This is a genomic window from Pseudomonas sp. PGPR N4, from assembly GCF_059693665.1.
The window spans coordinates 1656526-1714196 of the sequence record NZ_JCAUKV010000001.1 but is presented as its reverse complement, the minus strand read 5'-3'; the positions used below and the strand labels follow the sequence as shown (position 1 = coordinate 1714196).

The window sequence follows — 57671 nt, the reverse complement described above, 5'->3', positions numbered from 1 at the left end:
TGTGTTGCCGCAGAACTCCCCGCTAGGATGGCTCAAAGCTGTTGCAGGCCTCTGAATCAGGCTTCTTGCAGTGCCTGCACTGGATGACCCACCAAGAAAAATACAATAGGGGAAGGGCATGAGGGAACGGGTGATGGCGCACGCCAGGCCACTGGCCGCGGGCGCACTGTTGCTGCTGGGTATGTGGAGCGGCACTGTCGTCGCTGCTGCCGCCGAGGAGTACTCGACTGAATCGGCCAAGGCAGTCGACAACCTGCTGATCGACGCCGCCCACGCCGGCAAGCGCCTGGTGGTGGTCGGTGATCGTGGCCATATCCTGTTCTCCGACGACCAGGGCAAGACCTGGAGCCAGGCGCGCGTGCCGACCCGGCAACTGCTCACCGCGGTGTTCTTCATCGATGACAAGCGCGGCTGGGCAGTCGGTCACGACGCGCAGATCCTCGCCAGCAGCGATGGCGGCGCCACCTGGAGCAAGCAGTTTGAAGACCTCGCCCGCGAAGCGCCGTTGCTCGACGTCAGCTTTGTCGATGCCCAGCATGGCTTTGCCGTCGGTGCCTACGGCGCGCTGCTCGAGACCACCGACGGCGGCCAGCATTGGCAGGACGTCGCCGAGCGCCTCGACAACCCCGATCAACTGCACCTGAATGGCATCGCCGCGATCAAGGACTCCGGCCTGTTCATCGTCGGCGAGCAGGGCAGCATGTTCCGCTCCGTCGATAACGGCGCCACTTGGTCGCGCGTCGAGGGCCCGTACGAGGGCTCGTTGTTCGGCGTACTCGGCACTGCCCAGGCGCACACCTTGTTGGCCTATGGACTGCGGGGCAACCTCTACCGCTCCAGTGACTTCGGCGACAGCTGGCAGCAGATCGCCCTGACCGCCAGTCGCGGCCCGCTGCAGTTCGGCCTGGCCAGCGCGGCGCTGCTCGAGGACGGCAGTATCGTCCTGGTCGGCAACGGCGGCAGTGTGTTGCGCAGCCGTGACGATGGCTTGACCTTCAGCGTATTCAACCGCGCCGACCGCATCGCCCTGGCCGGCGTCACCAGCCTGGCCGACGGCGGCTTGCTGCTGGTCGGGCAGGGCGGCATCCACCTGGCCAACGGCCAAGGCGCCGAGGAGCAGCAACCATGACCGGCCCGGAGCGCTTCGACATGCCCCAGCATCATCAGGACAAACCCACCCTGCTCGAGCGGATGATCTTCAACAACCGCCCGGTAGTGATCGGCCTCTGCCTGCTGGTGAGCATCCTGCTGTTCTGGCAGGCCACGCAGATTCGCCCCTCGACCAGTTTCGAGAAGATGATCCCGCTGCAGCACCCGTTCATCGAACAGATGCTCGAGCACCGCAATGACCTGGCCAACCTCGGCAACACCGTGCGCATCTCGGTCGAGGCGGTCAACGGCGACATCTTCGACAAGGATTACATGGAGACCCTGCGCCAGATCCATGACGAGGTGTTCTATATCCCGGGTGTCGACCGCGCCGGCTTGAAGTCGCTGTGGAGCCCCAGCGTGCGCTGGACCGAGGTCACCGAAGAAGGCTTCGCCGGTGGCGAGGTGATCCCCAACACCTACGATGGCAGCGCACAAAGCCTCGATCAGCTGCGCGACAACGTGCTCAAGTCCGGCCAGGTCGGGCGCCTGGTGGCGAACAACTTCAAGTCGAGCATCGTCGACGTGCCACTGCTGGAGAGCTACCCCGATCCGCAGGACCCGGGCAAGCAGGTCAAGCTCGACTACCAGCAGTTCTCGCACCAGCTGGAAGAGAAGATCCGCGACAAGTTCCAGGCGCAGAACCCCAATGTGAAAATCCACATAGTCGGCTTTGCGAAAAAAGTCGGTGACCTGATCGACGGCCTGGTGATGGTGGTGCTGTTCTTCGGCGTGGCGCTGGCGATCACCTGGGTCCTGCTGTACTGGTTTACCTGGTGTATCCGCAGCACCATTGCCGTGTTGATCACCACCCTGGTGGCGGTGGTCTGGCAGTTGGGCCTGATGCACGCGGTGGGCTTTGGCCTCGACCCTTACTCGATGCTGGTGCCGTTCCTGATCTTTGCCATCGGTATTTCCCACGGGGTGCAGAAGATCAACGGCATCGCCCTGCAGTCCAGTGGCGCCGACAATGCCCTGACCGCTGCGCGGCGGACCTTCCGCCAGCTGTTCCTGCCGGGGATGATCGCGATTCTGGCCGACGCGGTGGGCTTCATCACTCTGCTGATCATCGACATTGGCGTGATCCGCGAGCTGGCCATCGGCGCCTCGATCGGCGTGGCGGTGATTGTCTTCACCAACCTGATCCTGCTGCCGGTGGCGATCTCCTATGTCGGCATCAGCAAAAAGGCCGTCGAGCGCTCCAAGCGTGACGCCACCCGCGAGCACCCGTTCTGGCGCCTGCTGGCCAACTTCGCCAGCCCTAAAGTGGCACCGGTGTCGGTTGCGCTGGCGCTGGTCGCCTTTGGCGGCGGCCTCTGGTACAGCCAGAACCTGAAGATCGGCGACCTCGACCCGGGTGCCCCGGAGCTGCGCCCGGACTCGCGCTACAACCAGGACAACCACTTCATCATCAGCAACTACTCGACCAGTTCCGATGTGCTGGTGATCATGGTCAAGACGCCCTCGGAGAGCTGCTCGATCCACTCGACCCTGGCCCCCATCGACGAGCTGATGTGGACCATGCAGAACACCCCCGGGGTGCAGTCGGCAATCTCCCTGGTGAGTGTGTCCAAGCAGATGATCCGCGGCATGAACGAGGGCAATCTGAAATGGGAAACCCTCTCGCGCAACCCGGATGTGCTCAACAGCTCGGTGGCCCGCGCCGACGGCCTGTACAACGCTGACTGTTCGCTGGCGCCGGTGCTGGTGTTCCTCAACGACCACAAGGCAGAAACCCTTGAGCGCGTCACCGCCGCAGCCAAGGCCTTTGCCGATACGCACAACCGTGACGGCCTGCAGTTCCTTCTGGCGGCGGGCAATGCCGGCATCGAGGCGGCCACCAACGAGGTGATCAAGTCGGCCGAGCTGACCATTCTGATTCTGGTCTACCTGTGCGTGGCGATCATGTGCCTGATCACCTTCCGCTCGTTTGCCGCGATGCTGTGCATCGTCCTGCCGCTGGTGCTGACCTCGGTGCTGGGCAACGCGTTGATGGCGTTCATGGGCATCGGCGTCAAGGTCGCGACCTTGCCGGTGGTGGCGCTTGGCGTGGGTATCGGGGTCGACTACGGGATCTATATCTACAGCCGTCTGGAGAGCTTCCTGCGTGCTGGTCTGCCGTTGCAGGAGGCCTATTACCAGACCCTGCGCTCGACCGGCAAGGCGGTGCTGTTCACTGGTTTGTGCCTGGCCATCGGTGTGTGCACCTGGATCTTCTCGGCGATCAAGTTCCAGGCTGATATGGGCCTGATGCTGACCTTCATGCTGCTCTGGAACATGTTCGGTGCACTCTGGCTGCTGCCGGCACTGGCGCGCTTCCTGATCAAACCGGAAAAACTGGCAGGCAAGCAGGGCGGCTCGATCTTCGCCCACTGACGCTTGTGCGGTCAGGCCGCTGCGGTGAGCAGCGGGCCTGGCCCGGGTTTGGTTATACTGGACGCTTTGCGCATCAAGGTAGCCCCATGACCACCCTCGCCACTGCCCTCGCCACCAGCGACATGCTCCTGATCGATGGCCTGCACGCCTTCGGTTTCACCTTCGACGCCAGCGGCCTGGTGATCGAATGCATGGACGGGCGCAACCTCAAACGCTGGAAATTCACTGCCGAACAGGTCGCGGCCGCGGTCGGCGCAGGCGAAGAGTGGCGCCTCAACGATGACCAAGGCGAGCATGAGCTAGTCTGCATGAGTGCCGTGTACGGCTCGGACGAAGACGATGATGACCAGGAAGATGATCAGCCGCAGCTGGAAAACCCTGTTGAGCGCTAGTGCCCTGAGCGTTGTGCTTGGCACTGCGCAGGCCGCCACCCTGCTGGTTGGCAGCTATACCGAAGGCACTGCCAGCGAGGGTATCTATCGATATCAGTTCGATACAGCCAAGGGCCGTATCGAGCCGACCCCGCTGCAGGTGGTGAAGACGGTCAGCCCGTCCTGGCTGGTGCTGTCGGCCGACCAGCGCTTGCTGTTCGCCGTCAATGAAACCCCGCGCGGCCATGTCAGCAGTTTTGCAGTGAGCAGCAAGGGCGTGATCACGCCACTGAACCAGGTGTCCAGCGCCGGCGATGAGCCGACCCACGCCAGCCTCAGCCAGGATCAGCGCTACCTGTTCGTCGCCAACTACGCGGTCGCGCCCGACCTTGGTGGCAGCCTGGTGGTGCTACCAGTGGCCAAGGACGGCAAGCTCGGCGACATGGTGCAGCAGTTGGCGCACACGCCAAGCAAGGTCAACCCGGAGCGCCAGGCCGGCGCCCATGTGCATTCGGTCGTGCCTTCGGCCGAAGGCCTGCGTCTGTACGCCAGCGATCTGGGCGCCGACCGGGTGTTTGTCTACGCCTATGACGGCGCCAGCCCGATGCAGCCGCTGAGCCCGGCAACGCCGGCTTCGGTGAGCCTGCCGCCGGGCAGCGGCCCGCGCCATCTGTTGTTTGACGCGCTGGGCAAGCACGCCTATCTGACCCTCGAGATGAGCGCTGAAGTGGTGATGTTCGATGTGCGTGACGATGCCCTGATCGAGCGCCAGCGCCTGCCGCTGACCGACAGCCAAGACTCTGCCGCCAAGGCCGGCGGCGGCTTGCACCTATCGGCCGATGGGCGTTTCCTCTATGTCAGCAATCGCGGCACGGCCAATCAGATCGTGGTGTTTGCGATCGGCAAGCAAGATGGCCAGTTGAGCCTGTTGCAGCGGCGTTCGGTTGAGGGCGACCACCCACGTGAATTCGCTATCGATCCAAGCGGCAAGTATTTGCTGGTGGCCAACCAGAAGAGTAATCAGATCGTGGTCATGCACCGCGACCCACGCACTGGCCAACTCGGTGAAACGCTGCAGAAGTTCGACCAGCTGGCCCCGTCGGACCTGAAGTTTCTCGACTGAGTCAGCGCGCCATCACGGCCTTGAACAGGTCTGACGCAAGCCAGCCCTGCAACCAGTCACGCAGCTGGGGGTAGGGCGCCTCGGCGAACCATAAAGGCTCGACCCCGGCGAACTGACGCAGCAACGGCAACAACGCGGCGTCGGCCAGGCTTGGGTGCTGGGCCAGCAGGTACGGCCTGCCTTGCAGCAGCGCCTCCAGCTCCTCAAGCCATGATTCGGCCTGCAGGCGGTACTCCTCGCGAGTGTGCTCGGGGTAACGCTCGGCATACTTGTACAGGTTGACCTGAGCCTTGAAGGTGCTGTCATTGCGAGCAATCAGGGCGTCCGCCTGCACAGCTGCCGCTGGATCATCGCGTAGTAGCCAGTCCTGCGGGTCATGCTGAAGCAAGGCCCAGCGCATGATATCCAGGCTCTCTTCCAACACCTCGGCGCCGGTGTCCAGCACCGGCACCGTGCCTTTGGGCGACAACGCCAGCAGCTCGGCCGGCTTGTGCTTCATCGACACTTCACACACCTCGACGGTGCAGCCAGCATACGCCAGCGCCAGCCGCGCGCGCATGGCCCAGGGGCAGCGGCGAAACGAGTAGAGGATCATCCGCAGACCTCCACCTCGCTCAGGCCATTGCCCTGGCGCCGGACCTGGATCTGCACCGGGATGCGCTCGTGCATCTCCTGCACGTGGGAGATCACTGCCACCTTGCGCCCTTGCGCCTGCAGGCCGTCCAGCGCATCCATCGCCAGTTGCAGTGACTCGGGGTCAAGGCTGCCGAAACCTTCGTCGATGAACAGTGATTCGATGCGCAGGGTGCTCGAGGCCATCGAGGCCAGGCCCAGGGCCAAGGCCAGCGATACTAGGAAGGTCTCGCCGCCGGACAACGAGTGCACCGAGCGCAGTTCGTCGCCCATCTCGGTATCCAGCACCAAGAGGCCCAGTGCGCTGCCGCCACGCTTGAGGCGGTAGCGCTTGGCCAACTGGCGCAGTTGGCTGTTGGCATGGTGCAGCAGCAGGTCGAGGTTGTAGCCCTGGGCTATCTTGCGGAACACATCGCCCGAGGCCGAGCCGATCAAGCTGTTCAGGCGCGCCCAGCGTTGCCACTGGTGCTGGGCCTGCTCGATTTCAGCGGCAAGGGCGCTGTGCGCGTGCTGCCGGCGTTGGTCGTCGGCCTGCTGCGCGCGCAACTCGGCGCATTGTTGCTCGTGCCCGACCAGCTGTTGCTGCAAGTCGGCGAGGTGCTGCTCGAGTTGCTCGCTGGACAGCTCGGTCCGAGCCTGTTGGTTGTGCTGTTGCAGGCGCTGCTCGCGCTCCTGCAGCAGTACCCGGCCTTGCTCGATGGCCTTGTCGACGCTATGCAGTTGCTGGCGCAGCGCGTCCAGCGTGGCTTCATCGACACTGAGCAAGCGCTCAAGGCCCGTATCATCGAGCTCTGGATGGGCCGCTCGCCATTGGCTGATCTGGCCCTGCAGCGTCTGCTGTTCCTGCTCCAAGGCCTGCTGGCGTTGCTGATTGGCCTTGAGTTCTGCAGCCAGTTGCACGCTTTGGCTGTGAGCGTCCTGCAGCGCCTGCGCGGTGCTGGCCTCAAAGCCGCGGGCGTGCTCGACCTGCTGCTCAAGGTGCTGCTGCCAGGCACCGGCATTGGCGTGTTCGCCAAGCAGTTCGGCGAGCACGCTGTGCGCCTGTTGCTGCTGCTCGGCAAGGCTTGCGAGTTGTCTGTGCAGCTCGCTCTGGCGTTGCAGCCGGCTCTGCTGCTGGTCGGCCAGACGTTGCTGCTGTTGCAGGCGTTGTTGCTGCTCGTTTTGCTCGTCCTTTTGCTGCTCCAGTTGCTGCAGGCGCTGGGCCACCTGTTGATCGAGGGCGAGAAACGCATGGGCTGGCTCGTCGCGCAGGGCCTTGAGGATATCGCCGGGCAGGATCTCGGCAAAATCGGCCAGGGTCTGCTCCAGGCGTTGCTGATCGGCGGCCATGGCCTGGTGCTGCTGATCCAGGCGCTGCTGTGCTTGCTGCTGCGCGTCGCTGGCGGCCTGCACTTGCTGGGTCAGTCGGGCGGCGTCTTTCTGCAGGGTGAGCAGGGCGCTCTGGCGCTGCTCGTCGCGGTTGATTTCTTCTTCGAGGCGGCGCAGCTGGCCGTCCAGCCAGGCACTGCGGGTGCTGTCGGTTTGGGTGCTGAGCGATGGCCACAAGGCGTGCGCTTGCAGCTCCTGCTGCAGCGGTAGCAGTTGTTCGCTCAGCTGTAGCTGTTGCTGCTGGTACTCCTTGCCCTGGCTGTTGAGCATGCCGACCTGGGTGCGCAACTCGACCACGCGGGCATTGAGCGCCTCGACCTGAGCCAGCGCTGCAGCCTCTTCGACCTGGTCATGCCGGCCCAGGCTTTGCAGCAGGGCTTCAGGCTGATGGAACGGGTGCTCGGCGCTGCCGCACACCGGGCACGGCTCGCCATCACGCAGTTGCCCGCGCAGCTCCTCGACACTGGTGTTGCGCGCCAGACGTTGGCGTTCAAGCAGTTGCCGGGTCAATGTCAGAGCCTGCTCGGCGGTGTCCAGTTCGGCCTTGGCCGCCTGGCCTTCGCTGATCAGTTGCTGACGCTGCTGCAAGCCTTGCTGCTGACGTTCGCGCACGCTGTGCAGGGTGTGCTGCAGCTCCTGCTCGCGAGCGTGCAGGCGGGACAATTGCTCGACCGCGCGCTGCTGCTTGCGCTGCTCCTGGAGCAAGGTGCCGAGCAGGTCCAGCTGTTCGGCCAGGGCGTGCGGTTCGGCGCCGGCTTCGTGGAACAGCAGCTCGATGGCGGCGCGTTGCTCCTGCAGCAGGGCATTGGCCTGGCTGGCCTGGGCTTGCAGGCTGGGCAACTCGTCGCGGCCTTGGCTGAGGCGATTGCCGATCTGCAGCAGTTGCTGCAACTGGCCGCGGTAGGCCTGCCAGGCGCTGCTGATAGCAGCTAGTGCGGCGCTGTCGGCCAGCGCGGCGTCGATGGCGGCGAGCTGCTGCTGGCTGTGCTGCTGTTGTTGCTCAAGCTGCTGCAGCTGCGACTGGCCTTCGCTGACTGCCTGATCGGCTTGGGCACCGACAGTGGCCAACTGCGCCAGCTCTGTGTCGAGGCGGGCCAGGTTGTCCTGAGCAGCAAACGCCTGGCGCAGGTTCGCGGCGCTGTCGGTGTGTTTAGCCTGCGCTTGTGCCAGCGCCTCGCGGGCAGCTTGCAGGGCCTGCTGCAACTGCTCGCTATGGCTGTGCAGGTGGCGCTGCTCAACCAGTTGCGCCGCGACCGCTGCGGCCAGCGGAGTAAGCTCGCCGATCAGCGCCAGTTGCCGCTGGAACTGATGACGCTGCGGCGCCAGGCGCTCGAGGTGTTGCAGGTCCAGGCGCTGTCCGGCCAGTTGCTGCCAGTCGTGTTCGGCACTGTGCAAAGCCTCGCGAGCCGCGCTGAGTTGCTGCTGCAGCTGCACCTGATCGCGCAGCCAGGCGCGTTGCTGGTCCAGTTCGCGTTCGCGCGCCTGCTCGGCCTTGAGCAGCTGTTGCGCCTGCTCCAGGCGCTGGTCAAGCTCGGTACGCTCGGTTTCGACCATCGGCAGCAGGTGGCTGGCGCGCTCCTGCAAGCCCTGATAGACCTCGCCGGCCTGCTTGGCCTTGGCAAACGCCCGTTGGCCGAGGCGGGTGTAGATGGCGGTGTTGGTGAGCTTTTCCAGCAAGTCGCTGCGCTCGCGGTCATCGGCCTTGAGAAACGCGCTGAACTCGCTCTGGGCGAGCATCACGGCGCGGGTGAACTGCTCGAAGTTCAGGCCCAGGCGTGCCTCGACCAATTGCTTGTATTCGTTCTTGCCGCTGCCCAGCAGTTGCTCGCCATCCAGGTCGTAGAGGCTCTGGCGACTCATCTGCAACTTGCCATTGGCCTTGTCGCGGGCGCGGTTGGCCTCCCAGCGGGCGCGGTAACGCTTGCTGTCGATACCGACGAAGTCGACTTCGGCATAGCCGCTGCCGGTGCCGCGCCGCAGCAGGTTGCGCGGGTCGTAGGTGGGGATGTCGCCATCGGCGTCCGGCACCTTGGCCTCACGGCCGATGTCATTGAGCCGCGGCACGCTGCCGAACAGCGCCAGGCACAGGGCGTCGAGCAGGGTGCTCTTGCCGGCACCGGTGGGTCCGGTAATCGCGAACAGGCCGGCACTGGCCAGCGGTTCGGCGGTGAAGTCGATGTCGATCGGGCCTGCCAGCGAGGCGAGGTTTTTCAGGCGAATGGCCAGAATTTTCATGGCTGTTCCTCCTCCAGCTGCACATCCTGCAGGAGCAGGGCAAAGTCGCTCAGGGTCTGCTCATCGACCGGGTTGCCGTAGGCCTGCTCCCAGACGCGGCTGAACAGGTCTTGCGGAGTCATCTGGCTGAGTTCGACGAACTGCAATTGGTCCTCGTCCAGCGCGCTGCGGCCGGCGTACTCGGCGCTGATCCGCACCAGCCGCACCGCTTTGCCTTGCAGGGCGCTCTCGATCTGCTGGCGCAGGTCGGGCTGCGGTTCGTCGAGGCGCACACGTACTTCCAGCCACGGTTGACGGTTGGGGTCCTCCAGCAGGTCGATCACCGGCAGCTCGGCCAGTTGCTCGAGCAGCTCGGCCAGCGGCGCCGGGCCGATCCGCTGCAACGCTACGGCCCGTGGGACCAGGCGCGGCTCGACGCTGACCAGTTGGCTGCCTTCAAGCTCGATCTCCAGCACCTGGTGCGGATAGCCGATCTCGGCAAACGACAACGGAATCGGCGAGCCGCTGTAGCGGATGCGCTCCTCGCGGTTGACCTTCTGCGGCTTGTGCAGATGGCCCAGGGCAACGTAACTGATGGCGGGATCGAACAGCTTGGCCGGCAGCGCTTCGGCGTTGCCGATGATCAGGCTGCGTTCGGAGTCTTCCGAGATCGAGCCACCGGCCATGTGCGCATGGCTGATGGCGACCAGCGCCTGGTCTTTCTTGCGCTTGGCCATGGCGGCTTTGATCAGTTGCTGGTGCACCTGGGTGATGCCCTGCACATAGTCGTCGCCCAGCTGTGGGCCGGTGACTTCGGCCGGGCGCAGGAAAGGCAGCGCCAGGCACCAAGCGGCGACCTTGCCACGGCTGTTGGTCAGCGGGATCAGCAAGCGCTCAGCGTCGAGCTGGCCCTCATCGAGCCAGTGCACCCGGCCCAGGGCATGCGTGCGCAGGCGGCGCATGAGCAGGCCGGGCAGCTCGATGCGCGAGCCGGAGTCGTGGTTGCCGGCGATCATCACGATGTCCAGCTTGGGCTGTTGCTCGTGAGCCTCGACGATGAACTGGTAGAGCCGCTCCTGGGCTTTGACCGGCGGGTTGACCGTGTCGAAGATATCGCCGGCGATCAGCAGCGCATCGGGTTGGCGCAAGTGCAACTGGCCCAGCAGCCAGGTGAGAAAGCAGGCGTGTTCGAAGTCGCGTTCCTGGCCATGCAGGCTTTGGCCAAGGTGCCAGTCGGAGGTGTGGAACAGACGCATGAATAACCTGTTTGAAGTGAATTCGAGGGAAGCAGTGGTCGCGGCGTATGGTAACTCAACGGGTCAGCCGCGCCGGGCTACTTCGGATAGAGCGGCGGCAAGCTGCCGCCATCGCCGACCGGGTCGAGCAACTGCTCGGCCGGCGGAATCGCATTGATCGCACGCCACAGATCGTCGCCCTGCCAGTGCTGGCCGCTCTCGCTGTAAAGCGCGCCGTTCAAGCCATCCAGCGCATCCGATAGCGGCACGAAGCGCGCCGCCATCTCGGCCAGCGTCTCCGGATGCTGGCGCGCCCAGGCATCCAGGGCCTGGCGGGTCGCCTGCGGGTCGTTGGCCTGGCACGCGCGTTTAAGGTCATCGAGCAAGGTCCGCGGGCTCGGGCCGGTCTGCGCCGCACGCAGCACCGCTGGCTGCGAGCGGGCTCGCCACCACAGCGTGAAACCGAGCACAGTGCTCAGGGCCAGCAGCAGGGTTGCCAGTTGCCACGGCCAGAGCAGGCGACTGGATGAACTGCTGTCACCCACCGGCGTCTCGGCGCTCAGGGCCGGGTTGTCCTGCACGCTGAGGCTGCGCGCCGGCAGGCTGGTGTTTTCCAGATGGTCTTCGCGGGTGTTCCACCAGGTGACTTCCAGCGCCGGCAGGGTCAATTCGCCGCTGTGGGTCGGCACCAGCGCTTCGCGCTCTTCGCGGTTGGCGGTCATACCGCGCTCGGTGACCTCGTTGCGCAGCAGTGGCTGGTCCGGGTAGCGGCGCAGGCCGATGATTTCGGTGGCCGGCAGCGGCGCCAGCTGGGTGCTCGAGAGGCCGTCGGCGCGCAGGGTAATACTGCGCGTCAGCGAGTCGCCGATCTGCACGGTCTGTTTGCTCGGGTCCGGGTTCCAGTGTTCTTCCAGGGTCAGGCTGCGCGCCGGCAGCCAGGCGGCGCCGGCTGGGTAATTGGCCGGTATCGGCCGCACGTTCAGGCGCAGCGGCAACGAGCTGACCTGGACCTGGCGGCCTGCGCGCGGGGCAGCAGACGGCTGCTCGCCGGTATCAGCGGCAGCAGCGGTGGCGGTAAAGGTCATCGGTGGAATATCGAGCGTGCCGCTTTGCTGCGGATACAGCGCGTAGCGCGTTTCGATCACGCCATGGCGCACGCCGTTGATCTCTTTCTCATAAGTACGCGACTCACCCAGCGGCTCGACCTTGGCGTTGTCCAGTTGCAATGGGCTGAGGCTGCTGTCGTCATACAGCGACACCGAATGATAGATGCGCAGGGTCAGCACGGCCTGGGCCTGAACGTAGACATCGTTGCTGTCCAGAGTTGCCTCGACGAACACCTGCGAGGCGCTTTCCGGGCGGTTGTCGCCGGCCTGCAGCACTTGCACCTCGATCGGCTGGCTGAACGACTGGCCCAGTTGCAGCGCGGGAATGCTCAGGCTGCCGCTGCGCCTTGGCAGCAGGGTGATGATCCAGCGAGTGCTGGCGCGGGTCTCGCCATCCAGCGTGTGCAGGCTGTTGAGCTGGCGCGTGCCACGCACATCGAAGTCGCCCTCCAGCGCACGCAGGTCGGGCTTGCCGAACTGGGTGACGTCCTCGCTTTCGAGGATCAGCTCCAAGGTTTCGCCGGCTTCCAGGCGGGTGCGATCGACGCTGGCCTGCAGCGGCGGTTGGGCCTGGACCTGAAGCATCCAGAGCAGACTGACAAGCAAGACGCCGCAGCGACTCATCGTGGGGTTTCCTGATGCAATTGCTGTTCATACCAGAATTTGCGCCGCAGCAGCTGCGCAGGGTTGTCCGGGATCTCCCGCAGCCACTGTTCCAGGGCCTGGCGTTGTTCGCCATCGAGGCTGGTGGAAACCGGGCGTTGCGGCGGTTGGGTAAGGTTATCGTCGTCACCCGCCTGATTGCCGGCGGGGGGCGGGGTGTTGCTGGCGCTGTCGCCTTGCTCCTGGCCGGCCTTGGCCTGGGGCTGGTCGGCATCGCCGGGTGCCTGATCGCTGGCCGAGCTGCTGTTGCCGTCGGTGTCCTTGCCGGGGGCGCCTTGTGCATCTTCCTTGGCTTGCTGCTCTTCGGCTTGGGCCTTGGCCTGGCGCTGCAGCAACAATTGCTGGACCAGCGCCTGGTTATCCAGCGCCGCTTGCAGATCCGGGCGCCGTTCCAGGGCCTGCTCGTAGGCGTCCAGGGCGGCTTCCAGCTGATCGGCGCGAGCCAGTGCGTTGCCTCGATTGTAGTGCGCGGCGGCGGAACTGCCTTGGGCGAAGGCCTTGGCCGCGCCCTCATAGTCGCCGGCCTGGTACAGGGCCATGCCGCGCCATTGCGGGTCTTCGAAGTGGCGCGCGGCAGCGGCGGGGCGCTGCTGCTCCAGCAGGCGCTGGCCTTGTTGGTCGGGGCGCAGCCACAGGTCGTTGAATTCAAAGGCCTGGCTGGGCTGCGGCAGGGAGAACAGCAGCGGCAGGCAGAACAGCCAGCCACGCCGCCCGGCGCAGGCGGCCAACAGCAGCAGCGGCAGCAGCAACCAGTAACCCTGATCAGCCCAGCTGTCCAGTTGCACGGTCTGGCCGTCGCTGCGCAGGGCGCGTGGATTGTCGTACAGGCCCAGCCCGCGCAGGTCGAGGTCGTCGATGCGGGCGTGGCGGTAGCGGCCACCGGTGCTGTTGATGAAGCCCTTGAGGCTGGCGCTGTCCAATCGTGGCAAGAGGATTGCGCCTTGCTCATCCTTGAGGAACTCGCCGTTTGCCTGGCGGACCGGCGCGCCTTCGCTGCTGCCGATGCCGAGCATCAACAGGTTTGGTCCTTGCCGGCCCAGGGCACGCAGAATGCCCTCGCGTTCGCTGTTGCTCAGGGATGAGCCGATCAATAGCAGGCGGCCTTGGCCGAGGCCGCTCTGGGCGAGCAGGGCCAGCCCCTTTTGCACGGCGAGGTCGGCGCGTTGGCCGGGTTGCGGCATGATCGACGGGTCGATCGCTTCCAGCAGGTTACGCGTGGTGCCAAGGTCATCCGACAGCGGCACCAGCGTGTGCGCACTGCCGGCGTAGACCACCAGCGCGGTCTGGCTGTCGCGGCGGTGCTCGAGCAGGTCGAGGATCTTGCGCCGGGCCTGTTCGAGGCGATTCGGCGTGCTGTCCTCGGCGAGCATCTGCGGGGTCAGCTCAAGCATGATCACCAGCGGGTCGGCCGGGCGCTGGCGGGTTTCCTCGACGCGTTGCCAGCTGCTGCCGAGCAGGGCCAGTACGATCAGTAGCCAGGCGCCGCCGAGGGCGATCCATGGCAGCTTGCTGTTGCTGCCACTGCCGCCACCGAGCAATACCGCATGAAACTGCGCCGGCAGAATCATCTGCCAGCGGCCCGCGCGCTTGCGCCGATGCCACAGCTTGAACAGCAGCCAGACGAGCAGCGGCACGGCCAGCAACCACAGCGGGCGCAGCCATTGGGGCCACAGATCGATCATCGCCGCCTCCGCAGGCGCAGACGCTTGAGGCGCTGGCGCCATTCCGGGTGCGGTTGCAGAAAACGTGGCCGGCGCAGGGCGCGCTGCAGCAGGTTGTCTGGCCATAGCGTGGTAATCACCAACAACACGCTGAGCAGCAGCACCAGAGCCAGCGGCCAGGCGTAGAGTTCTTTCGCGGTGCGGGTCTGGGTCGGTTGCTGAGCGACCGGTTCAAGCTGATCGAGGCTGTCGCCGATGGCATCCAGTTCAGCACCATCATGGGCGCGGAAGTATTTGCCGTGGGTGATGTCGGCGATTTCGCGCAGCGACGCTTCGTCCAGGTCCAGGCTTGGGTTGAGACCGAGTAAACCGGGGGTGCCGCTGGCTTCGGGGTTGGCACCAATGCCGATGGTATAGATGCGCACGTTCTCCTGGGCCGCCAGGCGGGCCGCGGTCAGCGGATGAATCTGCCCGCCGTTGTTGGCGCCGTCGGTAATCAGCACCAGCACCCGGCTCTGCGCCGGGCGTTGGCGCAGGCGCTTGACGGCCAGGCCAATGGCGTCGCCGATGGCGGTATTTTTGCCGGCGATGCCGATCTGCGCTTCGTCGAGGAAGGTGCGCACGGTACGTCGGTCGAAGGTCAGCGGCGCTTGCAGGTAGGCCTCGCTGCCGAACAGGATCAAGCCGACCCGGTCGCCCTGGCGATCCTGGAGAAAGTCGCCCATCAGCGCCTTGACCAAGTCCAGCCGGCTGATTTCGTCGTTCTGCCACTGCATGTCGGGGAAGTCCATCGAGCCGGACACATCAACGGCCACCAGCAGGTCGCGACCGCTGGCTTCCACCGGTACCGGTTCGCCCAGCCACTGCGGGCGCGCCGCTGCCAACAGCAGCAGCAGCCAGATCAGCACGAACGGCGCCTGCTGGCGCCAGGTGGGCAGATTGAGACGGGCACGGCGCCCGGCCAGGCCTTCGAGTTCGTTCATGAAGCCGACCTTGAGCACCGGCTCGCCGCTGTCGGCAGCCGGCAGCACCAGCCGTGCCAGCCACGGCAGCGGCAGCAGCACGAAGATCCACGGCCAGGCCAGTTCAAACATGCTTGCGAATCCAGATTTCGACCGCCTGGCTGAGGCCGACGATGGCTTTGTCGTCGAGCTTGCACTCGGGCTTGTAGGTGCCTTCGACCAGCACCATCCAGCGGGTCAAGCCTGCCGCCGGGCAGCGGTTGTCGAGAAACGCCAGCCACTGCCGGCCACTCAGGGTATGGCTGTTGGCGCCCGGATAATGGTTGCGGCACAGGCGTTTGAGCAGCGCGTTGATCTGCTGCAGCCAGGCACCGGCCGGCGCGCCGTCGTAGGGGCGCGGCAGGCGCGCGAGTTCGGCCAGGGCTGCTTCGCGGACCGGGTCAAGCGGCAGTTCGGCGCGCACTATGCGGCGTTTGCCCGGGCGCCAGTGGCGTTGTCGCCACAGGCCCCAGGCGAGCACCGGCAGCAGTGCCAGCAGCAGCCACCAGCCGGGCGCCGGCGGCCACAGGCTGATCGCCGGCGGCGCCAGCAACGGTTGCAGCTCGTCCAGCGGGTTCACTTGCGGTGCCCCGGGCGCTGCGCGTTGAGGTATTCACGCAGTTGCTCGACCATCTCGCTCTGGGTGCTCAGCGGCATCAGCACCACACGCAGTTTCTGCGCCAGCAGCTCCCAGCGCTCGATCCGCGCTTCGGCTTGCTGGCGGTAGGCCTGGCGCAGATTGCCGTCGAGGGTATCCAGCTCCAACTGCGCGCCGCGTTGGCCGAAGCGCAGCAGGCCGGCGGCAGGCAGGGCATGATCGAGTGGGTCGGAAACCGGCATCAGCAGCACATCGCAATGGCGTGAGAGCATCGACAGATGCTGCTCGATGCCTTCGCTGAGGGCGCGTTCATCGCAGATGACGATGGCCAGGCTGCCTGGGCGCAGGACTTCGCGCGCCCGGCGCAGGGCCAGCGACAGGCTGTCGGCCTGAGGCACGGCCTCGGGGTGCAGTGACTGATTGACCTTGGCCAGGCGGTTGAGGAGCTGCAACAGGCTTTGCTTGCTGCGCCTTGGCTTGACTTCATAGTGCTCGTTATCGCCGAACACCAGCCCGCCGATGCGGTCGTTGTGGCCCAGTGCCGCCCAACCGAACAGCGCAGCCGCCTGAGCGGCCAGCACCGATTTGAAGGTCAGCCCGGAGCTGAAGAACAAGCGCTGGCTCTGCTCGACCATGATGAAGATCGGCCGCTCGCGCTCTTCATGGAACAGCTTGGTGTGCGGCTCCTGAGTGCGCGCGGTCACCCGCCAGTCGATGTTGCGCACGTCGTCGCCGGCCTGGTAGACCCGCACCTGGTCGAAATCGACCCCACGCCCGCGCAACTTCGACAGGTGCAGGCCCACCAGCGGGCTGCGCTGGCCGGGCCGCGAGAACAGCTGAATCTCGCGCACGCGGTGGCGCATGTCGATCAGCTCGCTGAGGCTGGTGCGGATACCAGGTTCGGCCAATTGTGCGGTGGGCATGGGCGTCAGGCGACCGCGAAGCCGCGCAGGTCTTGCCGCGCTGTGCGTGCGTCAGGATGGTGCATGGTTGACGGTTCCTGGGTAGGGAGCGCATCGGCCAGGGGGCGAGCTGCGCAGAGCGCAATACTTTAAAGCATCCGCAGCATCGCCGACCAACGTGAATGCTAAAAAACTGACTGCAACTGCGGCGTGTGGCCTTCGTCTGCACCGCTGATCACACGGTACTCACAGATTTGGCTGATGCTCGCGTGCAGGCCGTGTGCCGTTCAATGGTGCCCTTGATCACGGAGGTTCAACCATGGCAACGGAACATGAGCCAACCACGCTGCGTATCGGCGTGTTTTTCGATGGCACAGGCAACAACCGCAGCAACGCCGTCAAAGGGGACGAGCCTGTGCCCGAGCAGGCAACGGGTAGCTACGCGAGTGCACTCTCCAATATAGCCTTGTTGTATGACGCCTACCCAGTCGCGCGAGGATTTCTGAGCCTGTATGTTGAAGGGCCAGGAACCCTCCAGGGCAAACCGGATTCCGACATTGGCTGGTATACCGGTAGCGGCGGAACCGGGGTTCGTCAACGCCTCGGGCAAGCTGCCTTGGCCCTGGCCGCGAAATTACAGGCCTGGCGACAGAGCCATCCCTCGGTGCAGCTTCAGGCGCTGAAATTTGACCTGTTTGGTTTCAGTCGCGGTGCGGCTGGCGCGCGAGCGTTTGCCAATGACCTAGGCAAAGGCACTCAAAGCCTGCTTGCGCAAGCCTGCGATTTCTCACCATGCCTGGGATGGGAGCAGGGCGTCGCTATCGACTTCATAGGTCTATTTGACACCGTCGGGGCCATCGTCGAACCGCTGAAGTTCAATTTCACCTCGACCAATGGCGACTACGGACAGTTGCATCTGGCCCTGGCGCCGGGCGTCGCCGGCAAGGTCATACAGTTGGTAGCGGCTGACGAGCATCGCTACAACTATCCGCTGGTCGCGACCGGCAACGACCTGCGTTTGCCCGGTGCCCATGCCGATCTCGGCGGCGGCTATCTGCAAGTGAGCCGCGAAAAAATCGACCTGTCTCGTGTGCAAACGAGTGATTTGAATGCGGATGCCGATCCGCTCGACAGCGAGGCTTACGCTGCGGCGCTCGCGCTGGCTGCAGACTATACCGATGTACCTGGGCTCACGCCGCAAGTGCGGGTGTGGGAAGCGCGGGCAGGCTTGCTTGGACAGCGCAAGACCGTGAATGCCGTGCTGCATCGTGAGCGCGAGGTTCATGGTCATTTGTCGCGAGTCTATCTGAGGATCATGCATGCCCTTGCGGTCGACTCGCAGGTGCCGATGCAGCCGCTGTCGGCGCCCTCGCCAGGTTGGGAGCTGCCTCAGGATTTGCTGGTTATCGCTGGCAAACTGGAAGATTTCGCCCTGGGCCGCTCGTCGGAGATTGGCCTGACCGAGACAGAGCGACACTTGCTGTACCGCAAATACGTGCACACCACGGCGAATTGGGAGGCATTCACTGCCTGCGGGTTTCTGCCAGACGATCTGGTCTATCTCAACCGCCCGGCTGATGAGGGGCGGTTGGTAGAGCCAAACGTCTGATCGGCCTCAGGCAACGGCAACCACATCAAGGATGCGCTGGACCACGCGGTCCTGATCGACCCCGGCCGCTTCCGCCTCGAACGACAGGATCACCCGGTGGCGCAGCACGTCGAACAGCACCGCCTGGATATCCTCGGGGCTGACGAAGTCGCGCCCGGCCAGCCAGGCGTGCGCACGGGCGCAACGGTCAAGCGCGATAGATCCACGCGGGCTGGCGCCGTAGGCGATCCAGTCAGCCAGGTCGCTGTCGAACTTGGCCGGGGTGCGCGTGGCCATCACCAGTTGCACCAGGTATTCCTCCACTGCATCGGCCATGTACAGGCCGAGGATTTCCTTGCGCGCAGCAAAAATCGCCTGCTGGCTGACCCGCCGCTCGGGCTTGGTCTCGCCATTGAGCGCCTCGCCGCGGGCCTGCTGCAGAATGCGCCGTTCGACTGCCGCGTCGGGGAAGCCCATCTTGACGTGCATCAGGAAGCGGTCGAGCTGAGCTTCGGGCAGCGGGTAGGTGCCTTCCTGCTCGATCGGGTTCTGCGTGGCCATCACCAGAAACAGCGGCGACAGGTCGTAGGTGCTGCGGCCGACACTGACCTGGCGCTCGGCCATGGCCTCGAGCAGTGCTGACTGAACCTTGGCCGGCGCGCGGTTGATCTCGTCGGCCAGCACCAGGTTGTGAAAGATCGGCCCCTGCTGGAAGACAAAGCTGCCGGTTTCCGGGCGGTAGATCTCGGTTCCGGTGATATCGGCGGGGAGCAGGTCGGGGGTGAACTGGATGCGGTGGAATTGCGCCTCGACGCCCTCGGCCAGCTCCTTGATCGCCTTGGTCTTGGCCAGCCCCGGGGCGCCTTCGACCAGCATGTGGCCATCGGCAAGGAGGACGATCAGCAGGCGTTCGACCAGTTTTTCCTGGCCCAGAATCTGGGAGGAAAGAAAGGTGCGTAGCGCGTTCAGCGCTTCACGGTGTTCCATCGGCGACGGTTCCTGGAGAGAGGCCGGGGAGTTGCCAGCAGGCAGCCCGGGCAGGGCCTGCTACTTTAATCCATCCGGGGTGGTGACGACCAATGGCAGAGGCGAAATTTATCGCTGGCGCAGGCTGTTGGGCGTCACGGGCCACTGCCCTGTTTGCAGTGAGGTCGCCAACAGGGCGGTGGCGCTGGGCGGCCGTCAGTTTTTCGAGCTGGAGTGCTTGCGGCCTTGATCAAAGAACGCAAACACCACAACCAATATCCCGGCAATGGTCAGCATCAGCGCGACGCCGTCGGTGGAATGCGTCGCCGAGCTGGCCACCAGGGCCAGCCCGCCCAACGGCGCCAGGCCGCCGGCCACGGCAGTACCGACTTCGCGGCCCGTGCCAAACCCGGATGAGCGGGTCTGGGTCGGGAACTGGCGGCTGAGGAACGAGCCCTGCGGGGCAAACATCATCGGTGCCAGAATCCCGGTGCCGATCCCGATCGCCAGGTAGATCATGCTCGGCTCGCCGGTGCTCAGCAACTGCAGGAATGGGTAGGCGAACAGGGCAGACAGCACGCCACCCAGCATCAACACGGTCTTGCTGCTCCAACGGTCGCACAGCCAACCGAAGAACGGCACGGCAAAGATCGCAACCAGGCTGGCGATGGTCACCGACAGCGACGTGACGTGCGCCTCTACACCTTTGAACTGGGTCAGGTAGGCCAGCGAGAATGTCTTGAAGATGTAGCTCAGGGCGTTGTAGCCGATGGCGACGAAGAACACCACGGCGAGGCCTTTCAGGTCATTTTTGAACAGCAGTTTCAGCGTTGATATCTGCGGCTTGGCGTCGGAGCGATCGAGTTCCTTGAAGTCTGGGGTTTCCGGAATGCTCTTGCGCACCCACAGGCCCACTGCCACCAGCACGATGCTGGCAATGAACGGGATGCGCCAGCCACCGGCGAGCAGGAAGTCATTGCCATTCATGGTCAGCAGGTAGACGGTCAGCGACGACAGCAGCAGGCCCAGATTCAAGCCCAGTGCCGGCCAGGCGCCTTGGCTGCCGCGCTTGCCTTCGCTGGCATGTTCATAGGAGGTAACGGCCGCCCCCGACAGCTCTGCGCCCGCACCCAGGCCTTGAATGATCCGGATCACCACCAGCAGGATCGGCGCCCACACGCCGATCGTTGCATAGCTTGGAATCAAGCCGATCAGCGCGGTGCATACGCCCATCATGCAAAAGGTGATCACCAGTACGTGTTTGCGTCCGAACCGGTCGCCCAGGTAGCCGAACAGGACGCCGCCGAAGGGCCGGGCGATGAAGCCGATGGCGAATGTCGAGAACGCCAGCAGCGATGCTACGGCAGGGTTGCTGGCGTCGAAGAAGATCTTCGAGAAGACGATCGCGGCCATGGTGGCGTACAGGTAAAAGTCGTACCACTCCAGCATCGAGCCGAAAATGGTCGCCGCGGCCACTTTGCGCAGGCGTTTGCGTGTCTGTTCTGGCGTTTCACTTGCGGTCACTGCTGCTTGATGTACCGACATCTGATTGTCCTTATTGTCTTTGTAGTTAGGGGTGCAGCTCAGCGGGCGTTGAGGATCTTTTCGGCGATCATCTGACCGATCGGGATGGCCGAGGTGGCAGCGGGCGAGGGCGCATTGCAGACATGCACCATGCGCGGTGTCTCGGCGAACAGAAAGTCATGTACCAGGCTGCCGTCACGCATCACCGCCTGGGCACGGATGCCGGCTTCGTAAGGCAGCAGGTCGTCGACCTCGAGCGACGGGCAGTACTTGCGGCACTGCTGCAGATAGCCGCGTTTGAACAGCGAGTTCTTCATCTCGGCGGTACCCGAGCCGAGGTTGTTCCAGAGGGTTTTCCAGAAGCCCGGGAAACGCGCGAATTCGCCGATATCGGCCCAGTTGCGGGCGAACTTGCGGTAATCCTCGCGGGCAAAACCGAGTACCGCGTTGGGTCCGACGGTTACACTGCCGTCGATCATGCGGGTCAGGTGGACCCCCAGAAACGGCAGTTGCGGATCCGGAATCGGGTAGATCAGGTGGTTGACGACCTGGCTTTTGCTCGCAGGCAAGCGGTAGTACTCGCCACGGAACGGGATGATCTGGTGATCGATGCGCACGCCGGCCAGGCGTGCCAGGCGGTCGGACTGCAAACCAGCGCAGGCCACCAACTGGCGCGCCTGCCAGCGGTGCTCGTCGCTGCATACCTCGACATGCTCGGAGTATTCCTTGATCGAGCGGACGCTGGTCGACAGGCGCAGCTCGCCGCCAGCGCGTTCGATTACCTTGGCCATTGCCTGGCACACCTGGCGGTAATCGACGATCCCGGTGGCATCGACGAACAGCGCGCCCAGCCCTGCGATGTTGGGTTCGCGGCGGTTGAGCTCAGCGGCGTCGAGCTGCTCGACCTTCAACCCGTTTTCCTGCGAGCGCTGATACAGCGCCTGCATGCGCTGCATCTCCAGTTCGTTGGAGGCAACCAGCAGTTTGCCGCAGACCTGGAAATGGATGCCGTGTTCGCTGCAGAAGTCTTTGGTCGCTTGCGCGCCGCGTTTGCACAGCTCGGCCTTGAGGCTGCCAGGCGCGTAGTAAATCCCGGCATGGATCACGCCGCTGTTGTGGCCTGTCTGGTGGCGGCCGAGGCTGGCCTCTTTTTCCACGATCAGCAACGAAGCGCCGGGGCGCTGCTCGAGCAGTGCCATCGCTGTGGCCAGGCCGACGATGCCGCCGCCGATGATCAAGTAGTCGTAAGTCATGCAGGGTACCTTGGCATTCTTGTCAGTTGATCTGCTTATCAGGTTGTCAGACTAAGTGGTGCGTTAAAAACCCTGCCTTGATTGGGCAGGGTCGGTTTGCTCGGTTCAGTTCAGTTCAGGAAGCTCAATTTTCAGGCGTTTGGCCGAGGCCCGCAGATGCGCTTCGGCGCAGCTCGCAGCGGCGTGACGGTCGCCATCGGCGATGGCCTGATACAACGCCTGATGTTCCCGGTTGGCGTCTGCCGGGCCGCCTACCGCAGGCGACGCCGAGTTTTCCCAGGCACGCTGCCGCGCGGCGGCCAACTGGCTGCCGAGAAAGTCATGAAAGGCGACGAAGTAGTCGTTCTTGCTCGCCTCGGCGATGGCCCGGTGAAAGGCCACGTCGGCGGCCGCGGCGGCGGCCAGGTCATTGCGCGGGTCGAGCATCTGCTCCAGCGCTGCAGCGATGTTGCTCAGGTCGCCGGCATCGCGGCGACGGGCAGCGATGGCGGCCGCTTGGGTTTCGATCCACAGGCGCATTTCGAACATCTGCACCAGATCAGGCTTGCGCCCGTTGCTGCCGGGGAAGCGAAACACCGTGCCATGGGGCGTCTGCGAGATATACGAGCCCAGGCCACGACGGGCGATCAGCACCCCGTCGGCCTTGAGCTGAGCCACTGCCTCGCGCACCACCGAGCGGCTGACGTTGAGTTGCTCGGCCAGTTGCTGTTCGGTGGGCAGGCGTGCTTCGGCAGCCAGGCGGCCGCTGTCGATTTCCGCACGGATGGCGCCGACAACCCTTTCTACCAGAGTATCTGGGCGCTGTAGCTCTAACATGGACGGAGTGCCTATTGATCAGGTTGTCAGACAATGCCCGCTATCCGCTGTGTCTGTCAATTATTTCCCCAGCTCAGCCAGATTACAGCTCGCTGACGTAAGTGCCGGTGCCGTTCAGAATGATCCGTAAAGTCTCGTCGATCTCGGCCAGGTCATTGCCGTCACTGGTCAATACGATCTCCAGGGTCTCATCGCCCTTGAGGGCGTCGGTGTCACCTGCGGCAACTTCCAGCAGCAGGCGCTTGGCGCTGAAGGTGATTTTGATGCCGTCCAGGGTCGACGGCTCATCGTCCAGGGTCAGGTCGACGGTGTCTTCGTCCGGGTAGCGGGTCAGCAGGAACATCTGGCCCTGGTCGCTGTGGCAGCACAGGGTCGCCATGTTGTCTTCTTCATCATCGCAAGGGGTGGCGAACAGCAGGGGGGTGGTCAGTTGCATGGTCGGCTCGAATTGACGAAATGAAATGGAATTCTGCCAGTCTTGGGCCGTTCCATAAACGAATGTTACCGGGCATTGACCGAATATGTCGCAGCGCTGCAAGCCGCGGTGACCGCTCAGTCGTTAAGCTGCGCAGTCGATGGGTCCCCGTAAAGGCACAGCCACAGGCAGTCGCTTTTGCAGGTACCCAACAGATGAGCGTGGCAAACACGCTCAGCGCCTGGTTTCATCGGCCTGTTTTGCCCCGGGTTGCTATTGTTGATCCCAGGCAACACGCACATGCACGACGCTTCACTACAAAACAAAGCCCAAGCGGAGTACCACAGATGGCGTTTTTCACCGCAGCCAGCAAAGCCGACTTCCAGCACCAACTGCAAGCGGCCCTGGCGCAGCACATCAGCGAACAGTCACTGCCACAAGTGGCACTGTTCGCCGAACAGTTCTTCGGCATCATCTCTCTGGACGAACTTACCCAGCGGCGGCTTTCCGACCTGGCTGGCTGCACCCTGTCTGCCTGGCGCATCATCGAGCGCTTCGACCCTGAAACCCCGCTGGTGCGGGTGTACAACCCCGACTACGAGCGCAATGGCTGGCAGTCGACCCACAGTGTGGTCGAAGTCCTGCACCATGACCTGCCGTTCCTGGTCGACTCGGTACGCACCGAGCTGAACCGCCGCGGCTACAGCATCCACACCCTGCAGACCACCGTGCTCAGCGTGCGCCGCGGCGCCAAGGGCGAACTGCTCGAGCTGCTGCCCAAAGGCACCCACGGTGACGGCGTTCAACATGAATCGCTGATGTACCTGGAAATCGACCGTTGTGCCAACGCAGCCGAACTGAGCTCGCTGGCCCGGGAAATCGAACAGGTCCTGGCTGAAGTGCGCGTTGCGGTTGCCGACTTCGAACCGATGAAAGCCAAGCTGCGCGAAGTGGCGGCGCTGGTCGAGCAGACCCCGTACCCGCAAGCCCAGCACGAGAAGGCCGAGGTCAAGGCGTTCCTCGAGTGGTTGCTGGATAACCACTTCACCTTCCTCGGCTATGAAGAATTCACCGTCGAGGGCGGCGCCGATGGCGGCCGCATGAACTACGACGAGCAGTCCTTCCTCGGCCTGCCACGTCGCCTGCGCATCGGCCTGACCGCCGAAGAGCTGCGCATCGAAGACTACGCTGTGGCCTACCTCAACGAGCCGCTGCTGCTGTCCTTCGCCAAGGCTGCACTGCCGAGCCGTGTGCACCGCCCGGCCTACCCGGACTATGTGTCGATCCGCCAGCTGGATGCCGACGGCAAGGTCATCAAGGAATGCCGCTTCATGGGCCTGTACACCTCGTCGGTGTATGGCGAGAGCGTGCATGCCATTCCGTACATCCGCGGCAAGGTAGCCGAAGTCGAGCGCCGCTCCGGCTTCGATGCCAAGGCCCACCTGGGCAAGGAACTGGCGCAGGTGCTCGAAGTGCTGCCGCGCGACGACCTGTTCCAGACCCCGATCGACGAGCTGTCCAGCACTGTCATGTCGATCGTGCAGATCCAGGAGCGCAACAAGATCCGCGTGTTCCTGCGCAAAGACCCTTACGGCCGCTTCTGCTACTGCCTGGCCTATGTACCGCGCGAGGTCTACTCGACCGAAGTGCGCCAGAAGATCCAGCAAGTGTTGATGGAGCGCCTGAAGGCCAGCGATTGCGAATTCTGGACGTTCTTCTCCGAGTCGGTACTGGCGCGCGTGCAACTGATTCTGCGGGTAGACCCGAAGAACCGCATCGACATCGACCCGCAGCAGCTGGAAAACGAAGTGATCCAGGCCTGCCGTTCGTGGCAGGACGATTACTCCGCACTGGTCGTGGAAAACTTCGGCGAAGCTCAGGGCACCAATATCCTGGCGGACTTCCCCAAGGGTTTCCCGGCGGGCTACCGCGAGCGCTTTGGCGCCCATTCGGCGGTCGTCGACCTGCAACATGTGCTGGCCCTGAACGAAGCCAAGCCGCTGGCGATGAGCTTCTATCAGCCCCTGGGCCAGTACGGCGAGCGTCTGCTGCATTGCAAGCTGTACCACGCCGATACCCCGCTGGCGCTGTCGGACGTGCTGCCGATCCTGGAGAACCTTGGCCTGCGTGTGCTGGGTGAGTTCCCGTACCGCCTGCGCCACGCCAATGGCCGCGAGTACTGGATCCACGACTTTGCATTCACCTACAGCGAAGGCCTGAGCCTGGATATCCAGCAGCTCAACGACACTCTGCAGGATGCCTTCATCCATATCGTCAAGGGCGACGCCGAAAACGACGCCTTCAACCGCCTGGTACTGACCGCCGGCCTGCCATGGCGTGATGTGGCGCTGCTGCGCGCCTACGCCCGCTACATGAAGCAGATTCGTCTGGGCTTCGATCTGGGCTACATCGCCAGCACCCTGAACAACCACACCGACATCGCGCGCGAGCTGACCCGGCTGTTCAAGACCCGCTTCTACCTGGCACGCAAGCTCACCCAGGATGATCTGGAAGACAAGCAGCTGCGTCTGGAACAGGCCATCAACAGCGCCCTGGATGACGTTCAGGTGCTCAACGAAGACCGCATCCTGCGTCGCTACCTGGACCTGATCAAAGCCACCCTGCGTACCAACTTCTATCAGCCGGACAGCAGCGGCCAGGCCAAGTCGTACTTCAGCTTCAAGTTCAACCCCAAGCTGATCCCCGAACTGCCCAAGCCGGTGCCCAAGTTCGAGATATTCGTCTACTCGCCGCGTGTCGAAGGCGTCCACCTGCGCTTCGGCAACGTCGCCCGTGGCGGCCTGCGCTGGTCGGACCGTGAAGAAGACTACCGCACCGAAGTGCTCGGCCTGGTCAAGGCGCAGCAGGTGAAGAACTCGGTGATCGTGCCGGTCGGCGCCAAGGGCGGTTTCCTGCCCCGGCGCCTGCCGCTGGGCGGCAGCCGTGACGACATCGCCGCTGAAGGTATCGCCTGCTACCGCATCTTCATCTCGGGCCTGCTCGACATCACCGATAACCTCAAGGACGGCGGCGTCGTGCCACCGGCCAACGTGGTGCGGCATGACGATGACGACCCGTACCTGGTGGTGGCGGCCGACAAAGGCACCGCGACCTTCTCCGACATCGCCAACGGCATTGCCATCGACTACGGCTTCTGGCTCGGAGACGCGTTCGCCTCGGGCGGCTCGGCTGGTTACGACCACAAGAAGATGGGTATCACTGCCCGCGGCGCCTGGGTGGGCGTCCAGCGCCACTTCCGTGAGCGCGGCATCAACGTCCAGCAAGATTCGATCACGGTGGTCGGCGTCGGCGACATGGCCGGTGACGTCTTCGGTAACGGCTTGCTGATGTCCGACAAGCTGCAACTGGTGGCTGCCTTCAACCACCTGCACATCTTCATCGACCCTAATCCGGACCCGGCCAGCAGCTTCGCCGAGCGCCAGCGCTTGTTCGACCTGCCACGTTCGGCATGGACCGATTACGATACCAGCATCATGTCCGCAGGCGGCGGGATCTTCCCGCGTAGCGCCAAGAGCATCAGCATCAGCCCGCAGATGAAGGAACGCTTCGCCATCGAAGCCGACCGTCTGACGCCGACCGAGCTGCTGCACGCGCTGCTGCAGGCGCCGGTCGATCTGCTCTGGAACGGCGGTATCGGTACCTACGTCAAAGCCAGCAGCGAAAGCCACGCCGACGTCGGCGACAAGGCCAACGACGCCTTGCGCGTCAACGGCAACGAGCTGCGCTGCAAGGTAGTGGGCGAGGGCGGCAACCTGGGCATGACCCAGCTTGGCCGGGTCGAGTACGGCCTCAACGGCGGTGCGACCAACACTGACTTCATCGACAATGCCGGTGGCGTCGACTGCTCCGACCACGAAGTCAATATCAAGATCCTGCTCAACGAAGTGGTGCAGGGTGGCGACATGACCGAGAAGCAGCGCAACCAGCTGCTCGGCAGCATGACCGAAGAAGTTGGCGCGCTGGTATTGGGCAACAACTACAAGCAGACCCAGGCGCTGTCGCTGGCGGCCCGTCGCGTACGCGAGCGGATTGCCGAGTACAAGCGCCTGATGGCCGACCTTGAAGCGCGCGGCAAGCTCGATCGGGCGATCGAATTCCTGCCGTCCGAAGAGCAACTGGCCGAGCGTCTGGCCGCAGGCCAGGGCCTGACCCGGGCCGAGCTGTCGGTGCTGATTTCGTACAGCAAGATCGACCTCAAAGAGCAACTGCTGAAATCGCAGGTGCCGGATGACGACTATCTGACCCGCGACATGGAGACGGCCTTCCCGCCGTCACTGCTCAACCAGTTCGGCGAGGCCATGCGCCGTCACCGTCTGAAGCGCGAGATCGTCAGCACCCAGATCGCCAATGACCTGGTCAACAACATGGGCATCACCTTTGTCCAGCGGCTCAAGGAGTCGACTGGCATGAGCCCGGCCAACGTCGCCGGGGCCTATGTGATCGTGCGCGATATCTTCCATCTGCCGCATTGGTTCCGCCAGATCGAGGCGTTGGACTATCAGGTCCCGGCCGAGATTCAGCTGACCCTGATGGATGAGCTGATGCGTCTGGGCCGCCGCGCCACGCGCTGGTTCCTGCGTAGCCGTCGCAACGAGCAGGATGCAGGCCGTGATGTGGCGCACTTCGGGCCGAAGATCGCCCAGCTTGGGCTGAAACTGGACGAGCTGCTGGAAGGGCCGACCCGTGAGCGCTGGCAGGTGCGTTATCAGGGCTTCGTCGAGGCTGGTGTGCCCGAGTTGCTGGCGCGGATGGTTGCCGGGACCACGCATTTGTACACGCTGCTGCCGATCATCGAGGCTTCGGATGTGACCGGGCATGACCCGGCGCAGGTGGCCAAGGCGTTCTTCGCGGTGGGCAGTGCGTTGGATCTGACCTGGTACCTGCAGGAGATCAGCAACTTGCCGGTGGAGAACAACTGGCAGGCGCTGGCGCGTGAGGCGTTCCGTGACGATATCGACCTGCAGCAGCGGGCGATCACCATTTCTGTGCTGCAGATGGCCGATGCGCCGCAGGACATGGATGCGCGGGTGGCATTGTGGTCTGAGCAGCGGCGGGTGATGGTGGAGCGCTGGCGCGCGATGCTGGATGATCTGCGCAGTGCTTCGGGGCATGACTATGCGATGTATGCGGTCGCTAACCGGGAGTTGGTTGATCTGGCTATGAGTGGGCAGGCTGTGGTTGTGCCTTCCTGATAGCTGATTTGGTTGGTTTGTGAGTGAGAGACCCTGGTGCCTTTGGTGCCGGGGTTTTTTGCTTTTAGGGGTTTGGGGCTTATCCGGATTTTGTGGTGGGTTTGCGGGCCCCTTTCGCCCTTACGGCGAGTCACTTTTTTGGCAAACGCCCCAAAAAAATGCTTGGCTCCACATCCGGCCCCTTCGCTGCGCTGCGGGGTTCCCTCGCTCCGGCCTCCTGAGTCGCCAGTGGATCAAGAGCAAGATCAAGATCAACAGCTGGGCCGCTGCGCGACCCTTCGCGGCGGTCTGGCGTCCCGGTGAACCCGCTCCCACAGGGTCAGCGTTGTTCATGAGTTGTGTAGCAAATTTGCTGGAGCGCCGTAGCGTCCAAAGGGATTAATGCTGACCTGAGACCCCGCAGATCCCTGTGGGAGCGGGCTTGCCCGCGAAGGGCCGCAAAGCGGCCCTAGCTTTTGACTGTCGCTTTTGATCTGCGCCAGCGCAGCGAGGCGTGCTCTTGATCTACCCGCGACCTCAGGAGGCCGAACGCAGGCATTGCGAAGGGAGGTGCCGGCCATGGATGGCCGGCAAGCGCTGCGGGCCAGGATGGCCCGTTCAGCGCGGTCCCTCCGGGAGCAATGCCGGAGTGAGGGAACCCCGGAGGGTAGCGCAGGGGCCGTATGTGGGAGCCAGGCCTTTTTGGTTACTTTTTGGGGCGTTTGCCAAAAAGTGACTCGCCGTAAGGGCGAAATTGGCAAAAACTGCCATTAAATCAAACAGATAAGCCCACATTCAATAAAGCCAACCTACTTGAACCGCCGCTCAACCCCCTTCTCAACCAAGATCTTCGCCGAAATCTCCTCAACCGAAAAATGCGTCGAATCAATATTCGGAATATTCTCCCGGCGGAACAGATTCTCCACCTCACGCACCTCGAACTCACACTGCGCAAAGCTCGAATATCGGCTATTAGGCTTGCGCTCATGGCGAATAGCCGTCAACCGGTCCGGGTCAATGGTCAGGCCAAACAACTTGCTGTGATGCTTCTTCAGCACCGCCGGCAACTGCAGCCGCTCCATGTCATCCTCAGTCAACGGATAGTTCGCCGCACGAATCCCGAACTGCATCGCCATGTACAGACAGGTCGGCGTCTTGCCGCAGCGCGACACCCCCACCAGAATCAGGTCGGCTTTGTCGTAATAATGCGTGCGCGCACCATCATCGTTGTCCAGCGCAAAGTTCACCGCCTCGATCCGCTCCATATAGTTGGAGTTGCCGCCAATCGAGTGCGACTTGCCCACCGAATACGACGAATGCGCGGTCAGCTCCTGCTCCAAGGGCGACAGGAACGACGAAAAGATATCGATCATGAACCCGTTGGAAGTCGCCAGAATCTCGCGAATGTCCTGGTTGACAATGGTGTCGAAGATGATCGGCCGCATCCCGTCACGCTCCGCCGCTGCGTTGATCTGCAGCACCATCGTGCGCGCCTTATCCGGGCTGTCGATGTACGGGCGGGTGAATTTATTGAACGGAATGCTCTCGAATTGTGCGAGCAGGCTTTGACCCAGGGTCTCGGCAGTGATGCCGGTGCCGTCGGAGATGAAAAACGCGGTTCGTTTCATTTGCACCCTAGGCCTTAAGCTGATGACGTTTCTTGGATATGATAAGTTCGCTTTGCCGAATGCGGCTTTTGGCATTCTCACTTATTTTCCAGGTCCCGGCCATAAGCGCCCGGCCCAGTCTGAACCGTCAGGCGGGCGCTCTGAGCTTTTCCAACACCGTTAGTGGAGAGATCACCTTGGTAGAGTACGTAGTTTCCCTCGATAAGCTCGGCGTCCATGATGTAGAGCATGTGGGGGGCAAGAACGCATCCCTCGGCGAGATGATCAGTAACCTCGCAGGTGCCGGCGTCTCGGTGCCGGGCGGCTTTGCCACTACGGCTCAGGCGTACCGTGACTTTCTCGAGCAGAGCGGGCTGAATGCGCAGATCCATGCCGCGCTCGACGCACTGGACGTGGATGACGTCAACGCCCTGGCCAAGACCGGCGCGCAGATCCGTCAGTGGATCATGGAAGCCGAGTTCCCCGAGCGCCTGAATGCCGAAATCCGCGCTGCCTTCGCCGAAATGGCCCAGGGCAACGACAACATGGCCGTGGCCGTGCGCTCTTCGGCCACCGCCGAAGACCTGCCAGACGCCTCCTTTGCTGGCCAGCAAGAGACCTTCCTCAATATCCGTGGCGTTGAAAACGTGATCCGCGCGGCCAAGGAAGTATTCGCTTCGCTGTTCAACGATCGCGCCATTTCCTACCGCGTGCACCAGGGCTTTGACCACAAACTGGTCGCCCTGTCGGCTGGCGTGCAGCGCATGGTCCGTTCCGAAACCGGCACTGCCGGGGTGATGTTCACCCTCGATACCGAATCGGGTTTCCGCGACGTGGTGTTCATTACCGGCGCCTACGGCCTGGGCGAAACCGTGGTTCAGGGCGCGGTCAACCCTGACGAATTCTATGTCCACAAGCACACCCTGCAAGCCGGCCGCCCGGCGATCTTGCGCCGCAACCTGGGCAGCAAGGCGCTGAAGATGATCTACGGCGACGAAGCCAAGGCCGGTCGTTCGGTCAAGACCGTCGAAGTCGACCGTGCCGAACGTGCGCGCTTCTGCCTGAGCGATGACGAAGTCAACGAGCTGGCCAAGCAGGCCATGATCATCGAGCAGCATTACCAGCGGCCGATGGACATCGAGTGGGCCAAGGACGGTGACGACGGCAAGCTGTACATCGTTCAGGCCCGCCCAGAAACGGTAAAAAGCCGCGCCAGCGCCAATGTCATGGAGCGCTACCTGCTCAAAGAGAAGGGCACGGTACTGGTCGAAGGCCGCGCCATTGGCCAGCGCATCGGCGCCGGCAAGGTGCGGATCATCAACGACGTGTCGGAAATGGACCGCGTCCAGCCGGGCGACGTGCTGGTGTCGGACATGACCGACCCGGATTGGGAACCGGTCATGAAACGCGCCAGCGCCATCGTCACCAACCGTGGCGGGCGTACCTGCCACGCGGCGATCATCGCTCGTGAGCTGGGCATTCCGGCCGTAGTCGGTTGTGGCAACGCCACCCAGCTGCTCAAGGACGGCCAGGGCGTGACCGTGTCCTGCGCCGAGGGCGATACCGGCTTCATCTTCGAAGGTGAGCTGGGCTTCGACATCAAGCAGAATTCGGTCGATGCCATGCCCGACCTGCCGTTCAAGATCATGATGAACGTCGGCAACCCGGATCGCGCCTTTGATTTTGCCCAGTTGCCCAACGCCGGTGTCGGCCTGGCGCGTCTGGAGTTCATCATCAACCGCATGATCGGCGTGCACCCCAAGGCGCTGCTCAACTACGCCGGGTTGCCACCTGAGCTGAAGGACAGTGTCGACAAGCGTATCGCCGGTTATTCCGATCCGGTCGGCTTCTATGTCGAGAAACTGGTCGAAGGCATCAGCACCCTGGCTGCGGCGTTCTACCCGAAAAAGGTCATCGTGCGTCTGTCGGACTTCAAGTCCAACGAATACGCCAACCTGATCGGCGGCAAGCTGTACGAGCCGGAAGAAGAAAACCCGATGCTGGGCTTCCGCGGTGCTTCGCGCTACATCAGCGAGTCGTTCCGTGACTGCTTCGAGCTCGAGTGCCGTGCGCTCAAGCGCGTGCGCAACGAGATGGGCCTGACCAACGTCGAGATCATGGTACCGTTCGTGCGCACCCTGGGTGAGGCCAGCCAGGTTGTCGATTTGCTTGCCGAAAACGGCCTGGCTCGTGGCGACAACGGCCTGCGCGTGATCATGATGTGCGAGCTGCCGTCCAACGCGATTCTGGCTGAAGAGTTCCTCGAGTACTTCGACGGCTTCTCGATCGGCTCCAACGACCTGACTCAGCTTACCCTGGGCCTGGACCGCGATTCGGGTATCATCGCGCACCTGTTCGATGAGCGTAATCCTGCGGTGAAAAAGCTGCTGGCCAACGCCATCCAGGCCTGTAACAAGGCCGGCAAGTACATCGGCATCTGTGGCCAGGGCCCTTCCGACCACCCAGACCTGGCCAAGTGGCTGATGGAACAGGGGATCGAGAGCGTGTCGCTGAACCCGGATTCGGTACTCGAGACCTGGTTCTTCCTGGCCGAAGGTCAAGCCCCGGCCTGATCCAACCACTGCGCAGGCATGTCCAACGTGCCTGCGCGCGTATTCTTCGGGGCGAGTTCCAGCGATGGTTCCCGCCCTTTTTCATACAAGTATTCTATGCAAAGCAGTAGCGCTCTCTTCCCCGTGGCCTTGCAAAGTGCCGAACGCCGCGGTGACCTCAGTGAAGACGTGTACCGGATCAAGGCTGGCAACAGCCCCGACCCCAGCGTCGAGCTGGCGGTCACGCGTCTTGGCCTTGCCGATCACGGCGGCGTTCATGGCATACCGGTGATTCTGCTGCACGGCAGCTTCTCCAATCGACGGTTCTGGTTTTCGCCCAAAGGCATCGGCTTGGGCGCGTTTCTGGCGAGGGCCGGTTTTGATGTGTGGATCCCGGAGATGCGCGGTCATGGCCTGTCACCGCGTAATCGCCAGTGGCGGCAAAACCGCGTAGCCGACTACGCGCGCTACGATCTGCCAGTGATTGCTGCATTTGTCCATGAACAAGCCGGCCGGGCTCCGCACTGGATCGGCCATTCGCTGGGCGGGACCACGCTTACGGCAGCATTGGGTGGCGCTTACCTGCCATCTGAACAGGTGGCCAGCGTGGCCCTGTTTGGCACCCAGATCAGCCGCGTGTACTGGCCGTTGAAGGTGCCGACAGTGGAGTGGGGCGCGCGCTTGCTGCTCAAACGCTTTGCACATATTTCTGGCTCCCGGCTCAAGCGCGGGCCGGAAGACGAGCCGATCGGCCTGGCGCTGGAGAGCATGCGTTGGCATGGCCTGTTCGGGCGCTTCGGCGAGAAGGGCAAGGATTGGTGGGCAGGGCTGACCGAGGTCGATGTGCCACTGCTGGCGGTGGCGGGCGCGGGTGATCTGCAGGACCCGGTGTGGGCCTGCCGCAAGCTGTTCGAGCAATACGGCGCCGAGCGCAAGCAGTTTCTTTGCCTGGGCCGGGAGCAGGGCTTCGATGCCTTTGGCCATGTCGACATGTTGGTAAGCAAGGCTGCGCAGATCCAGGTATGGCCGCTGATCGAAGGCTGGTTGCGTGATCCTGACGCGCCGGTACGTGGCGCCGAACTGGCGGCCAGCCTGACTGAGCAGTCGCAGATGACTGCACCACCTCGTGCGGTGTAGCCTTGGCCGGACTTTCCGCTTTCGTTGTGCCTGACAGGAGCCTTCCCATGCAGCATTACGTAACGCCCGATCTGTGCGACGCCAACCCAGACCTGGTCCAGGTGCTGGAACCGATGTTCAGCAACTTCGGTGGCCGCGACTCGTTCGGCGGCCAGATCGTGACCATCAAGTGTTTTGAAGACAACTCGCTGGTCAAGGCCCAAGCCGAGCTTGATGGCCACGGCAAGGTGCTGGTGGTCGACGGTGGCGGCTCGCTGCGTTGCGCGCTGCTGGGCGACATGATTGCCGCCAAGGCTGCGCAAAACGGTTGGGAAGGCCTGGTCATCTATGGCTGCGTGCGCGATGTCGACGTGCTGGTGCAGACCAACGTCGGTGTGCAGGCGCTGGCCGCGCATCCGCTGAAGACCGACAAGCGTGGCCTTGGCGACCTCAACGTGGTGGTGACCTTCGCCGGCGTGACCTTCCGCCCGGGTGAATACGTTTACGCCGACAACAACGGCGTGATCGTTTCGCCGCAACCGCTGCAAATGCCCGAGTGATGCGCCGCGCGCGCTGATGGAGCTGGAATGTTCGAGGAAGACAACGCGCAGTGGGGGCTGGTGCATGCCCTGGTGCTCGATGGCAAAGGTGGCGCGCGTTCTATCGCTCGGACCGAACTGGATGACCTGCAGTTGCAGCCAGAGCAGAGCCTTTGGCTGCACTGGGACCGCAGCCATCCGCAGACCCGCAGTTGGTTACTGCGCGAAAGCGGGCTGAGCGAGTTCAGCTGCGAGCTGCTGCTTGAAGAAAACACCCGACCACGGCTGTTGCCGTTGGCGGATGAGCAGTTGCTGCTGTTTTTGCGCGGGGTCAATCTCAATCCTGGTGCCGAGCCTGAAGATATGGTCTCGGTGCGCATATTTGCCCAGGCGCAACGGATCATCTCGCTGCGCTTGCGGCCACTGCGTGCCAGCGACGAAATCCTGCAGCTGCTGAGCGAGGGCAGGGGGCCCAAATCGGCCTCCGAGTTGCTCTTGCTGATGGGCGAACTGCTGACCGAAAAGGTCCAGGCGCTGGTCAGTGATCTGTCCGAACTGGTCGATTTCGAAGAAGAGAAGGTGGAATCCGACGAACGGTACACGCCAGAAGACGGCGTGCTGCAGCAGATTCGCCGCCGCGCTGCCGGCCTGCGCCGCTTCCTGGCGCCGCAACGGGAAATCTACGTACAGCTTGCAAGGCACAAGTGGAGCTGGTTCGCTGACGCCGATGCCGATTACTGGAACGAGCTCAACAACAGCCTGATCCGCTACCTCGAGGAGCTGGAACTGACCCGCGAGCGCGCCGCACTGGTGCTCGAGAGCGAAGACCGGCGGCGCAGCGAGCGGATGAACCGGACCATGTTCCGCTTCGGCATCATCACCTGCATTTTCTTGCCGATGAGCTTTGTCACCGGCCTGCTGGGGATCAACGTCGGCGGCATTCCGGGCGCCGACAGCCCCTATGGATTCCTGTTCGCCAGCCTGCTGGTCCTGGCACTGGCGGCAGGGCAGTGGTGGTTGTTCCGCCGCCTGCGCTGGGTGTGATCCGGTGCATTTTGAAACATTCGCGTGCGGTGACGTTGTGACCCGTTGCCCGGCGCCCTCGTCTTTGACTGACATTACGCGAGGTGCCCATGCACGATCCGTTTGAACAATCCTTGCGTGACCTGCTCAATGCGTCGCCGTCCGGTCAGGACCGAGACGACGCAGCGTGTCTGGGTCGCGTGCTGAAAACCGCCAACCGTCAGGTTGGTGCAGGCGATCTATTCAGCTTGCTTGGCCGTTGGAGCCAGGCGCTGATGATTGCCGTCAACAATGGCTCGGCGCATGTTGCGCCGGTGCGCCGTAATCCTGCCGCTGGCAGCAAAGCTGATAAGGCTGATTGAATATGGAACTCGATCTCTGGACCCAGAGCCTGGTCACCGCCATGACTGCCCTTTGGACCAAGGTGGCGAACTTCATCCCCAACCTGTTCGGCGCGCTGGTCGTGGTGCTGCTCGGTTTCGTGGTGGCCAAGCTGCTCGATACGCTGTTGTCCAAGCTGCTCGCCAAGTTTGGCCTGGACCGTCTGATGGCCGGTACCGGCATGACCAAGATGCTCAGCCGCGGCGGCATTCAGGTGCCGATATCGACCCTGATCGGCAAGATCGTGTATTGGTTCGTGCTGCTGATCTTCCTCGTCTCTGCGGCTGAGTCACTCGGCCTTGAGCGGGTCTCGGCAACGCTGGACATGCTCGCGCTGTATCTGCCCAAGGTATTTGGCGCGGCCCTGGTGCTGCTGGCCGGGGTCATGCTTGCGCAACTGGTCAATGGCCTGGTCCGCGGCGCCGCGGAAGGCATCGGCCTGGAGTACGCTGCAGGCGTCGGGCGCATCGCTCAAGGCCTGGTGATCATCATTGCGATCTCGGTGGCTATCAGCCAGCTGGAGGTCAAGACCGACCTGCTCAACCACGTAATCGTCATTGGCTTGATTACCGTTGGTCTGGCAATTGCCCTGGCGATGGGCTTGGGCAGCCGCGAAATTGCCGGGCAGATTCTGGCTGGGATTTACGTGCGCGAGCTGTATCAGGTCGGCCAGCAGGTCCGGATTGGAGAGGTTGAAGGCCAGATCGAAGAGATCGGCACGGTGAAGACGACAGTGCTGACCGACGAAGGTGAATTGGTGTCGTTGGCCAACCGCAGCTTGCTCGAACAGCGTGTCGATAGCCGCTAACCGGGTAAAAGCTGTTACTGTATGTCGCCGCGAAAACGCGCCCTGAGGGTGCGTGCGGCGACTTGACCTGACTGTCGGCCAGATTCGTTTTGAATAAAGTTCATTCGCCGCCCATGCGCTATGACCCACACGAACTCACCGACGAGGAGTTGGTGGCGCGTTCGCATGAGGAGCTGTTTCACGTTACCCGGGCGTATGAGGAACTCATGCGCCGGTACCAACGGACCCTGTTCAACGTTTGTGCACGTTATCTGGGGAACGACCGCGACGCTGACGATGTCTGTCAGGAGGTGATGCTGAAAGTGCTGTACGGGTTGAAGAACTTCGAAGGTAAATCCAAGTTCAAGACCTGGCTCTACAGCATCACCTACAACGAGTGCATCACCCAGTACCGCAAGGAGCGACGCAAACGCAGGCTGATGGATGCCTTGAGCCTTGACCCTATAGAAGAGGCGTCAGAGGACAAGGCACCAAAACCTGAAGAAAAGGGCGGCCTGGACAAGTGGCTGGTGCATGTGAACCCGATTGACCGCGAGATCCTGGTGCTGCGTTTTGTCGCAGAGCTGGAATTCCAGGAGATCGCCGATATCATGCACATGGGCTTGAGCGCAACGAAAATGCGCTACAAGCGTGCGCTCGACAAGCTCAGAGAGAAATTTGCTGGCGAGGTTGAAACTTAGTGGCCAGCAAATGTCTCTAAACCACCGGTGAGTTCTGCTAGACTTGCCGTCGAGTTGTCCCCCGGTTTTTGGTGGGACTGCTTATCTATCACACGATGGGGATTTAACGGATGAAATTGAAAAACACTTTGGGCTTGGCCATTGGCTCGCTCGTTGCCGCTGCTTCGTTCGGCGCTCTGGCACAAGGCACAGGCGCTGTAGAAGTCGAAGGCTTCTACAAGAAAGAATTCTTCGACAGCCAGCGTGACTTCAAGAACGACGGCAACCTGTTCGGCGGCTCGATCGGTTACTTCCTGACCGACGACGTTGAACTGCGTCTGGGCTACGACGAAGTCCACAACGCTCGTGGCGAAGATGGCAAGAACATCAAGGGCTCGAACACCGCTCTGGACGCTCTGTACCACTTCAACAACCCGTACGACGCAATCCGTCCGTACGTGTCGGCTGGTTTCTCCCACCAGTCCATCGGCCAGACCGGCCGTGGTGGTCGTAACCAGTCCACCTTCGCCAACGTTGGCGCTGGTGCCAAGTGGTACATCACCGACATGTTCTACGCTCGTGCTGGCGTTGAAGCTCAGTACAACATCGACCAAGGCGACACCGAGTGGGCGCCAAGCGTTGGTATCGGCCTGAACTTCGGCGGTAGCCCGAAGACTGCTGAAGTCGCTCCAGCTCCAGTTGCTGAAGTGTGCTCCGACAGCGACAACGACGGCGTCTGCGACAACGTCGACAAATGCCCAGACACCCCAGCCAACGTTACCGTTGACGCCGACGGCTGCCCAGCAGTTGCCGAAGTCGTACGTGTTGAGCTGGACGTCAAGTTCGACTTCGACAAGTCGGTTGTCAAGCCTAACAGCTACGGCGACATCAAGAACCTGGCTGACTTCATGAAGCAGTACCCATCGACTACTACCACTGTCGAAGGTCACACTGACTCCGTAGGTCCAGACGCTTACAACCAGAAGCTGTCCGAGCGTCGCGCTAGCGCCGTTAAGCAAGTTCTGACCCAGCAGTACGGCGTAGAATCGAGCCGTGTTGACTCGGTTGGCTACGGCGAAACCCGTCCGGTTGCTGACAACGCCACCGAAGAAGGTCGCGCTGTTAACCGTCGCGTTGAAGCGCAAGTAGAAGCTCAAGCCAAGTAATTGGTCTGAGATTCAGGAAAAACCCGGCCTAGGCCGGGTTTTTCTTTGCCTGTAAAAAAGTCCGCTGTGCCGCGTTCAGGCAACGCCTACGGCTGCGGTCACCAGCTCGGCCACCGCGCCTTGCCGCGCCACTTCGCCTATCACCAGCACTGCTGGGCTGCGCAGGGCGAAGGCGGTCGCATCCATGGCCATCTCCAGCAGCGTACTGCGGCACTCGCGCTGGCTCGGGAGCGAAGCGTTTTCGATCATGGCGACGGGCGTGTCTGCCGCCATGCCGGCCTCGAGCAAACCCCGGCGAATGTCACCCAGGCGAGCCACGCCCATGTACACCACCAAGGTGGTGCCGCCCTGAGTCAGGCCTGCCCAGTTCAGCTCGCTGTCATCCTGGGTATGTGCAGTCACCAAGGTCACGCCACGGCTGACCCCGCGCAGGGTGAGGGGGATGCCGCACTGAGTGGCACCGGCCAGTCCAGCGGTGATGCCGTTGACCAACTCCACCTCGATACCGCGCTGCTGCAGCCACAGTGCTTCTTCGCCGCCACGGCCAAATATGCATGGGTCGCCGCCTTTCAGGCGCACCACGCAGCGCCCCTGGCGGGCATGGCGCAACATCAGGCGCTGAATGAACGCTTGCGGCGTCGAGCGACAACCGCCGCGTTTGCCCACGGCAATCACCCGTGCCCCTGGGCAATGCTCAAGCACAGCCGGATTGACCAGGTCATCGATCATCACCACCTGCGCCTCGCGCAAGGCCCGCACCGCTTTCAGCGTTAGCAGTTCAGGGTCGCCGGGGCCGGCACCAACCAACCAGATTTTTGCGTTCATCAGATGTTCCTCATCAAGCAGCGCGCTCAGCCCTTGAACAGGCTGAACAGCAATATCAGGTTGAACAGCAGAGACAGCACGGCAAGCGTCTGCCAGACCTTGAGCGGCTCGCGCTCCAGCAATGGCCGTGGCCGCTCGCTCAGTTCCTGGCGGTCGCCACGTTCGAGCAACAGCAGCCATTGCTCGGCGGTTTCGAAACGTTGCCGGGGATCGGCCGCGACGGCTTGCTCCAGATTGCGTTGCAGCCACTCAGGCAGGTCCGGGCGATAACGGCCGGGGCTGACCAGGTGGGTGAAGCGCGGCCGTTGGAAGGCCTCGATTTCACCGTAGGGGTAGTGCCCGGTGAGCAGGTAGTAAAGAGTTACACCCGTGGCATAGAGGTCCTGGCGCGCCTGCGGCAGTTGCCCGTCGAACGCCTCCGGGGCAATGAACGACGGCGTACCGGGCAGGTCATGGGGGGCGTCTTCAGACAGCCCTGGGCAATAGGCCAGACCGAAGTCGAGCAGGCGCAACTGGCCGTCTGTGCCCAGGTGCAGATTCTCGGGCTTGATATCCCGATGCAGCAGGTTGCGCCGGTGCAGCACGCCGACTGCCTGCAGCAGCTGACGGGCGATTTCCAGCCACTGCGCCAGGGGTAGCGGGCCTTGCAGGTTGTACAGAGCGCTGAGGGTCTGGCCCGGGTATTCGCGCATCAGGTAGTACAAATGCTGACGGTGATTGGCCGCATGCACCTCAGGGAAGTGCCGACCGGCCACCCGCCGCAGAAACCACTCTTCCTGCAGCAAGCGCTGAGCGGCACCCGGATCTGCTTCGACGGCGCCGGGCAGGGTCTTGAGCAGCCACGCCTGGCCCTGGCTGTCATGCACCCGATACAGCAGCGACTGGCGGCTGCGGGCCAACTGAGCATCGACCTGCCAGCCATCGATGGCTTGCCCGGGGCGCAGCGGCCCGGGCACTGGCCATTGCTGCAGTTGCGCCAGGGTGTCGCTGAAGTTGCTCGGGCCGAGCTGTTCGACCTGCACCAGCACGGCACTGGCGTTGTCCTGGCTACCGGCATGATGGGCGCTGGCGACCAAGATGTCGGCGGCGTCCTGCAGGTCAGGTTGATCTCTGAGGATGGCGGCAATCGCTTGCTCGCCAAGGCAGGCCCAGACACCATCGCTGAGCAGCAGCAGGGTTTCGCCGGCAACCAGCTCACCGTCCAGGTAGTCCACCAGCAGATGCTGGTCCAGGCCCAGCGCGCGCTTGAGGACATGCTGCATGCCCGGCTGATCCCAGACATGGTCTTCGCTCAGGCACAGCAAGCGGCCTTGATCCCAGCGATAGGCACGGCAGTCACCGACGTGGGCGAGGGTGAAGCGGCGCCCGCGCAGGACCAGTGCAGTGAGGGTGGTCAGCAGCGGCTGGCCGCTGCCTTGGGCGCGCAGCCAGCGGTTTTGCGCCAGCAGCAGGCGATCCAGCGCCTGCGCGACCGGCCAGGTGGCCGGCGTGGCGTAGTAGTCCAGCGCCAACGCCTGCAGGCTGGCTCGCGCGGCCAGGCCGCCATCGGCGCACTGACTGACGCCGTCGGCCAGTGCGACCAGATAGCCTTTGCTCGCTGCCAATTCCGGCGCCGGTGTCACCAGGCGCAGAGCGTCCTGGTTTTCGCTGCGCGGACCGGTGGCGCTGGCTTGGGCAAAGCGCAATTGCAGGCTCATGGGTTTGCCCTATACCCGCGCTGCGGTAACCGCAGCCGAGCCCCAGGTGGTGCGCCAGCGTAGTTTGACCCCATGCAGGCCAAACCAGGCCAGCAGGCCCAGGCTTGCGAACAGCCACAGACCCAGCTGGTAGTCACCGGTGTGCTGCTTGATCATGCCCAGCCCTGCGGCCAGGAGGAAGCCACCGATGCCGCCGGCCATGCCGATCAAGCCAGTCATTACTCCGATTTCCTGGCGGAAGCGCTGCGGCACCAGCTGAAACACTGCGCCATTGCCGGCGCCCAGGCCAAGCATGGCGCTGACGAAAAGAGCCAGCGCAGCCGTGGCGCTAGGCAGGTTGAAGCCGACCGCGGCGATACATACCGCAGCTACGCCATACATGCCGAGCAGGGTGCGGATGCCGCCAAAGCGGTCGGCCAGAGCGCCGCCCAGCGGGCGCATCATGCTGCCGCCAAACACGCAGGCCGCGGTGTAGTAGCCGGCAGTGATCGGGTTCAGGCCATATTGGTCGCTGAAGTAGCCCGGCAGGGCGCTGGCCAGGCCAATGAAGCCGCCAAAGGTGACGCTGTAGAAGAACATGAACCACCAGCTATCGCGATCACCCAGCGCCTTGAAGTAGTCGGCCATGGCTTTGCGTTTTGGTCGTTGCGGCGCGTTGCGGGCCAGCAGGGCAAACACCAGCAGAGTCAGCAGCAGCGGGATCAGGGCGAAGCCGAACACGTTGTTCCAGCCATAGGCTGCGGCCAGGGCCGGCGCCAGCAGCGCCGCGAAGACGGTGCCGGAGTTGCCGGCGCCAGCGATGCCCATCGCTTTGCCCTGATGCTGCGGCGGGTACCACTGCGAGGCCAGCGGCAGTGACACGGCGAACGAAGCGCCGGCAAATCCGAGAAAAACTCCCAGCAGCAAGGCTTGTTCGTAGCTGTGCACGCCCCAGTGCCAGGCGCAGGCCAACGCCACGATCACCACCACCTGGCCCATCAGTCCAGCGGTTTTGGGCGACAGACGATCGACCAGCAGACCCATGCCAAAGCGTAGCAGGGCGCCGGCCAGGATGGGCGTGGCGACCATCAGGCCGCGCTCTTGTGGGGTCAACTGCAGGTCGGTGGCAATCTGCACCGCCATCGGGCCGAGCAGGTACCAGACCATGAAACTCAGGTCGAAATACAGGAATGCAGCAAACAGGGTAGGCACATGCCCGGATTTCCAGAAGCTCGTATTCATCGAACACCTCACGCGGCTTGCAACGGTTGTCATGCCCAGGCTGTGCTGGGCTGGAACGAAAAAGACGCCGCTACCCGATCCATCTTGATGGAGGGGTGAGCGACGTCTTTGTCGGAAACTGTGGCAACCGCCGTTGGCTACCTGTAGTGATTGCAGAGCAAAAGCCGGGCCAACCCCTTAGGTGGCATCCGTGTCAGCCGAGCAACTCGTGCATGGCGATTATCTGCTCCGCCACCTGGATGAGCTTCTGCTGCTTGCTCATGGCCTGGCGGCGCATGAGGGTGTAGGCCTGCTCTTCATTGCAGTCCTTCATCTTCATCAGCAAGCCCTTGGCATGCTCCACACGCTTGCGCTCGGCCAGTTGCTGGTCGCGCGCCAACAGCTGGGCCTTGAGCGCCTGGTCGCTCTCGAAGCGGGCCATCGCTACATCCAGAATCGGCTGCAGCCGGCTGCTCTGAATGCCCTCGACGATGTAGGCACTGACCCCGGCGTGGATCGCTTGGCGCATCACATCCGGGTCGTGTTCGTCGGTGAACAGGACAATCGGCCGCGGCAGATCGCGGCTGACCAGCACCACCTGCTCCATGACATCACGCCCCGGTGACTCGGTATCGATCAAGACCACGTCCGGGCGCACCGTTTCGACGCAGGCAGGCAGGTCGATGGTCAGGCCCGTGGCCTCGATGACCTCGAAGCCGGCTTCGATCAGTGCCAGCTTGAGCCGGCCGACTTTTTTTTCTGTGTCGTCGATCAACAGGATCCGTAGCATGTTCAGCCCCTTCACCGAGCGAGATGGGCGCTAGGCGCCGGTGTCATGGCGTGCAGGTGAAAACTGCGGGCGTAGCCATGCGGGTCGCTGCCATCCCAGCGGATGCCGTCGATCAACAGGCTGCTGCGCATTGCTGATACGTCGCCTGGCAAGCCGAGCTCAGCGGCAGCAGCGCGATACAGGGCTAGCTGCTGCACCTGGTTGGCGACCGCCAGGTAGTCGGGGTCTTCGCGCAGCAAACCCCAGCGGCGGAACTGGGTCATGAACCACATGCCATCGGACAGGTAGGGCTGGTTGGCCCGACCTTGGTCATGAAAGCGCAGTGCGTGGGGGTCCTGCCAGTGATTGCCCAGCCCGTCCTGATAGTCGCCGAGCAGGCGCGGTTCAATCGTCGCCACTGCGGTATCCAGGTAGGCACTGCCGCTCAGTAGATGAGCCGTGCTACGGCGATTCTCCTGGCTCTGCTCGATGAACTGGCTGGCGGCCAATATCGCCTTGACCAGTGCGCGGGCGCTGTTGGGGTACAGCTCGACGAACGCTCGCGCGCAGCCAAGGACCTTTTCCGGGTGGTCCGGCCAGATCGACTGGCTGGTGGCGAGGGTGAAGCCCTGGCCCTCGGCCACCGCCTGGGCTGACCACGGTTCGCCGACGCAGAAGCCATCGATGCGACCGGCCTGTACATGGGCGACCATTTGCGCGGGCGGCACCACGACGCTGGCGACGTCGTCCAGCGGATGAATGCCCTGGCTGGCCAGCCAGTAATACAGCCACATGGCGTGGGTGCCGGTAGGAAATGTCTGGGCAAAGGTCAGCTTCGCCCCTGATTGGTGCACCAGTTTTGCCAGTGCTTCAGGGCTGGTCACGCCTTTGCGCTGCAGGGCGGGTGACAGGTTGATGGCCTGGGCGTTCTGGTTCAGACCCATCAGCACGGCCATATCGCGGCGGGCGCTGCCGCCGATGCCCAGGTGCACGGCGTAGATCAGGCCATACAGGCAATGCCCTGCATCCAGCTCGCCACTGACCAGCTTGTCACGCATGCCGGCCCATGAGGCCTGGCGCTTGAGGTTGAGGGTCAGGCCTTGCTGCTGGGCAAAGCCCTGGGTAGCGGCTACCACTACCGAAGCGCAGTCGGTAAGGGCCATGAAACCGATATCGAGGCTGGGTTTTTCCGGCGCGTCACTACCGTTGACCCAGGCCAGAGGTGTTGCGTGGGGAGCTGTATTCACAAAAATCCTCGCCTGTACCGAATAGGCTGTGCCTGCTGTTGAAGCAAGGCATATGCCAGACGGTCAGCAAAGGCCTGTCGCACCAGCGGCGTGCTGGCTATAATCGCCCCCTCACTCATCCCCGAGTCTTGCCCGCCCATGTATAACCTGGCCCGCCAGCTGCTGTTCAAGCTTTCTCCGGAAACCTCCCACGACCTGTCCCTGGACCTGATTGGTGCCGGTGGCCGGCTGGGGCTCAATGGCCTGCTGTGCAAGCAGCCGGCGCCATCGCCAGTGACGGTGATGGGCTTGAACTTCGCCAACCCGGTCGGGCTGGCGGCGGGTCTGGACAAGAACGGCGCGGCCATCGATGGCTTTGCCCAGCTGGGCTTCGGCTTTGTCGAAATCGGTACCGTGACGCCACGCCCGCAGCCGGGCAACCCCAAGCCGCGGCTGTTTCGTCTGCCTGAGGCAACGGCGATCATCAACCGCATGGGCTTCAACAACCTGGGCGTCGATCACCTGCTGGAGCGGGTGCGTGCCTCGCGCTTCGATGGCGTGCTGGGGATCAACATCGGCAAGAACTTCGACACGCCGGTCGAGCGCGCGGTCGACGATTACCTGATTGGCCTGGAGAAGGTCTACAACGACGCCAGCTACATCACCGTCAATGTCAGCTCGCCGAATACCCCGGGCCTGCGCTCGCTGCAGTTCGGTGACTCGCTCAAGCAGTTGCTGGATGCACTTGCGGTGCGCCGCGAGCAGCTTGCCACTGAGTATGCCAAGCGTGTGCCGCTGGCGATCAAGATTGCCCCGGACATGACCGACGAAGAAACCGCGCTGGTAGCTGCGGCGCTGCTGGAGTCGGGCATGGATGCAGTGATCGCAACCAACACCACGCTGTCCCGTGAAGGCGTCGAGAGCCTGCCGTATGGCGCTGAAGCCGGTGGCCTGTCGGGTGCGCCAGTGCTGGCCAAGAGTACCCATACGGTCAAGGTGCTGGCAGGGGAGTTGGCCGGGCGGATGCCGATCATCGCCGCAGGTGGGATCACCGAAGGCCGTCACGCAGCTGAGAAAATCGCTGCCGGTGCCAGCCTGGTACAGATCTATTCGGGCTTCATTTACAAGGGCCCGGCGCTGATTCGCGAAGCAGTCGATGCCATTGCAGCAATGCCACGGGGTTGATCAGCGGGCATAAAAAAGGGCCCCTTTAAGGGGCCCCTGGGCCGCAGCCCGCCGCCCGGATGGGGCGTGCATGGTGACTCGAATTCAGATTCCTTGATCAGCCAACGGCGTGATTTTCGTTGAGTCTATGAATGCCAGCAGTGCCGGTCATGCCGTCCCAGTTATCTCCGCGACCCTCGCGCCAGCCGTTTATCCAGGCCTGACGTACAGATGCTAGGGTGAAGGGGCAAAGTTCGCGAGATTTGCCGGTGACCCCATACTGGTAGCCACGTGAATATGCTCTTTCCAACGGATCACGCTTAAGTCTTCTCATAGGGTGTTGCCCTCACTTGTTGACTGTAATGTCCCGTCGGCCTCACAGAGGCCGGGCAGAATCTTTCTGCCGGTTTGCGCTCGCTGCCGGCGTGGCGAGCTTGAAGTGCCGTTTCGTTGCGAAGCGGCCTGTGGTCAGTTCTAACCAATGAAAGTCACAGTGTGAATGATCGTTTTGTCATAAGGACGTAACGTTTCTGTAGGTGAAGTGATAAGTAAATAAATGCGACTCAACCTTGTTTGGGCAAATGCCCGCTGTGATCGGGGTTTAGCCGCACTGGCCGCTATTTGGCCAGCGTCGTCAAAAAACGGCTGAATTAATTTGAAATGCGACGAAGGGTCACTTTAATGACCTGGCGCAAGAATTTTTCGTACTGCTCGACGATCAAAGGCTGCTTTCACCCTTGGGTGCATGCACAATTGTCGGGCGGCCAGGCCTTCGCGAATCACGCAAGGCCACCCGAGCGCCTGAAAAGGGCGCTCGGGAAAACCCTGACGGACGATGCGTCGTCCCGTCACTCAAATAGCCATAGGCACTGGATTACTCATGTCGGACCGTTTCGAACTTTACCTCACCTGCCCCAAGGGCCTAGAAGGCCTGCTCGCCGATGAGGCCCGAGGCCTCGGCCTTGAGGACGTGCGTGAGCACACCTCGGCCATTCGTGGCGAGGCCGACATGGAAACCGCCTATCGCTTGTGCCTGTGGTCCCGCTTGGGCAACCGCGTACTGCTGGTGCTCAAACGTTTTGCGATGAAAAATGCCGATGACCTCTACGACGGCGTCAATGCCGTCGAATGGCAGGATCATCTGCTCGCCGATGGCTCGCTGGCCGTGGAGTTCAGCGGGCATGGTTCGGGCATCGACAACACCCACTTTGGTGCGCTGAAGGTCAAGGACGCCATCGTCGACAAGCTGCGCGACAAAGACGGCCTGCGCCCGTCGGTCGACAAGCTGAATCCGGACATGCGTGTGCACCTGCGTCTGGATCGTGGTGAAGCGATCCTCTCGCTCGACCTCTCTGGGCACAGCCTGCACCAGCGCGGCTATCGCCTGCAGCAGGGCGCCGCGCCGCTCAAGGAAAACCTCGCCGCAGCGGTGCTGATTCGTTCCGGCTGGCCGCGCATTGCTGCCGAAGGCGGCGCGCTGGCTGACCCGATGTGCGGTGTCGGTACCTTCCTCGTCGAGGCCGCGATGATCGCCGCCGATATTGCGCCCAACCTCAAGCGCGAGCGTTGGGGCTTCAGCGCCTGGCTTGGCCACGTGCCGGCGTTGTGGCGCAAGGTTCATGACGAAGCAACCCAGCGCGCCGAAGCCGGCCTGGCCAAGCCGCCGCTGTGGATTCGCGGTTACGAAGCCGACCCACGGCTGATTCAGCCGGGCCGCAACAACGTCGAACGGGCCGGCCTGAGCGACTGGATCAAGATCTACCAGGGTGAGGTCGGCACGTTTGAACCGCGTCCGGACCAGAACCAGAAAGGTCTGGTCATCAGCAACCCGCCTTACGGCGAGCGTCTGGGCGATGAGGCCAGCTTGCTCTACCTCTACCAGAACCTGGGCGAGCGCCTGCGCCAGGCGTGTCTGGGCTGGGAGGCGGCGGTGTTCACCGGCGCGCCTGAACTGGGCAAGCGTATGGGTGTGCGCAGCCACAAACAGTATGCGTTCTGGAACGGCGCGTTGCCGTGCAAACTGCTGCTGTTCAAGATCCAGCCTGATCAGTTCGTCACGGGTGTCTCCGGCGAGCGTCGTTCTGTCGAGGCCCAGGAAGCTGACAGCGATCGCCCGGTGGCAGTCGTCAACGAGCCGGCACGCCTTTCTGAAGGTGCGCAGATGTTTGCCAACCGCTTGCAGAAGAACCTCAAGCAGCTGGGCAAGTGGGCCCGCCGCGAACAGATCGACTGCTACCGCCTGTATGACGCCGACATGCCCGAATACGCTGTGGCGATCGACCTCTACCAGGATTGGGTGCACGTTCAGGAGTACGCCGCCCCGCGTACTATCGATCCAGAAAAGGCCCAAGGGCGTCTGCTCGATGTGCTTGCAGCGATCCCGCAGGCACTGGGCATCGATCAGCAGCGTATTGTGCTCAAGCGCCGTCAGCGTCAGAGCGGTACTCGCCAGTATGAGCGTCAAGCGACTGAAGGGCGCTTCCAGGAAGTCAGCGAAGGCGGCGTCAAGTTGCTGGTCAACCTGACCGATTATCTCGACACCGGGCTGTTCCTCGATCACCGTCCGATGCGCATGCGCATCCAGCGCGAGGCGGCCGGCAAGCGTTTCCTCAACCTGTTCTGCTACACCGCCACGGCGACTGTGCATGCGGCCAAGGGCGGCGCACGCGAGACCACCAGCGTCGACCTGTCCAAGACCTACCTCGATTGGGCGCGGCGCAACCTCTCGCTCAATGGCTACTCCGATCGCCATCGCCTGGAGCAGGGTGACGTCATGGCCTGGCTGGAGAGCTGCCGCGAGAGCTACGACCTGATCTTCATCGACCCGCCGACGTTCTCCAATTCCAAGCGCATGGAAGGGGTGTTCGACGTGCAGCGCGACCACGTGCAGTTGCTTGACCTGGCCCTGGCCCGGTTGGCGCCTGGCGGTGTGCTGTATTTCTCCAACAACTTCCGCAAGTTCCAGCTCGACGAGAGCGTGAGCGCGCGGTATGCCGTGGAAGAAATAAGCGCGCAGACGGTTGATCCGGACTTTGCTCGCAACAGCAAGATCCACCGTGCCTGGCGCTTGCAACTGCGTTGAAGTAGCACTGGGTAATGTCGGAGTTGCGCCGCTAATGGCCAATAGCTATAAATAGTCAGGGCTGAACAATTCGCAGGACGCTGACGTGACGAGATCGCTCTATGTCGAAGGTGCGTGCGAATGTGTTTGGCCTGCTCTATCAGGCATTACCGGCCTGGGCGTTGGCGCTGCTTGCGGTAATCAGCGGCGCTTTGTTCACGGCGGCGCTGACGACCGCCGCGTACAGCTTCTCCAAACAGCAACTGCGCCAGCGCTTCGAGCTGCTGGCCGCAGACCGCTACAGCCGCATTGCCGAACGCCTGGCAGACCAGCAACAGCGCCTGGATAGCCTGCGGCGCTTTTTCAGTTATTCCGATAACGTCACCGCAGGCGAATTTCAGGGTTACGTCAAACCGCTGTTGCAGCGCACTTTGGCCTACGCCTGGGCGCCCGCCGTTGCCACCGCCAGGTGGGGGGCGAGTGCCGAACTGGCTGTCCACAATGCGTCCATTGATGCTGGCGGCCAGACGCAGGTACAGCCCTTAGCATTGCGTGGCCACGCCTACCCCATACGCTTTGTGCAAACTTCCAATCTGCCTGGGCTGCCTTCTGGCCTGGAGCTGTTCAACCTGAGACGCGTGCAAAGCACTTTGGTGCGCGCGACTACCCCAGGCAGCATGGCGGTGTCCGCGCCATGGCAGTTGCCAGAGCAGCCTGCGGCGGTAGTGCTGATGATGCTTGCTCCAGTCTTCGCCAATGTTGCAGGCGACGGTGTACCCAGTGGCTATGTGATTGTCCTGCTCGACTTGCAGCGCTTGGTCAGCGAGGGTGTGTCAGCTGCAACGGACGACGACCTGGTGGTGCGCATCAGCGATGGCAGCGGGCAAAACCTGCTGTACCAGTCGCTCAACCCGGCAGCGCCGCTGGCAATGGTCAGTGCCCGTCAACTGCAGCTGGCTGGTTATCCCTATCAGATGCTGATTCGTCCCAGCCAAAGCTTCGTCCACGCCAATCGTTCATCGTTGGTGCCGGCGGTCGCGATACTTGGGGCGCTGCTGAGCGTGCTGCTCGGCGCTTTGCTGTACAGCGTGCTCAGCCAGCGCCAGCGCGCATTGAAGCTGGTCGAGCAGCGCACGGCCGAATTGCGCATCAGTGAGCAGTCCCTCAGGGGCACCCATAACCAACTGCGCAGCGTGCTCGATGCGGCAACTCAGGTGGCGATTATCGCCACTGACCTCGAGGGCCGGATCATCACCTTCAATGCTGGCGCCGAGCGCATGCTGGGTTATGCCGCCAGCGAAGTGGTCGGCCGGCTTGATCTGCCCGCGCTGATTCAGGCCGACGAGTTGCACCAGCGCGCCCAGGCCCTGAGCCAGCAGCACGGCCGCGACATCAGCTGCGCTCAGGCAATCTTTGCCGATGCGGCGCAGGCCGCGGACAACCAGCCTGGCGAATGGACCCTGCAACGTAGCGACGGCAGCCAGCTGCTGGCGACCATGCTGGTCAGCCCGGTGCTCGATGAGCACGGCCGTTGGGTCGGCTACCTGGCAATCTGCATTGATGTCACTGAACGGCGCCGCGTGCATGAGGCACTGGCGGTGCGTGATCGGCTGCTGGAGAAGCTCAGTGCCGAAGTGCCCGGAGGTATCTATCAGTACCGTCTGGATGCGTCTGGACATACATGTTTCCCCTACGCCAGTCAGGGCTTGTTCGACATCTACGAGATCGACCTGCATCAGCTGCGTGAGGATGCGGCGCCGATTACCGAGCGGATTCATCCTGATGACCTGGAGCGGGTGCTGCGCTCGATCCGTCACTCGGCAGAGCACCTTGCCCCGTGGCGCGAAGAGTATCGGGTGATTCTGCCGCAGGCCGGTTTGCGCTGGGTGCGCGGTGAGGCCACGCCTGAACTAGGCGAGGCGGGATGCACCTTGTGGCATGGCTATCTGACCGATGTTTCCGAGCCCAAGCGGGTCGAGCACGAGCTGCGGGCGCTATCGATTACCGACGTGTTGACCGGTATTCACAACCGCCGCTACTTCCAGGAGCGGCTGAAGATCGAGCTTGATCGCGCCGCGCGTGATGGCCTGGAGCTGGCGGTGATCATGCTCGATGTCGATCACTTCAAGCGCATCAACGATGAGCATGGGCATGCGGTAGGTGACGATGTCCTGCGCAGCCTGTGCCAGCACATCAGCCATCGTCTGCGCCGTACAGACGTGTTCTGCCGGCTCGGCGGCGAGGAGTTCATGGTGCTGTGCCCAGGTAGCGATATCGCGCAGGCGCGCACCCTGGCGCTGGAGCTGTGGCAGGGGGTACGCAGTCTGGTGATCAACGGGGTCGGCAAGGTCACGGCAAGCTTCGGCGTGGCTGCCTGGCACCCGGGGGAGGGCGCCGATGCGCTGCTGCTGCGCGCCGATGCCGGGGTGTACGCGGCCAAGCAGGGTGGCCGCGACCGAGTTGAAGTAGTGCAGCCTTAAGTCGGCCTGATCTGCCTGCCGAGCAGCGCCGCGGCGGCTGGCACGCGCTGCTCAGACTGCTTGCTTCAGAGCCCCGATGCGGCGGTACCAGTATTCAGTTTCGGCTGGCGATACAGCTCAAGCAGCACCTGATCAAGCACTTGTGACGCACCCCATGGCTTGGGATCATTCAGGATCGCCGCCACTGCCCAGGTGTGGCCGTTGCTGTCGCGGCTGAAGCCGGCGATTGCGCGCACGGTATTCAAAGTGCCGGTCTTGATATGCGCCTGGCCGGTCATGGCAGTGCGTTTAAGGCGCTTGCGCATGGTCCCGTCCATGCCCACCAGCGGCATCGAGCTGATGAATTCAGCAGCGTAAGGGCTGTTCCAGGCCGCCTGCAGCAGGGTGGCCATTTCACGTGTGCTGACACGTTCAGCGCGAGACAGGCCAGAGCCGTTCTCCATCACCAGGTGCGGTGAGGTGATACCTTTTTTCGCCATCCACTGACGCACGACCCGTTGTGCGGCGCGCGCGTCATCGCCATCGGCATCGGTACGGAACTGCGCGCCCAGGCTCAGGAACAGCTGCTGAGCCATGGTGTTGTTGCTGTATTTGTTGATGTCGCGGATCACCTCGACCAGGTCGGGCGAGAATGCCCGCGCCAGTACTCGGGCGCTTTTCGGCACGTTCTCGATGCGATCGCCACCCTGGATGGTGCCGCCCAGTTCGTTCCAGATTGCGCGAACGGCACCTGCCGCGTAGGCGGGGTGGTCGAGCAGGGCCAGATAGGTCTGCGAGTTGCAGCCTTCGCCCAATTGGCCGCTGACCACTACGGTGACACCGTCTGGTCTGACCTGCGGGTTATAGCGGACCTCACCGGCGCACTGCTTGGAGGCGACCGCCTTGACCTGATTGTCGATGCGGATACTGGCAATCGGCGGTTCGACTGCAATCATGACCTTGCCGCCGTCATTGCGAGCAACGAAACGCAGCGCCTTGAGGTTGACCAGCAACGAGTCTGGCTTGACCAGAAACGGCTTGTTGGTGTCGCCGCCGTCATCGTCGAAGTGGGGCAGGTTGGGCTGCACGAAGTGGCTGCGGTCCAGCACCAGGTCACCGGTGACGGTGCGCACGCCGTTGGCGCGCAGGTCACGCATCAGCAGCCAGAGCTTTTCCATGTTCAGTTTGGGATCGCCGCCACCCTTGAGGTACAGGTTGCCGTTGAGCACGCCATTGCTCAGGGTGCCATCGGTGTAGAACTCGGTTTTCCATTGAAAGGTCGGGCCAAGCAGCTCGAGGGCGGCGTAGGTGGTAACCAGTTTCATGGTTGAGGCCGGGTTGACCGACACATCGGCGTTGAACACCGTTGCCGTACCGGGGCCATCGAGGGGCAGCATGACCAGCGACAGGGCGTTATCCTGCAATTTGTTGGTCTTGAGAGCCTGTTGCACCTTGGGCGGCAAGGTGGTGTTGACGGCGGCCTGAGTGGGCATGGCCAGAGGCAGCATCAGGCCGGCGAGCAGCAGTGGGCGGAGCGCTTTGATCATAAGTAGGAAAACCCTGCGGGCGAGGGGGAAATAACGGGGCTGTAAAAGATGGTGGCCCCAGATCGAAATATAGCGGGCATTATGCCCCAAGCGCGTCCTGTATGTGCCGGGTTCGACACAAAAGCGCCGCTGCGCCCCGGAAACTGGTAAAGTGCCGCCCGTAATTACTTAAGAGGATTGTTTCATGGCTACCAACCGTTCCCGCCGTCTGCGCAAAAAACTCTGCGTAGATGAATTCCAGGAGCTGGGCTTCGAACTGAACCTTGGTTTCAAGGAAGACCTGTCTGAAGAAGCCATCGATGCCTTCCTCGACGCCTTCCTGGTAGAAGCCATGGACGCCAACGGCCTGGACTACGTCGGCGGCGATGACTTCGGTCTGGTCTGCCTGGCCGAACGTGGCTCGGTCAGCGAAGAGCAACGTGCTGCTGTCGAAGCGTGGCTCAAGGGCCGTAACGAGCTGACCGAAGTCAAAGTCAGCCCGCTGCTCGACGCCTGGTATCCGGAAAAGCCGATCAACTCGGCTTCCTGATCCAGCCTGGCGGGCGCTGTCGGCGCGCCGCCATGCCAAAGCCCTGAACGCTCAGCCCAGCTGACGGCTCAGGGCTTTTTCAGTTCTGCGCATGTGCCTGGCCAAGGCCTGCCGCTTCAGCTTCAATTCGTGCAGCGTCAGTTCGCCACTGGCGAGCAGCTCGCACACCTCCATCATTGCCTGAGCATCCAGCATCCGTGCGGCGCTGAGGATTTTGTGTGCCTGCTCGACAATGGCCAGGGCTTGCTGCTCTGGATCAAGGCTCATCAGCACTGTGCAGTCATCCTTCAGGCTCTGCTGCAACAGCTGCAGAAAACGCTGTTGATCTGCCGGGTCGTCGCCAGCAACCCTCCTCACACTGGCGACGTCGAACGCCGCTCGGCGGGGCTGTAGCGCCGCGGATTCGGGCAATGGAGTGACGTTGGCGAGGTGCTCACTCAGCGTACGCAGGCTTATCGGCTTGAGCAGGCAGTCGTTCATGCCCGCATCCTGGCAGCGCTGGCGAACTTCGGGTTGGGCATTGGCGGTGTAGCCAAAAATGACGCAGGGTGGCCGGTTGCTGGCGCGCTCTTCAGCGCGGATGGCTCGCGTCACCTGATAGCCGTTCATGTGGGGCATGTTGCAGTCGAGCAGCAGCACATCGAACGTATCGCTGTGCCAACATTGCAAGGCTTCATTGCCATCCCGCGCACTGGTGTGGCGCAGCCCCATGAAATTCAACTGCTGCGCCATCAGCATCAAGTTGGCGGGATGGTCGTCGATGACCAGTACGCGCAAGTCGGGATTGAGCGCGTCGACCTGGCGTATCGCCGCCTCGGCTGCCACCGGCGCACCGGCTGGGCAGACCGGCATGCTCAGGCGGACCTGGGTGCCTACCCCCTGCAAACTGCGCAGGGTCAGTGTGCCACCCATCATTTCGCACAGGGTGCGGCTGATGGTCAGGCCCAACCCGGTGCCGCAGCGTGCGCCGTCGCTCTGGGTGTTGGCCTGCACGAAGGGACTGAACAGCCCTTGTATTTCGTGCTCGGGAATGCCGATGCCGCTGTCGCGCACCTCAAGTTCCAGTTGGGTGGTTGGCGCAGAAGCTGATCGGTGCAGCTGCGCGTGTACGCGGACCTGGCCAATGTCGGTGAACTTGATCGCATTGCTGAGCAGATTGCTCAGTACCTGCTTGAAACGCAGTGGGTCGAGCAGTACGTGACGTTGTGCGCTCGGCTCGATCTGGACTTCCAGTGCCAGGCCCTTTTCACGTGCCTGGCCTTCAAATACCCGCGCTACGGATTTGATCAAAGCAGCCAGCTCGACCGGTTCTGGCGCCAGGCTCATGTGCCCGGATTCAATCCGCACGATATCCAGGATATCTCCGATCAGGCCCAGCAGGTCGGTAGCGGAATGGTAGGCGACTTCCAGTGCCGGTTTGTCCACGCGGCCTTGATCGGCGTGCCTGACGGCGAGTTCGAGCATGCCGATGACTGCGTTCATCGGCGTGCGAATTTCATGGCTGATGGTTGCCAGAAAGGTGCTCTTGGCACGGTTGGCATCATCGGCCTGCTGTTTTGCCAGGCGCAGCTCCTGCACCAGCTGGCGGCGCTCGCTGATATCGATCCAGCCGCCAATGATGCCCTGCACTTCACCCAACGAGTCACGATAGGGCAGGACCCAGTGGTACACCGTCAGTTCGCGATCTTTCAGGCGGAGCTGGCGATCAAGGATCAACGGCTCGCCGGCGGCCATGACCTGCTGATAGTCGGCTTCGATCTGATGCGTACAGGCATGCTGGCTGCCCAGGCTCTCTTCCAGGCGTTTGCCAATGACGTCTTGCGCACAGGCGTCCATCGCCTTCAGGTAACTGTCGTTGCAGCTTTGCAACTTGCCATCACGACCCCGCACAAACAGCGGATGAGGAGTGCCATTGAGCATCACCTGCATGAATTCGAGTTGGTCGTTGAGGGCTCGTTCGACGCGTTGGCGATGGCGAATCTGGCGGCGCAGATGCGCGTTCCAGACCAGCGCCAGCAACAGTAAAGAGCCGATCCCCACTGCAATCTGCAGAGCCAGATGCCGCAGGTTCCGCCAATAGGCATCGTCTTGCGCATTGAGGCCGCTCCAGCGGTTGTAGATCGCGCCAAATTCTTCTGGAGAGATACTCAACAAGGCCTTGTCGAGGATAGCTGCCAGCGGCTGCGCATTGCTGGCATTCGCCATCGCGAAGCTGGCGGGCTCGATGCCCACCGTATTGCGAATCACCAGATCCGGGTCGCTGGCCAGCGCATGATTGGCATCGATCAGCGTGCTGACAGCGCCGTCGACGGCACTGCTGCTGAGCAGCGCCAGGGAGTAGTACGGGCTTTCGGTCTGGATAGCCATGACATCCGGGTACTGCTGGGCAAGCAATTGCGCTGCTGCGCTGCCACGTGTGACGGCAACCCGCTTGCCGTTGAGTTGCTCGAATGAGCTGGCCGTTTCGTTGTGTCGGGTGACCAGCACCAGCGAGCTTTCCAGATACGGCCGAGTCACCAGCAGTTGCGGGTTGTGCTGCTCTTGCATCGGCAGTGCTGCAATGACATCGGCGCGACCATCGGCAATCCGCGCGAGCATGTCGTCAACACTGCCCGCACGCTGAATCTCGAAATGCAGACCTGTGCGCAGCCGGAGCATTTCCAGCAGGTCGGCGGTAATGCCGCGGAACTGACCGGCCGCGTCGAAGTAGGACACCGGGGCCGCCGTTTCGTCGATGACTACCCGCAACAATGGACGCTGCCTTAGCCACTGTTCTTCTGCTGGGCTTAGCTGCAGCTTGCGCTCGCTCAGCAGAATGTCGCTACCGGCGCTCCAGCGTTTGAGAATGTTGCTTTGCACCACCACTGGCTGAGCTTGCAGCGCGAGGTTGATCAACCCTCTGAGCATCGATGCGTCGCGGCGCATGGCGAAGCTGAAGCCAATGGCCTCATGTTGGCCAAAATTGGCCATACGCAGGCGCGGCAGATGGCCCTGATTGAGTTGAAAGTAGGTGGAAATGGTATCGCCGATGAAGACGTCGGCCTGCCCAAATGCAACCGCATTGAGTGCCTGGGTCGACGAGCCGAACGTCAGCAGTGAAGCGTTGGGGTAGGTCTCGCGTACCACCTTGGGCGGCAGGTAGTGATACAGCATGCTCAGGCGCATGCCATTGAGGCCGTTGTTCAACGGGCGCGCCTCGTCCTCGCGAGTCACCAGCACGGGTTGGTCGACCGCATACGGGACCGACAGCCCCAGCCCTTGCGCAGCGGCTTCGAAGCCGTTAGCGCTGCCCAACAGGTCAATCCGCCCTTGCTTGAGCGCCTCGACGGCATCCAGGCGATTGTCGAAACGCAATACTTTCACCGGCAGCCCGAGCGCGCTGCTGATCACCGCAGCGTACTCGGCGGTAATGCCCTGGTAGTCACGGCCACCGCTGGTGATATCGAACGGGGGGTAATCGGGGAAAGAGGTGCCTAGCGTCAGTTGCTGCTTTGTCTCAAGCCAGTTGCGCTGCTCGGCGCTGAGCTGTGGGCGGCTTGGTTGTGCTGACGTACGTTTGAGCAAGGTCAGTGTCGTAGGCTCCTGCTCCGCCGCCACCGACAAGCCGGTGGCGGCCAGGACAAGGCACAAACAGGTCAAGTAATGCCCCACTCGCAGCATCACACCAGCGCGTTCCGTTTGGCCACGTCAATCAGGTCGACCAAAGTACTTACCCGTAGTTTTTGCATCAGGCGTTTTTTGTAGGTGCTCACTGTCTTGTTACTGAGAAACATGCCTGAAGCGATTTCCTTGTTGCTTCGACCCTGGGCAAAAAGTTGCAGCACCATCAGTTCTCGATCATTGACCTGTCGGAATAGACCTAATTCCGACCTGCTGCTTTCTGTCTCACCCTGCAGGACTTGGCTGGGGAAATAGTTGTAGCCAGCAAGTACTGCCTTGATTGCACTGATGAGTTCGCTCAAGTCTTCCTGCTTGCAGACATAGCCCGATGCGCCCGAATGCATGCAGCGAATGGCGAACAGCGCGGGTGACTGGGCAGTTAGTACCAGCACCTTCATGGGCAGGGCCATGCTCTGGAAACGCGCCAGCACTTCGAGCCCATCCAGTCGCGGGATAGCGATGTCAAGGATGACCAGGTTGGGGCGTGCCTCGCGAATCAGCTGCATCGCGTCGACGCCGTTGTCAGACTCGCCGACGATCTTGTAACCCTGGTTTTCCAGTAGCATGCGTACGGCCAAGCGAATAACCGGATGGTCGTCGACAATAAATACGGATTGCATAGTTAACATTCCATTGGGACAGATGGCGTGAACAGAGCGCACCTTAACCCAGATGGGCGGCAGGAAGCAGGCAACAAGCGTTTGTCAGTCGTATATGGGAAATGGACTACAGTAAGAGACTACATAGTCGATGATTCTTGAGACGAGATGTTTATATGTAGCAAGAAATTAGTAACGTGGTGTGAGTGGCTGTTAGTTGGGGTTGGTTAATCGATAGGCGTGAGATTGGTTCATCTATCTACACTGTTAACCTTCGCATAGCCGGGGCCGCACAGCGGCCCCAATACTGGCTGAGATCTGCCTAAGTTTGCCGTATTCAGGTCGGGCTGGAACGCCCAGTCATCTCACAAGCCATCTCGCTGGCATAGCTGTCGGTCATGCCGGCGATGAAATCAATCATTCGCAGGAAGGCGTTGTGCAACGTGTCATCAGGGCTTGGCGCATGGTTGCCAATCAGGTCGAGCACTCGCCGGCTTTTGAACGACGGGGTGCGCCCGCCGTGTTGTTCCAGGGCCGCGCCACAAAAAGCGTTGAGCAAGATTTCCAGCGTGGTGTAAGCGCCAATCTCGTGCAGCGTCTTGCGCTTGTCCTGGAAGATCTTCTTGCGCGCCATGTCCTTGGCCTGCAGTACACAGCGCTTGGCAGGGCCGTGCATGTGCTCGACCAGGTCGCCCGCTAACTGACCGCTGAGCAACGCCCGTTGCTGCTCGACGAACGCTTCGGCTGCCGCATTGGTCAGGTGTTCGATAGCCTTGCCGCGCAGGATCGCCAGCTTGCGTCGGCGCGAGTCGTTGGCGCCGAGCTGGCGGTAGGTCTCGGGCAGGTCGTCACCGACCAGGTCCAGCAGCAGCGCTTCGACTTCGGCATATTGCAGCAGCTCCATCTCGACCCCGTCTTCAAGGTCGATCA

General features: G+C 62.7%; 42 protein-coding genes (1 of these 42 running past the window's edge). 18 read left to right on the top strand and 24 right to left on the bottom strand.

Annotated features, from left to right (window positions below; translation table 11 throughout):
* Positions 1-118 precede the first annotated feature (118 nt).
* The 4 genes from AC58X1_RS07675 (at position 119) to AC58X1_RS07660 (ending at position 5019) form a co-directional block, all read left to right on the top strand.
* The gene (locus AC58X1_RS07675; protein WP_497428592.1) at positions 119-1129 is read left to right on the top strand and encodes a WD40/YVTN/BNR-like repeat-containing protein; all 1011 of its coding nucleotides are present in this window, start codon (positions 119-121) and stop codon (positions 1127-1129) included.
* Between the two features lie 20 nt (positions 1130-1149).
* Complete coding sequence (locus tag AC58X1_RS07670) at positions 1150-3525, top strand: efflux RND transporter permease subunit (protein WP_150570237.1); 2376 nt, start codon at positions 1150-1152, stop codon at positions 3523-3525.
* An 86-nt stretch (positions 3526-3611) separates the two neighbouring features.
* Positions 3612-3917, top strand: coding sequence for a DUF5629 family protein (locus tag AC58X1_RS07665; RefSeq protein WP_101321369.1), 306 nt, complete (start codon positions 3612-3614; stop codon positions 3915-3917).
* On the top strand, positions 3880-5019 hold the full coding sequence (locus AC58X1_RS07660) for a lactonase family protein (protein ID WP_497428779.1): 1140 nt from the start codon (positions 3880-3882) through the stop codon (positions 5017-5019). Before AC58X1_RS07665 ends, AC58X1_RS07660 begins: the two co-directional genes overlap by 38 nt.
* A 1-nt stretch (position 5020) precedes the next feature.
* Here AC58X1_RS07660 and AC58X1_RS07655 read toward each other — a convergent pair whose 3' ends face one another.
* From AC58X1_RS07655 to AC58X1_RS07620, 8 genes are all read right to left on the bottom strand, one after another.
* Complete coding sequence (locus tag AC58X1_RS07655; protein ID WP_150573538.1) at positions 5021-5614, bottom strand: glutathione S-transferase; 594 nt, start codon at positions 5612-5614, stop codon at positions 5021-5023.
* The gene (locus AC58X1_RS07650) at positions 5611-9255 is read right to left on the bottom strand and encodes an AAA family ATPase (protein WP_497428591.1); all 3645 of its coding nucleotides are present in this window, start codon (positions 9253-9255) and stop codon (positions 5611-5613) included. The genes AC58X1_RS07655 and AC58X1_RS07650 overlap by 4 nt, the downstream gene beginning before the upstream one ends.
* Complete coding sequence (locus AC58X1_RS07645; RefSeq protein ID WP_150570225.1) at positions 9252-10490, bottom strand: exonuclease SbcCD subunit D C-terminal domain-containing protein; 1239 nt, start codon at positions 10488-10490, stop codon at positions 9252-9254. Before AC58X1_RS07645 ends, AC58X1_RS07650 begins: the two co-directional genes overlap by 4 nt.
* Before the next feature lie 77 nt (positions 10491-10567).
* On the bottom strand, positions 10568-12199 hold the full coding sequence (locus AC58X1_RS07640; RefSeq protein ID WP_150570226.1) for a BatD family protein: 1632 nt from the start codon (positions 12197-12199) through the stop codon (positions 10568-10570).
* Positions 12196-13920 (bottom strand): vWA domain-containing protein, encoded by a 1725-nt coding sequence (locus AC58X1_RS07635; protein ID WP_312390865.1) that lies wholly within the window; start codon positions 13918-13920, stop codon positions 12196-12198. The genes AC58X1_RS07640 and AC58X1_RS07635 overlap by 4 nt, the downstream gene beginning before the upstream one ends.
* Positions 13917-14993, bottom strand: a complete 1077-nt coding sequence (locus AC58X1_RS07630) for a vWA domain-containing protein (RefSeq protein WP_101321354.1) — start codon at positions 14991-14993, stop codon at positions 13917-13919. The genes AC58X1_RS07635 and AC58X1_RS07630 overlap by 4 nt, the downstream gene beginning before the upstream one ends.
* Positions 14986-15480 (bottom strand): DUF4381 domain-containing protein, encoded by a 495-nt coding sequence (locus tag AC58X1_RS07625; protein ID WP_401182275.1) that lies wholly within the window; start codon positions 15478-15480, stop codon positions 14986-14988. Before AC58X1_RS07625 ends, AC58X1_RS07630 begins: the two co-directional genes overlap by 8 nt.
* Complete coding sequence (locus AC58X1_RS07620) at positions 15477-16421, bottom strand: DUF58 domain-containing protein (RefSeq protein WP_101321350.1); 945 nt, start codon at positions 16419-16421, stop codon at positions 15477-15479. The genes AC58X1_RS07625 and AC58X1_RS07620 overlap by 4 nt, the downstream gene beginning before the upstream one ends.
* Before the next feature lie 298 nt (positions 16422-16719).
* Between AC58X1_RS07620 and AC58X1_RS07615 the strand changes: the two genes are divergently transcribed.
* Positions 16720-18009 carry a T6SS phospholipase effector Tle1-like catalytic domain-containing protein gene (locus AC58X1_RS07615; RefSeq protein WP_497428590.1) on the top strand — a complete coding sequence of 430 codons (1290 nt, stop codon included), beginning with the start codon at positions 16720-16722 and terminating at the stop codon, positions 18007-18009.
* Between the two features lie 6 nt (positions 18010-18015).
* On the opposite strand, the gene AC58X1_RS07610 is transcribed toward AC58X1_RS07615, so the two are convergent.
* The 5 genes from AC58X1_RS07610 to AC58X1_RS07590 all read right to left on the bottom strand — a co-directional run bounded on the left by AC58X1_RS07610 (position 18016) and on the right by AC58X1_RS07590 (position 22983).
* Complete coding sequence (locus AC58X1_RS07610; protein WP_101321346.1) at positions 18016-18975, bottom strand: AAA family ATPase; 960 nt, start codon at positions 18973-18975, stop codon at positions 18016-18018.
* A 195-nt stretch (positions 18976-19170) separates the two neighbouring features.
* Positions 19171-20499 carry an MFS transporter gene (locus tag AC58X1_RS07605; protein ID WP_497428589.1) on the bottom strand — a complete coding sequence of 443 codons (1329 nt, stop codon included), beginning with the start codon at positions 20497-20499 and terminating at the stop codon, positions 19171-19173.
* 38 nt (positions 20500-20537) lie between these two features.
* Positions 20538-21731 (bottom strand): L-2-hydroxyglutarate dehydrogenase, encoded by a 1194-nt coding sequence (gene lhgD, locus AC58X1_RS07600; protein WP_497428588.1) that lies wholly within the window; start codon positions 21729-21731, stop codon positions 20538-20540.
* A gap of 105 nt (positions 21732-21836) precedes the next feature.
* On the bottom strand, positions 21837-22547 hold the full coding sequence (locus AC58X1_RS07595) for a FadR/GntR family transcriptional regulator (RefSeq protein WP_103438073.1): 711 nt from the start codon (positions 22545-22547) through the stop codon (positions 21837-21839).
* 82 nt (positions 22548-22629) lie between these two features.
* Positions 22630-22983, bottom strand: a complete 354-nt coding sequence (locus tag AC58X1_RS07590; protein WP_101321337.1) for a hypothetical protein — start codon at positions 22981-22983, stop codon at positions 22630-22632.
* A 326-nt stretch (positions 22984-23309) separates the two neighbouring features.
* Here AC58X1_RS07590 and AC58X1_RS07585 point away from each other — a divergent pair, with 326 nt between their 5' ends.
* Positions 23310-28175, top strand: coding sequence for an NAD-glutamate dehydrogenase (locus AC58X1_RS07585; RefSeq protein ID WP_101321335.1), 4866 nt, complete (start codon positions 23310-23312; stop codon positions 28173-28175).
* Positions 28176-28963: 788 nt separating this feature from the next.
* On the opposite strand, the gene ppsR is transcribed toward AC58X1_RS07585, so the two are convergent.
* Entirely contained in the window at positions 28964-29782 is an 819-nt protein-coding gene (gene ppsR / locus AC58X1_RS07580) for a posphoenolpyruvate synthetase regulatory kinase/phosphorylase PpsR (protein ID WP_103438071.1), read from the bottom strand.
* A 176-nt stretch (positions 29783-29958) separates the two neighbouring features.
* Here ppsR and ppsA point away from each other — a divergent pair, with 176 nt between their 5' ends.
* The 8 genes from ppsA (at position 29959) to AC58X1_RS07540 (ending at position 38005) form a co-directional block, all read left to right on the top strand.
* A complete protein-coding gene (ppsA, locus tag AC58X1_RS07575) occupies positions 29959-32334 on the top strand; it encodes a phosphoenolpyruvate synthase (RefSeq protein WP_101321331.1) in 2376 nt (791 codons plus the stop codon).
* A 96-nt stretch (positions 32335-32430) separates the two neighbouring features.
* Positions 32431-33450, top strand: a complete 1020-nt coding sequence (locus AC58X1_RS07570) for an alpha/beta fold hydrolase (RefSeq protein ID WP_150570712.1) — start codon at positions 32431-32433, stop codon at positions 33448-33450.
* 47 nt (positions 33451-33497) lie between these two features.
* Positions 33498-33989, top strand: coding sequence for a ribonuclease E activity regulator RraA (gene rraA / locus AC58X1_RS07565; protein WP_188036442.1), 492 nt, complete (start codon positions 33498-33500; stop codon positions 33987-33989).
* Between the two features lie 27 nt (positions 33990-34016).
* On the top strand, positions 34017-35012 hold the full coding sequence (cmaX, locus tag AC58X1_RS07560; RefSeq protein WP_150570713.1) for a divalent cation transporter CmaX: 996 nt from the start codon (positions 34017-34019) through the stop codon (positions 35010-35012).
* An 89-nt stretch (positions 35013-35101) separates the two neighbouring features.
* Entirely contained in the window at positions 35102-35353 is a 252-nt protein-coding gene (locus tag AC58X1_RS07555; protein WP_101321323.1) for a CrfX protein, read from the top strand.
* Positions 35354-35355: 2 nt separating this feature from the next.
* Positions 35356-36180, top strand: a complete 825-nt coding sequence (locus AC58X1_RS07550; RefSeq protein ID WP_150570714.1) for a mechanosensitive ion channel family protein — start codon at positions 35356-35358, stop codon at positions 36178-36180.
* 113 nt (positions 36181-36293) lie between these two features.
* Complete coding sequence (sigX, locus tag AC58X1_RS07545; protein WP_101321319.1) at positions 36294-36860, top strand: RNA polymerase sigma factor SigX; 567 nt, start codon at positions 36294-36296, stop codon at positions 36858-36860.
* 110 nt (positions 36861-36970) lie between these two features.
* Entirely contained in the window at positions 36971-38005 is a 1035-nt protein-coding gene (locus AC58X1_RS07540; RefSeq protein WP_101321317.1) for an OmpA family protein, read from the top strand.
* Between the two features lie 75 nt (positions 38006-38080).
* Here AC58X1_RS07540 and cobA read toward each other — a convergent pair whose 3' ends face one another.
* From cobA to AC58X1_RS07515, 5 genes are all read right to left on the bottom strand, one after another.
* On the bottom strand, positions 38081-38830 hold the full coding sequence (cobA, locus tag AC58X1_RS07535; protein ID WP_188036441.1) for a uroporphyrinogen-III C-methyltransferase: 750 nt from the start codon (positions 38828-38830) through the stop codon (positions 38081-38083).
* A gap of 26 nt (positions 38831-38856) precedes the next feature.
* A complete protein-coding gene (locus AC58X1_RS07530; RefSeq protein ID WP_497428587.1) occupies positions 38857-40527 on the bottom strand; it encodes a bifunctional protein-serine/threonine kinase/phosphatase in 1671 nt (556 codons plus the stop codon).
* Between the two features lie 9 nt (positions 40528-40536).
* Complete coding sequence (locus AC58X1_RS07525) at positions 40537-41748, bottom strand: nitrate/nitrite transporter (protein ID WP_101321311.1); 1212 nt, start codon at positions 41746-41748, stop codon at positions 40537-40539.
* A gap of 193 nt (positions 41749-41941) precedes the next feature.
* On the bottom strand, positions 41942-42517 hold the full coding sequence (locus tag AC58X1_RS07520) for an ANTAR domain-containing response regulator (protein WP_101323076.1): 576 nt from the start codon (positions 42515-42517) through the stop codon (positions 41942-41944).
* Between the two features lie 11 nt (positions 42518-42528).
* Complete coding sequence (locus tag AC58X1_RS07515; protein WP_497428586.1) at positions 42529-43743, bottom strand: CmpA/NrtA family ABC transporter substrate-binding protein; 1215 nt, start codon at positions 43741-43743, stop codon at positions 42529-42531.
* Between the two features lie 138 nt (positions 43744-43881).
* Here AC58X1_RS07515 and AC58X1_RS07510 point away from each other — a divergent pair, with 138 nt between their 5' ends.
* Positions 43882-44907 (top strand): quinone-dependent dihydroorotate dehydrogenase, encoded by a 1026-nt coding sequence (locus AC58X1_RS07510; protein ID WP_101321307.1) that lies wholly within the window; start codon positions 43882-43884, stop codon positions 44905-44907.
* A 97-nt stretch (positions 44908-45004) separates the two neighbouring features.
* Here AC58X1_RS07510 and rmf read toward each other — a convergent pair whose 3' ends face one another.
* Entirely contained in the window at positions 45005-45220 is a 216-nt protein-coding gene (gene rmf, locus AC58X1_RS07505) for a ribosome modulation factor (protein ID WP_101321305.1), read from the bottom strand.
* Between the two features lie 546 nt (positions 45221-45766).
* Between rmf and rlmKL the strand changes: the two genes are divergently transcribed.
* Together rlmKL and AC58X1_RS07495 are read left to right on the top strand one after the other, a co-directional pair.
* Positions 45767-47968 (top strand): bifunctional 23S rRNA (guanine(2069)-N(7))-methyltransferase RlmK/23S rRNA (guanine(2445)-N(2))-methyltransferase RlmL, encoded by a 2202-nt coding sequence (rlmKL, locus tag AC58X1_RS07500; RefSeq protein WP_181087663.1) that lies wholly within the window; start codon positions 45767-45769, stop codon positions 47966-47968.
* A gap of 101 nt (positions 47969-48069) precedes the next feature.
* Positions 48070-50427, top strand: coding sequence for a sensor domain-containing diguanylate cyclase (locus AC58X1_RS07495; RefSeq protein ID WP_497428585.1), 2358 nt, complete (start codon positions 48070-48072; stop codon positions 50425-50427).
* A 65-nt stretch (positions 50428-50492) separates the two neighbouring features.
* On the opposite strand, the gene dacB is transcribed toward AC58X1_RS07495, so the two are convergent.
* Positions 50493-51953, bottom strand: coding sequence for a D-alanyl-D-alanine carboxypeptidase/D-alanyl-D-alanine endopeptidase (gene dacB, locus AC58X1_RS07490; protein WP_101321299.1), 1461 nt, complete (start codon positions 51951-51953; stop codon positions 50493-50495).
* Positions 51954-52137: 184 nt separating this feature from the next.
* Here dacB and AC58X1_RS07485 point away from each other — a divergent pair, with 184 nt between their 5' ends.
* Complete coding sequence (locus tag AC58X1_RS07485; protein ID WP_101321297.1) at positions 52138-52482, top strand: YggL family protein; 345 nt, start codon at positions 52138-52140, stop codon at positions 52480-52482.
* 51 nt (positions 52483-52533) lie between these two features.
* On the opposite strand, the gene AC58X1_RS07480 is transcribed toward AC58X1_RS07485, so the two are convergent.
* The 3 genes from AC58X1_RS07480 to AC58X1_RS07470 form a co-directional block, all read right to left on the bottom strand.
* Positions 52534-56142, bottom strand: coding sequence for a response regulator (locus AC58X1_RS07480; RefSeq protein ID WP_497428778.1), 3609 nt, complete (start codon positions 56140-56142; stop codon positions 52534-52536).
* Positions 56142-56762, bottom strand: coding sequence for a response regulator transcription factor (locus AC58X1_RS07475; RefSeq protein ID WP_101321292.1), 621 nt, complete (start codon positions 56760-56762; stop codon positions 56142-56144). Before AC58X1_RS07475 ends, AC58X1_RS07480 begins: the two co-directional genes overlap by 1 nt.
* A 316-nt stretch (positions 56763-57078) precedes the next feature.
* Positions 57079-57671 carry the end of a deoxyguanosinetriphosphate triphosphohydrolase gene (locus AC58X1_RS07470; RefSeq protein WP_101321290.1) on the bottom strand. Its footprint extends 739 nt past the window's final position, so the window shows 593 of its 1332 coding nt (coding positions 740-1332); its start codon lies off the right edge, out of view; the stop codon is at positions 57079-57081.

Bases quoted from the DNA above. Each gene is read 5' to 3' on its own strand.
- AC58X1_RS07630 (WP_101321354.1), bottom strand. From the start codon at position 14,993: ATGTTTGAACTGGCCTGGCCGTGGATCTTCGTGCTGCTGCCGCTGCCG.
- AC58X1_RS07595 (WP_103438073.1), bottom strand. From the start codon at position 22,547: ATGTTAGAGCTACAGCGCCCAGATACTCTGGTAGAAAGGGTTGTCGGC.
- AC58X1_RS07480 (WP_497428778.1), bottom strand. From the start codon at position 56,142: ATGCTGCGAGTGGGGCATTACTTGACCTGTTTGTGCCTTGTCCTGGCC.
- AC58X1_RS07660 (WP_497428779.1), top strand. From the start codon at position 3,880: ATGATCAGCCGCAGCTGGAAAACCCTGTTGAGCGCTAGTGCCCTGAGC.
- rlmKL (WP_181087663.1), top strand. From the start codon at position 45,767: ATGTCGGACCGTTTCGAACTTTACCTCACCTGCCCCAAGGGCCTAGAA.
- lhgD (WP_497428588.1), bottom strand. From the start codon at position 21,731: ATGACTTACGACTACTTGATCATCGGCGGCGGCATCGTCGGCCTGGCC.
- AC58X1_RS07555 (WP_101321323.1), top strand. From the start codon at position 35,102: ATGCACGATCCGTTTGAACAATCCTTGCGTGACCTGCTCAATGCGTCG.
- AC58X1_RS07530 (WP_497428587.1), bottom strand. From the start codon at position 40,527: ATGAGCCTGCAATTGCGCTTTGCCCAAGCCAGCGCCACCGGTCCGCGC.
- AC58X1_RS07605 (WP_497428589.1), bottom strand. From the start codon at position 20,499: ATGTCGGTACATCAAGCAGCAGTGACCGCAAGTGAAACGCCAGAACAG.
- AC58X1_RS07635 (WP_312390865.1), bottom strand. From the start codon at position 13,920: ATGATCGATCTGTGGCCCCAATGGCTGCGCCCGCTGTGGTTGCTGGCC.
- AC58X1_RS07640 (WP_150570226.1), bottom strand. From the start codon at position 12,199: ATGAGTCGCTGCGGCGTCTTGCTTGTCAGTCTGCTCTGGATGCTTCAG.
- rmf (WP_101321305.1), bottom strand. From the start codon at position 45,220: ATGAGAAGACTTAAGCGTGATCCGTTGGAAAGAGCATATTCACGTGGC.
- AC58X1_RS07520 (WP_101323076.1), bottom strand. From the start codon at position 42,517: ATGCTACGGATCCTGTTGATCGACGACACAGAAAAAAAAGTCGGCCGG.
- AC58X1_RS07590 (WP_101321337.1), bottom strand. From the start codon at position 22,983: ATGCAACTGACCACCCCCCTGCTGTTCGCCACCCCTTGCGATGATGAA.
- AC58X1_RS07585 (WP_101321335.1), top strand. From the start codon at position 23,310: ATGGCGTTTTTCACCGCAGCCAGCAAAGCCGACTTCCAGCACCAACTG.
- AC58X1_RS07610 (WP_101321346.1), bottom strand. From the start codon at position 18,975: ATGGAACACCGTGAAGCGCTGAACGCGCTACGCACCTTTCTTTCCTCC.
- AC58X1_RS07525 (WP_101321311.1), bottom strand. From the start codon at position 41,748: ATGAATACGAGCTTCTGGAAATCCGGGCATGTGCCTACCCTGTTTGCT.
- ppsR (WP_103438071.1), bottom strand. From the start codon at position 29,782: ATGAAACGAACCGCGTTTTTCATCTCCGACGGCACCGGCATCACTGCC.
- AC58X1_RS07675 (WP_497428592.1), top strand. From the start codon at position 119: ATGAGGGAACGGGTGATGGCGCACGCCAGGCCACTGGCCGCGGGCGCA.
- AC58X1_RS07645 (WP_150570225.1), bottom strand. From the start codon at position 10,490: ATGCGTCTGTTCCACACCTCCGACTGGCACCTTGGCCAAAGCCTGCAT.
- AC58X1_RS07510 (WP_101321307.1), top strand. From the start codon at position 43,882: ATGTATAACCTGGCCCGCCAGCTGCTGTTCAAGCTTTCTCCGGAAACC.
- AC58X1_RS07570 (WP_150570712.1), top strand. From the start codon at position 32,431: ATGCAAAGCAGTAGCGCTCTCTTCCCCGTGGCCTTGCAAAGTGCCGAA.
- AC58X1_RS07540 (WP_101321317.1), top strand. From the start codon at position 36,971: ATGAAATTGAAAAACACTTTGGGCTTGGCCATTGGCTCGCTCGTTGCC.
- AC58X1_RS07485 (WP_101321297.1), top strand. From the start codon at position 52,138: ATGGCTACCAACCGTTCCCGCCGTCTGCGCAAAAAACTCTGCGTAGAT.
- AC58X1_RS07670 (WP_150570237.1), top strand. From the start codon at position 1,150: ATGCCCCAGCATCATCAGGACAAACCCACCCTGCTCGAGCGGATGATC.
- AC58X1_RS07655 (WP_150573538.1), bottom strand. From the start codon at position 5,614: ATGATCCTCTACTCGTTTCGCCGCTGCCCCTGGGCCATGCGCGCGCGG.
- AC58X1_RS07475 (WP_101321292.1), bottom strand. From the start codon at position 56,762: ATGCAATCCGTATTTATTGTCGACGACCATCCGGTTATTCGCTTGGCC.
- AC58X1_RS07650 (WP_497428591.1), bottom strand. From the start codon at position 9,255: ATGAAAATTCTGGCCATTCGCCTGAAAAACCTCGCCTCGCTGGCAGGC.
- AC58X1_RS07495 (WP_497428585.1), top strand. From the start codon at position 48,070: ATGTCGAAGGTGCGTGCGAATGTGTTTGGCCTGCTCTATCAGGCATTA.
- cmaX (WP_150570713.1), top strand. From the start codon at position 34,017: ATGTTCGAGGAAGACAACGCGCAGTGGGGGCTGGTGCATGCCCTGGTG.
- rraA (WP_188036442.1), top strand. From the start codon at position 33,498: ATGCAGCATTACGTAACGCCCGATCTGTGCGACGCCAACCCAGACCTG.
- AC58X1_RS07550 (WP_150570714.1), top strand. From the start codon at position 35,356: ATGGAACTCGATCTCTGGACCCAGAGCCTGGTCACCGCCATGACTGCC.
- sigX (WP_101321319.1), top strand. From the start codon at position 36,294: ATGCGCTATGACCCACACGAACTCACCGACGAGGAGTTGGTGGCGCGT.
- AC58X1_RS07615 (WP_497428590.1), top strand. From the start codon at position 16,720: ATGGCAACGGAACATGAGCCAACCACGCTGCGTATCGGCGTGTTTTTC.
- cobA (WP_188036441.1), bottom strand. From the start codon at position 38,830: ATGAACGCAAAAATCTGGTTGGTTGGTGCCGGCCCCGGCGACCCTGAA.
- AC58X1_RS07665 (WP_101321369.1), top strand. From the start codon at position 3,612: ATGACCACCCTCGCCACTGCCCTCGCCACCAGCGACATGCTCCTGATC.
- AC58X1_RS07620 (WP_101321350.1), bottom strand. From the start codon at position 16,421: ATGCCCACCGCACAATTGGCCGAACCTGGTATCCGCACCAGCCTCAGC.
- dacB (WP_101321299.1), bottom strand. From the start codon at position 51,953: ATGATCAAAGCGCTCCGCCCACTGCTGCTCGCCGGCCTGATGCTGCCT.